Here is a 57,671-nt window from a genome sequence, read left to right as displayed (position 1 = left end):
AACAAAGCCCCGTTGGTCGCTGAAACTCGTGAAGACTACGTCAGACTGGTAGCGTTGTTTGTATTTTCAGTGATTGCCTTTATCACTGCTTATATATTGATGGGACAAGTCTTACCAGAGTTCGAAGGCGCGTTTTCTAGTTTCTTTGTAGAAACCTTGCACTTATTAGTAAGCCTAGGCGCGGCGATGGCCGCAGGTTATGTCCTGGTACAAGTAGGACTGGTAAAAAAAGAAGTGGCCATGGCAACATGGATCGAGCCTGTTTTAGACTTTTTCCGACGTTATGGCAAAAAAGCCTTGCTGCTATTAGCCTTGATTGGTCTATACCGCATCTCAGATATCGTCGCAGGCGTGATCTCCAACGTGTTTTATCAAGATATGGGCTTTAGCAAAACAGATATCGCCAATGCCGTAAAACTGGTCGGTGTGATTATGGCAATTGCAGGTGGCTTCTTGGGCGGGATTTTGGCTCAACGTTTCCGTATCATGCATGCCATGATGATTGGTGCAATTTTAGCGTGTGCGACTAACCTGTTGTTTGTGGTATTGACATATAACCCAGGTAGCCTGCCAATCATGTATATGGCAGTGATATTTGATAACTTGGCTGCGGGCCTTGCGAGTGCTGTATTCATCGCTTTCTTATCAGCACTGACATCGATTCGCTTTACTGCTGTACAGTATGCGATTTTTTCCTCATTGATGACGCTGATACCCAAAGTGATGGGTGGTTATTCTGGTGCTATCGTCGATAATATGGGTTATCCATTTTTCTTTATCTTTACCTTTGCTATTGGTATTCCAATTCTGGCACTGATCTACTTTGTCGATAGACATATTGTCATTGGTGATAACGATGATATTTATGGCGATGACAATAATGATGGCAGCGGTGGTAACGGGATAGGTGACAAACTAAGCAAAACCAATCCTAACCTGACCGATACCAAAGAACCGCCACGCGCATCAGAGTAGGCTAAGCAGCATTTTACTTCTATCCATTCATTGTTTTTTAAGAGCTATCTATGACCGTATCAACCATTCGTCACATCAAGCAGCAGATTCAACAGCTAACGAATGGTGATACTGATAATCAGCTGCCGTCGTTTTGGCTAACGGATTGGTTGTTGTATGTCATTGATAAGCCTGCGATAGCGTTGATGACTGATGAAGATTATCAGCTAACTGATAGTGAGGTCGCACGGTTCAATGACGGCGTGAATAAGATGCAGCAATGCATACCACTTGCGTACCTAACCGGACAGCAGGAGTTTTGGTCGCTTAACTTTAGGGTAAACGAGCATACTTTGATTCCTAGGCCTGATACCGAGGTATTGGTTGAGCAGGTATTGAACTGGATAAACGCTCAGCCAATACAACTCAGTAATAAGCGATTGTTAGATTTGGGCACAGGGTCAGGTTGTATCGCGATCAGTCTTGCCCATGAACTTAAGCAAGCTAATTGGCAAGTCGTGGCGGTTGATTTATCGTCAGAGGCGCTTAAAGTTGCTCAGCATAACGCCGTGAGCAATAATGTTGCCAATATTGAGTTTGTCCAAAGCAGTTGGTACCAAGCGTTACCTATTTACGATGAGCCGCAGTTTGATATTATTGTGTCAAACCCTCCTTATATTGACGAGACAGATGAGCATTTGGCAGGTCTAACAGCTGAACCGATTAGTGCGCTCAGTGCACCCAATCAGGGTTTGGCTGATATCGAGCATATCGTCCAGCAAGTAACGACATATCTCTGTACAGGTGGGTTATTAGCTATTGAACATGGCTATGATCAAGGTGATGCTGTTCGACAGTTGTTTTTGGATAATAATTTTGAGTCAGTACATACCATAAAAGATTACGGTGGTAATGATCGCGTCACGCTAGGGCAAGTCCAGTAGATAGTTTTTTGATAGTAGATTTCTTTGATTATAGGTTGTAGATGAATATGGTAGAAGAACTGGTACAGCTATCAGATGATGAGCTGCTCCGTTATGCTCGACAAGTATTATTAGATGGTTGGGATATGGACGCTCAGCTGCGATTGAAGACAGCACGTGTGGTCATAATAGGGGCAGGCGGCCTTGGTTGTCCTGCGTCTGAGACACTGGTACGTGCTGGAGTGGGTTATACTCATCTGATCGATGACGACGAGATTGAGGCGAGCAATCTACAACGGCAAACGCTGTTCTTGCCAGAAGACGTTGGGCAGTCCAAAGCATTGACTGCAGCGCAGATGCTGGCGCGCATTAATCCTTTGATAAAGACTCGCGGCACAGTCGCACGGTTAGATGAAGACAACGCTTATGAATTGCTCGATATGGCAGCAGGCAAGCCTGACTTACTCTTAGACTGTACGGATAATTTTGCCACGCGCGACATCATTAATCGTATTAGTGTACGCTACCAGATCCCTCTATTATCTGCCTCAGCAATTGCGATGCAAGGGCAGTTAGCACTGTTCGAACCTCAGCTCGATACTGGTTGCTATCATTGCGTGTTTGGCTCAGTGGTGCTTGACGAAGCCGCTGACGAACGTACGTGTGCCAACTCTGGTGTGCTAGCCAGTACCACTGCCGTCATGGGCAATTTGCAAGCCAATACTGCACTGCAATATTTAGGATTAACCAAAAATCTACTGACAAACAAGTTGCTCATATGGGATGGTAGTCAGATGCAGCAGCGGCTGATGGGTTATCGAAAAGACCCACAGTGTCCTGTCTGTAGCAGTCCTATAGTCAACTCTCTATAAATTGGATACGGTGTCAGGCTTGCTTAGTCTACGACTTGTAGTACTTTCACTCGCCTTCCTTGTATCCAAATTATATTGAACCTACTATAACTGAGTAATCTGATTTTAACGCATTTTTATATTGTATTGCCTATCTTCAAACATTCTTCTTATTACCATAGTTGTTTTTTATGAAAATTCATCGTCCGCATTTATTAAAACATACTTTTAATGTCGTTAATCGTGTTCGCCAAACAGCGAGCGTGGCAGGTCTGTCTGCGCTAAGAGTGGCAAAAGGTGAGAAACCTGACGCGATGCTACTCAAAGAAACTTTTGAGCAGTTAGGCACGACTTATATCAAAATCGGTCAATTTATCGCCAGTACACCGTCATTGTTTCCACGTGATTATGTCAAGGCTTTCCAGAGTTGCTTGGATCAAACCACGCCATTGTCTTATGCTTATATCGAGCAAGTGCTAAAAGAAGAGCTGGCGACTGATGACATGACCCTTGATGATACGTTTGCGCATATTGACTCAGAGCCATTGGCATCAGCTTCTATCGCTCAAGTGCATGCAGCACGGTTGCACAATGGTGATGAAGTAGTGCTAAAGGTACAAAAGCCTGGCGTCGAGACCATCATGCAGACCGATTTGGGTGTATTACATGGCGTAACTAAGCTACTTGAAATATTGATGCCATCGATGAAATTTGCGAGTATTGCACCGATTATTGATGAGATTCGCCTGCGTATGCTTGCCGAGACTGACTTTATCGCCGAAGCACAGAACATCCGCGATTTTCAGCAGTTCTTAGCGGTATCAGGCAATACTCGTGTCGTTGCACCAACCGTCTATGAGGATCTGACCACCAAGCGTGTACTGACGATGAGCCGTCTATATGGCGTCTCTATGGTCGATGAGTCGCTCATGCGCCAATACTGTGCTGATCCTGCACAAGTCATGGCAGACACTTTAAATACATGGTTTGCCAGTCTCATGTTATGCAATAGTTTCCATGCGGATTTACACGCTGGTAATTTGATGCTATTGACTGATGGTCGTATTGGATTTTTGGATTTTGGTATTGTCGGTAAACTCAAAGCTGAGAGCTGGCGTGCGTGCATGGGCATGATGCAAGCCATGCAAGACAGCGACTATCAAGCCATGGCTCGCCATATGATTGATATGGAAATGACACATGGTGGCAATAAAGTCGATGTGGCTGCATTGGGGAATGATTTGCAGCGTATGATGACAACCATCATGGCAGAAGATAAGACCTTTACGAGCGGTGTACCTTTCAATAGTAAAGAGCAAGCCGATGAGCTTAATAAAATGATGCTGGAGATTGTCGAAGTTGGCAAACGTCATGGTATCCATTTCCCACGCGACTTTGCTCTATTGACCAAACAGATGTTGTATTTTGATCGGTTTATGCGTACGCTAGCTCCAGATATGGATATGTTTAGCGATCAGCGGGTACAAATGCTAGGGCAAGATACGGTAGAGACGCCAACGTTAGACGTATCATAGCTTTCTCGGATACTTTATGCTTGCCTACTATATTTAATAACTTCTCTATTTCTGTGTTTATTTATTACTGCTTTTGACTGTCTAACACAAAGGATTGTGTGCTAATTGCCGCAAAAATGGCGCTGTCATGATGACTGCTTTTAAAAGCCGTATGGTCCCGACGATTACCAACGAAACTGCCATTGCCTGTATCGGTATGTACTGCATGGCAGTCGTTATGGGTTATGGACGCTTTCTGTTTACTGCCACCTTACCGGATATTATGGTGCAATTGTCGCTATCAACGACCATTGCAGGCTGGCTGGCATCAATCAATTATATCGGCTACTTTATCGGTGCACTTATCGCCATGTTTGTGCCTCAGCGCTCGACATGGCAGGCGATGACGCTGTGGGCGATTATCAGTGTTGTCACCACGATGTTACTCGTCATACCAAATATGTCGCTCATGCTATGGTATGTCATTCGCTTAATCGCAGGCATTGCAAGTGGCGTGGCGATGATTCTAAGCTCATCGTTTGTCATTCAAACCCTTAGCCCTGAGCGCCGTTCTGTATTATCAGCAGTTCATTATGCAGGTATTGGCGTTGGCATTAGTGCTTCTGCCATCGTGACGTGGTGGCTATTGAAGTTAGACTATCACTTCGATGTAATTTGGCTAGTGGCAGGCGTCACCAGTTTACCGCTTGTGTGGCTGCTGTATGCAGTAAAACCAAGACAAGTAGAGACTGTTGGTTCGCAACAGATTGATGCAAAACAGCACGTATCAGTGCATCAGACCTATGTAAACTTCAAACGCTCCTTATATGAAGCCATCTCTGGACACCATAAAGCGCTTACTTTACTTTTCGTTAGCTACGTACTGGCAGGGTTTGGTTATATTAGCTCAGCAACTTTTTTGCCCGTCATGGCAGCACAACGTCTAACAACACAGATGTATGCTGGACTCATGATTTGGTTGGTTGTTGGTATTTTTGCAATGTTGTCAAACCCCCTATGGGGCGCGCTTGCCAAACGTATCGGTGAGCTAAAAACCTTGATGGGGCTGACGGCATTGCAAGCATTTGGCATGTGCTTGCCTATATGGTTTGATGGTGCACTTGGCTTATATGGCAACGCTGCGATTTTGGGATTGACCTTCGTCGGTATGGTATCGATGACACTGACTTTATTTAAAAACATCAATCCTGCCTATTCTAATTTACTGATTGCTTTGGCAACGTTGGCTTATGCATTGGGGCAGTTTTTGGGACCTTTGGTGACAGTGGCACTGGCAGGGAAAGATGGCAATTTCAATGCAGGGTTGCTTGTTGCTGCTTTCGGGTTGATGATCGGATTTGTACTATTGGTATGGTTCCGTCGACAGTCACCAACGACCGCTTAGATCGTCTAAACCACGCTACGGCTAAATACTTCTCGTAATTCAAAACTGGTATGAACTTGGGCCACGCCTTCGATACGATTGAGGCGATGCAATAAAAACTCTTCGTAATGTGTCATATCACGTACCCTGACCTTAATCAGATAGTCTTCGGTGCGGCCTGTAACAATACTACAGCTAATGACTTCCTCAAAGCTCTGAACTTTGCGTTCAAACTGCTCAAAACGTTCTGCTGTATGTCGATCCATGCTAATAGCGATAAACACGGCTAGCGGATAGCCAAGTTTTTGTGCATCTGTTTTGGTGTGGTAGCCAGTGATAATGTTCGCATCCTCTAAGCGTTTGATACGACGTGCGCAAGGGGTGGCAGACAGGTGGACGCGTTCAGCAAGTTCAGTAATACTCATGCGCGCCTGCGTTTGCAGTAAGCGTAGCAACTGTTTATCTATCTCGTCTATATCTGCAGTTCCTGTACTATCAATATAATTGTCTGGCATTTCTCAAGCCTTAATAGTGAATTAATTCGATTATAATGTCTAAATTGTGTTTTTCCACTAAAATAACAGAAAATAAAGTAAAAGAAAGCAGGTTTCTCTCTGTTAAACTTTGATATTATTATGGTATGAACACTAGTTATCTCGTATGATAAATACTGATCTAATCAACAGCTAATCGCCTAGCTAAATATATAAATAACCATATCATCTAAGGATTGATTATGTCTGACCAAGCCACGCACACTGCAGCCACAGGGACTGCAAAGATCACACCAAAAAGTGCCGCTTTTGACTTCCGTAAATACCGTCCATTTGCATTTGCGCCATCGCTGCCAGATCGTACTTGGCCAAGCAAGACAATTGAGAAGTCACCGATATGGGCAAGTGTGGATCTGCGTGACGGTAACCAAGCACTGATTGATCCGATGACCATTGAACAAAAAATGCGCTTCTTTAAGACCCTAGTAGATGTTGGTTTTAAAGAGATTGAGATTGGTTTTCCGTCAGCGGCGCAGGTAGAGTTTGACTTTGCGCGTAAGCTTATCGAAGAAAACCACGTACCTGAAGATGTAACGCTACAAGTATTGGTACAAGCGCGCGAGCATTTGATTGCCCGTACTTTCGAATCATTGAAAGGTGCTAAACGTGCGGTTGTCCATGTCTATAACTCAACCAGCCGTGTACAACGTGAAAAAGTCTATGGCAAAGATAAAGCTGAAATCAAAGAGATTGCTATTGCAGGTGCCAAGCTATTACAAGAATATGCAGCAAAGTACCCTGAGACAGATTGGGTATTTCAGTACTCGCCCGAGAGCTTTAGCCAGACAGAGACTGAATATGCCGTAGAGGTTTGCGATGCAGTGTGTGAGGTGTGGCAACCACAGCAGGGTCAGGAAGTTATTTTTAACTTGCCAGCTACTGTTGAAGCTTCTATGCCTAATGTCTTTGCTGATCAAGTAGAATATTTCTGCCGCAATCTAGCGCAGCGTGAGCATGTGATTGTGAGCTTGCATACCCATAATGACCGTGGCTGTGCGGTAGCAGCAGCTGAATTGGGCGTGCTTGCAGGTGCCGATCGTATCGAAGGCACATTGCTTGGTAACGGTGAGCGTACAGGCAACATGGATATCATGGTCATGGCCATGAACTTATTTAGCCAAGGTATCGATCCTGAGCTTGATTTTAGCAACATGAGTGAAATCGTACAGGTGGTGAGCGAATGCAATAATTTACCATTGCACCCTCGTCATCCTTATGTAGGCGAGTTGGTCTTCACGGCATTTAGTGGCTCACATCAAGATGCTATCAAAAAATCTCTCGACTACAATGAAAGCAATCAGAGCGAAACAGACAACGTCTGGGACGTGGCTTATCTACCTATCGATCCTGCGCATATTGGCCGTAGCTATCAAGATGTGGTACGTATCAATAGCCAATCGGGTAAAGGCGGCGTCGCATATATCTTACAACGTAACTACGGTTTCAACTTACCACGTTGGATGCAGATTGACTTTAGCCGTGTGGTACAAAAGCAAGCTGAAGCGGCGGCACGCGAGCTGCAGAATGATGAAATCTTGCAGACCTTTGAAGATACTTACTTGCAGCAGGGTAAGTTTGAGCTGCTAGACTATAGCGTCAACAATAAAGGCGGTGCGGTTTACTTTAGTGGTCAGGTGCAGATGAATAGCGATACCATCGATATTGATGGTACGGGTAACGGCCCATTGTCATCGTTTATTGATGGACTTGCGCAGCATACGGGCAAATCACTACATATTATTAACTATGCAGAGCATGCGATTAACCCGCATCATAACAGTGGTAATGGTATCGATGATGATACCAATAGTGATAACAAAACCAATGCCAATGCTGCCGCTTATATACAGCTTAATGTCGACGGCGAGGTATACTCAGGCATCGGTACTTGTAGCAGTACAGTATCAGCCATGCTAAAAGGGGCGTTATCAGCCTTTGCTCAAGCGCTAAATACAGAAGCTGCTTAGTGTTAAGTAGTCATTAATATCACGCAGAATTCTGTATGCTAATAACGCCATCGCTTCTTGTCTCTAGCAAGTAAAGCGATGGCGTTATTTTTTGCTATAAATACCTATGACATTCCGACTACAGGTTTATGAGCAATAGCATAATGTTACTTGTGTTTTTGGTGTCTAAGACTTACGCTAATGTATATATTAAAATATTATAAATAAAAGGTTAATTATGGAACCTATCTCATTTGCTTCATTCACGCTGGCCTCTATTTTGGCCTCAATACCTGCGAATGGTGAGGCTATTACCAAGCCGACCATTACCACTCATATTAGTCCAGCCATTGCCGGACAGTGGGAAATAGACTTGAACAGCAGCGCTCATTCTACTCATGCTATGATGACCAAGGAAGCGGAAGCTAATCAGTCGGCGTCAGATAGTGCGCAACAGCCTAGCAGTATAGAGCCTAAGGTAACGGCAGGCATGGACGGCGGCGTACTGACTCAAAGTGAAGAGCGGGTTCTAAACATTACACCAACTACTAGCAAAAACTTACTTGCGTCAGTTGGTCAGTCTAACCAGTGCCGTGAGCTATATAACTTTAGTGCGGATAATGAGATGTGGTCTGTCAGCGGCAAAGAGTGGACATACGGCCGCTATCTAGTCACCCACCGTGAAGAAGGTCTGCCAGTTATTGCGATTAAGACCGTTTATGATAATAATGAAGTAGATTGCTCAGGCAATCAGATCGACCAGACTGATGAAGCGTTGATTGCATTTATCAATCATGATGGCAACCAGATGCAATGGTGCGCTGACCCTGATGGTAACGAATGCTTTATGAACTTCAATAGAGTGTTACCATAATTAGAGATGCTCATTGTACTTTACTTATAATTGACAGCTTAGTGATGACATAAAAAAACCGCTATATTAATAGCGGCTTTTTTATGTGCTGTTTTAATTAAAGTTGCGACTAAACTTAGAGAACTCTATAAGTAGTATTTCAGCTTACGAGTCTTTTTTAGCTTTATTCGCGGTCAGCAGCTCTCTTTCGAGATAGTGAATATTTTGCGCTTCACGAGTAAAGTTATCATCCGCCAAAATCACATCACGATGTAAAGGAATATTGGTTTTGATACCTTCGATAATCAGCTCATCAAGGGCATGTACTGTCTTAGCAATGGCTTGCTGACGAGTTTGACCGTGACAGATAAGCTTACCAATCAATGAATCGTAATAGGTCGGTATCTCATAGCCAGGGTATAGATGAGAGTCAAAGCGAATGCCAGAACCACTTGGCGTGAACAATTGACTGATAGTGCCTGGGCAAGGCACAAAGGTCGCTGCATCTTCAGCATTGATACGACATTCGATCGCATGACCTTGGATCTCAATCTCGCTTTGACGATAAGATAGGCCATAACCGGCAGCAATTTTGAGCTGTTCAACCACAACATCGATACCAGTAATCATCTCAGTTACTGGATGCTCAACCTGTACACGAGTGTTCATTTCAATAAAGAAAAACTCGTTATTTTCAAACAAAAATTCAAACGTACCAGCACCGCGATACTTAACAAGCTCACACGCTTTTACGCAAGCTTTTAAGATTGGCTCACGTACATCATCTGGGATATCTGGGGCAGGTGCTTCTTCTAGGACTTTTTGATGGCGACGCTGTAATGAGCAATCACGGTCATATAGATGGATAGCATTACCATTACCATCACCCAACACCTGTACTTCTACGTGGCGCGGGTTTTGTAGATAGCGCTCCATATAGACAGTGTCATCACCGAACCAGAGCTCAGCTTCTTGTTTGGCGGCTTGTACCTGACCAATTAGTTCGTCAAAGCGTTCAACCACACGCATACCGCGTCCACCGCCGCCAGAAGCCGCTTTAATCAATAGTGGAAAACCGATATTGCGGGCTTGCTCTTCAGCATTATGCAGGGTCACAGCGCCAACTGAACCAGGTACGGTTGGTACGCCCGCTTTTTTCATAGCATTGATGGCAGAAACTTTGTTGCCCATAAGGCGAATATGATCAGCATTAGGACCAACGAAGGTCAATCCTGCTTCTTCTACTTGTTCAGCAAATTCAGCATTCTCAGACAAAAAGCCATAACCGGGATGGATAGCATCTGCACCAGTGATTTCAGCAGCGGTCAAGATGGTATTGATATCAAGGTAGCTTTGGTTAGCATTAGGCTTGCCAATACAAATTGCCTCATCAACAAAGCGCAAGTGCATCAAGTTGGCATCAGCAGTAGAGTAGACACCTACCGTTTCGATACCTAGCGCTTTACAGGCGCGGACGATGCGCAGGGCAATTTCACCTCTGTTGGCAATGAGCAATTTTTTTATCATGGGTTCATCCTTGTCGAAGCGTCAGTCATTGACTGAGTTTCGATACATAGCATCATGTTGTTTAGCATTGACGCGGTATATATACCAAAAGTCAGCCATAATGAAATAAAGTATGGCAAATATCGTTACGCCTTATAGCGTATGACAGGTTGACCGAACTGTACGACTTCAGAGTTATCTACCAAGATTTCGTCAACAATACCACTTTGAGTCGCTTCAAGCGGGTTCATAATTTTCATAGCTTCGATGATACCTAAGGTATCACCTGCCTGAACCTTTTGACCGACTTTTACAAATGGTGGGTCATTAGGGCTTGGTGCTGAATAGAAAACACCAACCATTGGTGAAGACTCAACGCTACCCGCTTTTTCTGCAGGTTTGCCTTCGACAGCGGCAGCAGGAGCAGCGCTCGCAGCTGGGGCAGCCATCATAGTTGGCGCAGGCGCGTCATAGTGACGAGTTAAGCTAATATGCTCGTCGTCAGAACTGATTTCTAAATTAACCAGTTCACTTTCTTCCATAAGGGCGATGAGGGTGCGTATTTTTTCAATATCCATAGTTTTTATCTGGCCTTGTACTAAATTCGAGAAATAGTGTAACTAAATATTGTCTAATTAATTGCTAATGATACCTAGATTCAGGGCAATGAGCAATCAATGTACAGTTGTTAACTGAGAATTTTTACATATTTTGACGTAAGCCATCTTTTTAGCAAGAAAATATCTACGATTTTTCATAGTCTGTATGATCAAATGACGCTAATAATGATTATAAAATTCAATCCATAAGCAATTGGCTTAACCCCATAGCACAGTTAAGCGTTTTTGCTGATAGCGTAGACGCAAAGTAAGTAAAATAGATGATAAGAACAAACCTGTAATTAACGCCATCCAAAATCCTTGTGCGCCAACGTCAGTGAAACGCACTAGATAGACGCCAAGTGGTAGGGCAACTAACCAATAGCAAAACAGTGTTACCCACATCGGTATGGTGGTATCTTGCATACCGCGTAATATACCAGCGACATTAACCTGCCAGCCATCAAATAACTGATAGGCGAGTGCAAAGATAAGCAAATGCATAGACTGGGCTCTAACCTCTGGGTTATCAGTGAATGCTGCTGCCAGTTCTGGTCTGAATAACCATATCCCCAGCATGCAGGTCAAAGCGATCAATACGGTCCATACCAGTCCAGTAGCTTGCACTTGGCGCAGTGCTAATAGGTTTTTTTGACCAAATCGATTGGAGACCATGATAGTGAGCGCCATGGCGACCGATATCGGTATCATAAATAGCTGTGAGGTCACTGACAGCGCCACTTGATGCGATGCTGTTGCCAGCTCTCCTAATGGACTGATAACGAGTGCACCTAAGCTAAATAAACTGGCTTCAAAGAAGATAGAGATGCCAATAGGAATACCAAGTTTTAACAGCTTTTTTATCTGTGTACGATTGGGACTAGAAAAGCCATAAAAAAATCGCGTACTTACAAATTCACGACGTTTTGTGAAGCTAGTATAGGCCGCAAGCAATAGGACATTTATCCATAACACCAATGCTGTCGCCACCCCGCAGCCTGCACCGCCCATTTCTGGCATGCCAAATAACCCATGAATAAAAATATAGTTCAAGGGAATATCTGCGAGCAGGCCAATGATACTGATAACAGTGACAGGCTCGGGACGACCCAGTGCCTCGCAATAACTGCGTAGAACGGCATATACAGCGAGCGCTGGGAAACCAAATGAGACACCATGTAAATATTGCGTCGCTATCGGCTGAATGTTTTCTGGGACACCCATAATGCCAAGAACATTGGGAGCCAAATTGACAATGATAAAACCGATAATGCCAATAACACCTGCGGTCCATAGAGACTGCTGCGTGATATGCGGTACTTGGCCGTGCTGGTCTTGACCAATTGCTTCACCAATTAGAGGCGTGGTTGCGATAAGCACACCTGTGGCCAATAAAAACAGCGGTAGCCAAATACCAGACCCAACGGCTACCGCCGCCAAATCAAGCGCCGATACTTGACCTGCCATGATGGCATCGACCACGCCAAGTGCGGCTTGGCAAAACTGAGTAATCAAAATAGGGAGGGCGAGTACGCCTAAACGTAAGCTGTAGCTTTTAAAATCTTTGAAAGACAATGGAAAAACCATGGTAAGCAACTTTTTATTCTTTGCGGTAATTGTTATTAAGGTAGTTATTATTAATAAACAAACACTGCTATCAATCGATTAAGGTTGACGCAGCAAGGAGAGTGTAGTGCCGACGATAATACTCCGATAAATAATATGAGCAAGCTTATAATGTTGCATAAGTAGATAGACAGAGTATGAAAATAAAAGTAAAGACACTAAAATAAAAATAACCCGTCGATCCAAGTAATGGATTGACAGGTCATATACATAGTAAGATGGTAAAGAAGCCACACTATGATGTCAACGCTTTAGCGCCGCTATGTAGGTATTAATCTTAGGTTTTTTGTACTCTATTTCATAGCCAATAGCCAATAGCCAATAGCCAATAGCCAACTCAATGAGTTTGCTCCGGCAACAACTCAAGTGTCTCTGCCATATCCATAATCGCTTGCCAATGTTTGGGCTCTAATGGAATCACTGTTAATTGCTGACAGCCTTTCCTTAGTAATAAAGAATCTTCCAAAGATGGCAAAAATTTTAGCTCTGATAATGGTAATACCTCTGTAAAAGCTTGCTCAAAGGTGAGATCGACCATATACCAGCGAGGTGCATCTTCAGTCGCAATAGGATCATAATGACGATGCTCAGGGTGAAATTGAGTAGGATCAGGATACCCTGCTGTAGTAACTGTCATAATACCAGCGACTCCAGACGGCTTGGCGCTAGAGTGATAAAAGAATACCTTGTCACCAACTTTCATATCATCACGCATAAAATTACGTGCACGATAGTTGCGAACGCCATCCCATCCGTCGGTGTCCAAACGCTGCAAATCTTCAATACCAAAAAATTTAGGGTTGGATTTCATTAACCAATATGCCATATATCTGTCCTTTTATTTTTTATTTATTCTTCAATTCGTTCTTAAAATTATTAGGGTTAGTTTCTATTGACTCACCCTCAAACATGTTTTAAACAGTTTCTGTTTTTAGTAGAGGCTTTTTTTAACGGACCCTCTATATACTGCCCATAAGTTGCGATGGTGAATAGGGCGTTTCTACGTGTTTTTGTTAATAGTTTTATGAGAGATAGGCTTTTCTTTATCTCATCTAGTCGCTATCCTAGCGTTACTTTCAAGACCGATCATTATTGATCACTACAAAATAAGTTTATTTATGCCCAAAGTAAATACAGACAGCATGCCAAATGACCTGAATACGTTAATCCTTACTGAACCAACGACGGATACTATCGCGGTAGACGTGACCGACATTCCATTGTCTCTTTACATTCACATTCCGTGGTGTGTGAAGAAGTGTCCTTATTGCGATTTTAATTCGCATGAGCTACCGATGGACAGCGAACTATCCATGTATGAAGATTATGTCGATGCGTTACTGTTAGATGCCGCGATGCAGCAACCTTTAACTCAGGGCCGAAAAATTGGTTCGATATTTATCGGTGGTGGTACGCCGTCTTTGCTACCCATTTCTCAGTATCAGCGATTGTTTACTGGGTTACGTACATGTTTTGAATTTGCAGAAGACATCGAAGTCACGATGGAGGCCAATCCGGGCACGCTTGAGCATGCGCCATTCGCGCAGTATTTAGAAGTTGGTATCAATCGTCTGTCTATCGGTGTACAAAGCTTTGCCGCTGATAAGCTTAAAGTACTTGGGCGTATCCACGATCCTGTGCAAGCGTTATCAGCAATTCGAGCTGCCAAAGCGGCTGGGTTTGTACGGGTCAACGTCGACCTGATGCACGGTCTACCGCAGCAAACCATGAATGAAGCGCTAGAAGATATCCAAATGGCGCATGATGCTGGCGCAACGCATATCTCTTGGTATCAACTGACTATTGAGCCAAATACCGTGTTTTACCGTAGCCAGCCTATTTTACCCGATGAAGACAATTTGGCAGATATCGAACAAGCAGGGCAATCGTTATTGCAGCAATTAGGCTATAGTAATTATGAGGTGTCGGCATGGACAGGTGCGTCAGATAAACCATGTCGTCATAATATCAACTATTGGCAGTTTGGCGACTATTTAGCAATCGGCGCTGGGGCACATGGTAAAGTAACGATTGGTCGTAACGATAGCAATGGTAGTAACTCGTCAGACGTAAAAGATAAAATGGAAGATGACTTTTTAATAGCGTCAGGTATCTATCGCTTTAGCAAATCACGTTTGCCAAAAGATTATGTAGTAATAAATCCAGATGCCACAGAGAAATCTGACATACGCCAAATCACACCAAAGATGGTTGGCTGGCAAGCGATTGATCAAGAGGAGTTAGTGAGTGAATTTATGCTAAACGCGCTGCGCTTACATGGCGGCGTCGCTTGGTCACTGTTTGAAGAGAGAACTGGATTAACCATTGATAGTATTGCTGAACAAGTAAACAGTCTGGTCAAACAAGGGTTGTTGGTAGATAGTGATACGCAGTTGCAACCGACGGTATTAGGTCAGCGTTATCTCAATCAGATATTACGCGCGTTTTTATAAAATCGTGCTTGAGTAATTGTTTAACAGCAGCGAAGTAAGAACACAAAAAAGACTTATCAAATGAATGATAAGCCTTTTTAAAAATCTAAAAAAAGCAGACCTTAGATTTTATCTTGTACGTCTTGTGCACCGCCAGTTACAGCATTTCCAGCGCTTGACACGTCTTGGCCAAGGCCTTTGAACGTGTTGCAACCAGTTAAAACGAACATAGCAGTTAAAGATGCGATGATTACTTTTTTCATAATAGTATCCCCAAAAATAAGTGAGTGGTTATAAGTAACAACAGTGATGCTGAGCATCGTGCTCAAGCTTCACTGAAGAGGTATTGGATGTGACAGTCATACATAAATGCTATCGCGTTATCCATTACAGACATCATAATGAAAGTTAAAAACGCTGCACAGTATCAAAATGTAATTATTGGCAGTAAACTGTAACTTTCGATTACCTACCGCTCATAAACTTAAATAATAGAGCGCTGAATATTTTTGGAGTAAGAATGACCATCCATATTGTGCTAGTAGCACCAAAAATGCCGAGTAACACTGGCAATATTATTCGACTGTGTGCCAATAGCGGGGCACAGCTACATTTAGTTAGACCATTAGGGTTTGAGCTTGATGACAAAAAACTACGCCGCGCAGGTCTGGATTATCATGAATATGCTCATTTACAGGTGCATGATGATTGGACAGCTGCAAGTCAAGCATTGCAAGCTGCTGACTGCCATGTCGTTACGGCATTGACAACCAAGCTAAGCAAACCGTTTTACGATTATGACTTTGGCAAAAACTCGGACTCTGACGCATCTGATAATTCTGTTATGCCCAATATTGCGCTAGTTTTCGGTTCTGAGACAGCAGGTTTGGCAGATGATATACGCGAAGATATCGGTGCTGATAACTGGCTAAGACTGCCCATGCTAGCTGACTCGCGTAGTTTAAACTTATCGAATAGCGTAGCCATTTGTTTGTACGAAATATGGCGACAGCAAGGATTTACAGGCGATGAGGGTCGTAGTGTCGGTTATGAGACGTTGACAGTCTATGACCCAAAATAGCGTTTCTATAAAGCAATAACTATAGACTTAAAAGTATTTGCGTACTTAATGAGCAGTAAAATATTAGATACTGCTCATGTACATATGATGAGTTTCTAGTGCGACATTGATTGTATTTGATCGCTTATAAAGTACTTATAAACAATTTGGTGGTTTGGGTAGTCCTGCCAAGCGATTGACATGACGCGCAACCAAACCTGTATTAAACAATTGCTGTAGCTTTTGATTGCTAATATCGAGTTCTGGCAAAGTCTTTTGTAGCCATTTGATTAATGGACGGGTTGCTGGCGCGTGATTAAATTTATCAAAAAACGCGCGCACTTGTTGCAAAACTTCTAAATGCTCATCGCTTAGATTGACTTCTAGTGTGTCTGCCAATTGCTGCGCAATCACAGGTGTCCAAATCGTATGGTCACACAGATGGCCGTCTTGATCTAATTCGATATCAGCCGCTGATAATGTAGCATTGTGAATGGTCATGTCGTTACTCATAAGGCAATCGTCACCACTTTGTCAAACTGACTGCTCTGAGTCAATTCGACCCATTCTGCGTCGGTTAAAATAGCAGTCAACTTAGTCTCTAAATTAAGCTTGCCAGTTGTATTTGCCGTGAGCTGTGCGATGTCATCTGCTAATGCGTAAATACCAGCAATATCCTCGATATCGCTATCATTTAAATAAGCATTGAGCCAATCGATAAAAGCAGGAGTGCTGCCAAGCAAGAGGATACTGTCGCCCGTGCGCCAAGTGCGAGACATCTCTTCAGTACTGCGTCTAAGGGTAGCCATCGTGCTATGCAATTGATATAAAGTTGCCATAAAGGTGTCCAATTACGTGCTTTATTATTTTATAAATCTAAGTTATACAGCGTCTTAAAAGGTAAGTATCTGCTCAAAGTCTTGTGAGTTGATGACCTCTGGCACGAGTGTGAGCTGTAATGCCAGATCTGTCGGTAACATACCAGTGACCCAGCCACTAAAGACATCATCAGGTAGCCAAGCTGCGGGCATATCGTAAAGCTCAAGTGATTGAATCATGCCATGTAGCCGCGAGTCAGATTGCATCAATAAGCCAAAGACAGGCGCATCTAAGAACAATTGCACCTCATGACCAAATGTCGCTAAAGTTAGCGCAAGCGCACAACCTTCGTAGCTTGCTGCTTCAGTGGGCGTGTGCAGCTGAATTAATAATCTCATAATCTATTCCTAAAAATATTTACCGCTACCAGTGATGTTAATAGACAAACCATCAAACGACACGCTATCAAAACTGTATCAAACGACTGTCATCTTGCATCATCATCGCAAGCTCACTGAGTCCCACTAAGGTAAACCCTGTCGCAAGATTGGCACCGTCAAGCTGATGGCGTGAGCTATTGTCTACATCACTCACGCCGCGGCTAAGGGCTGTACTGACACAGACAGGCAGGGGTAATTGATACTGCTCAGCCAATGACTGCCATTCTTTGGTCAAGTCTAATTGATCGGCTGACTGCCAACGTAATCGATTGGCTATGTGAGCCGAATCACCATAAAAGAAGACATTGAGCAGGGGTTGTTCAGAGGTAGCATTATCGCTGCTACCTATGCTATTAGTGTCATTGTTATCAATATCATGACTATTCGCTGCGCCCTTCAGATAAGCACGTGCGTAGCGTAACGCTAAGTGTGCCAATGGGTGACTAGGGTCAGCAGTAATCAGTAGTAACGGGGTAGTGGTCGTCATAAGGCGCGGTATCACATATTATAAATAAGAGTTTAGAAATTATGGCCGAGTTGCTATAAATGCTTTGTATAAAGTCATTTGGTCGTTATTATTATAGTGCTTGTGTGCAAATTTGCGTGACAGAAAACAGAATTTATACTGATAATGAGACATGCAGCGGATCATACTGTCACATCAAATATCGTTATGTCATAAAAGAGCGGCGCGTCGTCTCTATCAAAGTTGTTTATGCTAACATAAAGCGCCGCAAACCAAGTAGAGTCACTGTTATTTAACGTGGTTTTATCTCAAGTGTAGGCACATTGAGTATTATTATTTGATGCTGTGACTGCCTCGTAAGAAAAAACAATAAACTTATGAGCTAGGTTCACGTAGTCTTACCATTCTATGTAAGGAGTTTTTGTCACTATGTTACCTGCTATGCCCTCACGTGTGAACAATGGTACAGATTATCAGCCTACCGTAGAACAACTGCAAGTCCTGCAGACAGCGAGCGAATTTGCTTATCAGATTTGGGAGAGTCGGACCGTCTCATGTCAGACGTTTTTGCGTAGCTATCCATTGAATAGTACGCTGACCCGTCAGCAAATCGATGATCTGATACAAGATTATACGCTAGATGAGAACTATCAACTTGCTGATGAAATCAAGGTCATGAGTGGTCTGCGTCACTTGCGCACGCTACTAATGATGCGCTGGATTTGGCAAGACGCCTTGCAAGCGATCAGTCTAGAGCAGCTGACCGATGAGTTGTCTGAATTTGCAGATGGTTGTATCTCTTTTGCTAAGGATTATACCTATCAGCACTTGGTTGCTAAATATGGCGAGCCGACCTTTATCAATGAACAAGGCAATATACAAATCGATGATATGGCAATCATGGCCATGGGTAAACTTGGTGCGCAAGAGCTGAATTTATCAAGTGATATTGACCTAATATTTGTGCATCAAGCACGCGGCGAGACCAATGGCAATAAGGCAAAAGGCACACGTAGCATAGACAACAAACGCTTTATGACCAGATTGGGTCAAGGCATTATTAAACTGCTTGATAACAAGACCGCTGACGGTTTTGTCTTTCGAGTAGATATGCGCTTACGTCCATGGGGTGATGGAAGTGATTTAGCCATTCATCTGTCCGCATTACAAAAATACTTTACGATGCATGGGCGTGCATGGGAGCGTTTTGCTTGGTTAAAAGCGCGCGTAGTCGGACAAATAGACCAGCCATTTTATGAAGAGATACAAGCGCTGATTAAGCCATTTGTCTTTCGTTATTACGTGGACTACAGTGCGTTTTCGGCATTGAGAGAGATGAAATCTCTTATTCAAAACCAAGTTGCACAGCGTGAAGATTTGGACAATATCAAGCTTGGTGCGGGTGGTATTAGAGATATTGAGTTTATCGTACAGGCATTCCAGCTTATCTATGGCGGCCGGCATCCACAGCTGCAAATCAAACCTTGCTTACAAGCGATGCAAGTATTGTGTGAGCTTGGCTATCTGGAGCATTCAACTTATGAGCAGCTACAGGCCGCGTATCGGTTTTTACGTCGGCTTGAGCACGCTATTCAAGCGATTAATGACCAACAGACCCAGCGCTTACCACACGATGAGCAGTGGCAGCATAATCTAGCAGTGACGCTGAATTTTGAAAACTGGCATGCGTTATTAGATCAGCTTAATCTTCATCGCGACAGTGTCAATGTGCCGTTTGAGCGTATGGTCACTGAACGTCAAATACCTGATAATGAAGATACCGATCTAGAACCAGAGCACTTAGATGAGCAAATTGCTCGTTTAAATGAAGTGCTGACAGAAGAAAATCGCAAGTTACTACAGAACTTTTGGCAATCAAAAATGGTGGCTAACTTAAGTGATGAGGCCAGAGAGCGTTTAGACGATGCGTATCCTGTTATTGTCCATGCGTTGTTAGCGCATCAAGAACAGCAGCAACTTGCCAATACTGCTTTACCAAGATTGATCTCACTGCTTGAAGCGATTTGTCGCCGTTCTATCTACTTGGTCATGATTGCTGAAAACCCTAATGCAACGATTGAGCTGATTCCAATGCTATCTGCCAGCCCGTGGATCGCAAAAGAGTTGGCTCAGTATCCTGTATTATTGGATACTTTTCTGCAGCAGCGTTATCGCCATCTGCCAGATAAGCGTGAGCTACGTGATATCTTGCGCCAACAATTACTACGCGTCGAGCCAAACGATGAAGAAGAGCTATTGAGCGTCCTACGCCTGTTCAAAAAGAATCAGGTGTTGGCGGTCGCTGCTAGTGATGTATTGGCTGAGCGTCCGATAATGAAAGTGTCGGATTCATTGACTTATATCGCTGAAGTCGTACTAGAAGCAGCATTAGAGCGCGCTTTTGCAGAGATTGTTAATCGTTATGGGTATCCTATTGGCCAAGATGGCGACCCAGTCACTGAAGCGGACTGCGGCTTTGCGATTATCGGTTATGGCAAGCTTGGTGGTTTAGAGTTGTCGTATTCTTCAGATTTGGACTTGGTATTCCTACACAAGATAAAAGAGCAAGGCATGACCACTGGTGAAAAATCAGTCAGTGGTATGAAGTTTGCCGCGCGTCTTGTACAAAAGCTGATGAATTATCTCAATACTCAAACACGTGATGGCCGTGCCTATGAGATTGATATGCGTCTACGACCTTCAGGAAATGCTGGCATGATGGTGGTGTCTTGTCATGCCTTTGAAACCTATCAAATGGATAAAGCATGGTCATGGGAGCATCAAGCGTTGGTACGTGCTCGTGCAATTTGCGGAGACAGACGAGTCACTGCACGCTTTTGCGATATTCGCCGCGACGTATTATCATTGCCACGGACATTGGATCAAGTACGTAGTGAAGTCACCAGCATGCGTATCAAAATGCAAAAGCATCTAGGCACGAGCCAATGGCAGCAGGAGGCGGGTAAGTTTCATCTTAAACAAGATGCAGGCGGGATTGTAGACATTGAGTTCTTAGCACAATTTGCCGTATTGGCTTACTCACATGAATATCCAAGTTTGACCAAATGGAGCGATAATGTACGAATTTTTGCAGAAGTTGCTTTGCTTGGTATTTGGAATGACCAAGTCTGTCAGGATTTGACCGATGCCTATCTAAGGATTCGTGCTGCCACGCATCAGTTGGCACTATCAGAGCAGTCTTTGCTCGTTGATGAGTCATTGTGGCAGGAGACGCGAGCGTTAGTACAGTCACAATGGCAGCATCTCATGGGTGTGGAGACAGACGACGAGTAATATCTAAACTTGTATGATTCAGGTCTTGCCGATAGTCCAAGAGACGCTTAAACTGTAATGCGTTACGATAAATAGAAGCTATGAATAAAGGCCCTCAACAAAAACTATGGATAGAATTGGTAGCTGGAAACGATATAATTAAAAACCATATAGTGCCAAACCAAAAGATTTCATTTGCCAAGACGGCCAGTGATATAATCGGTCACACATCATCATAATACTGTCAGTCGTTTGTCATAATGAAGCTGTTGTTTAGGCAATAAAAATTGACGCTGCGGTGTTATCATACGATGTTGATCAATACTGTTAAATAAAACCTACCTAAAAAAAGTTAGACGTCAGTGCTAGCATAAGGACAATAAAATGAATATGGCAACACAAGATGGTAAGCTTTGGATGAATGGCACGATGATCGAACAGCCAGATGCTAAAGTTCATGTGCTTACACATAGCTTGCATTACGGTATGGCTGTGTTTGAAGGCGTACGCGCTTACCAAACCGCGGATAATCGTACTGCTATTTTCCGCTTAAAAGAACATACCGAGCGTCTCCTTGGCTCAGCCAAAATCTTCCAAATGGACGTATCTTTTGATGCTGCCACTCTAGAGCAAGCACACAAGGATGTGGTCAAGCAAAACAACTTGGCAGAAGCTTATATTCGTCCGCTCATTTGGGTAGGTGCAGAAAAACTTGGATTGTCTTCACGTGATAACAGCATCAATGCAATGGTTGCTGCTTGGCATTGGGGTGCTTATCTTGGTGAAGAAGGTATCAAAAACGGCATCCGTGTAAAAACGTCATCTTATACACATCACATGCCAAACGTGACTATGTGCAAGGCTAAAGCCTCTAGTAACTACCCTGTGTCTATCATGGCAAACCAAGAAGTGACGCGTAATGGCTATGACGAAGCTATCTTAATGGATCCACAAGGATTTGTATGTCAGGGCGCAGGCGAGAACTTATTTTTGGTAAAAAATGGTGAGCTACATACGCCAGACCTATCAGGTGGTGCATTGGACGGTATTACCCGTCGTACTATCTTGCAGTTCGCGGCTGACCTAGGTATCAATGTTATCGAACGCCGTATCACTCGTGATGAGTTTTATTTGGCTGACGAGATATTTATGACAGGTACTGCTGCTGAAGTGACGCCTATTCGTGAATATGACGATCGCATCATCGGTAATGGTGGCCGCGGTGAGTTGACTGAAAAACTACAAACCCTATACTTTGATGTAGTTCATGGCCGCAACGAGAAATATATGGACTGGTTAAGCTTTATTGATTAATAATGCCGTTACTTTAAAGACCAAAAAGGCTGAACATAATTGTTCAGTCTTTTTTTTATGCTAATATAGCTATCATATTTATTCATACGATTAAAGTGAGCAGTCAATGCCAATAGATTCTAGTACAGCCGATAATAAAAATATCAAACAAATTATTTGTATTAAATGGGGTACAAAGTACGGTGCTGATTACGCCAATAAACTATATGGTATGGTATCTCGTAATATCACTCCGCCATTTCGTTTTGTATGTTTTACGGATGATACGACTGATGTACGTCCAGAAATCGAATGTCAAGAATTGCCACCATTAGATGTCACTATGCCGACGAATACGTTAGGAAAGTGGCCGAAATCCCGTTTGTGGGGTGAAAAGCTCGGTGATTTAACAGGGACAGTATTATTTGTAGATTTGGATGTAATCATCGTCGATAGCCTCGATCCTTTCTTTGAATATGGCGAGCCAGATGATGTTATCTTGTCTTACAACCCGAGTAATCCATTAGAGCGCTTAGGGCAGACTTCTTGTTTTAGATTTCAGATAGGGTCACTTGTTTCACTTCAAGAGAAGTTCAAAGCTGACCCGCAAGGTATCGCTGATGAATATCGTTTTGAGCAGCGTTTTGTCACCCGTAATGCACCAGGTGGTGTAAAACTATTTCCAAAGGCATGGGTCGCACACTTTAGACGTAAATGTCGCCAACCGTTTCCACTTAACTACATCAAAGAACCGAAGATTCCTAAAGGCGCTCGTATTGTTATTTTCCCAGGTGATTTGTATCCTACGCATGCTATTGAAGGTAGATACAATAAAAACGCCGCCGATAATGCCAAAGACCATCTAAAAAGACTTACTGAACCTAAAAACTTGAAACGCCCATTGCGCCATTTGCGTCATTTTATCTTGCCAGTAGGGTGGATTGAGAAGTACTGGAAAGAATAGATTTAACTTTATAGTTATTACCATATTAGCAAACGTTAGTATTGATGCTTTCTATCTTTATATTCGTGAAGATAGAAGCATGCCCCAGTGAATGGATAGAATTATGAAAACAAATGATACCATCAAAGTCTTTGTTGGCTGTGACCCAAATAACTGTGATTTAGAGCAGATGATGGTTCTAGATTATAGTATTCATAAACATACTAGTATGCCAGTGGAAATAGTATGGATGCAGTTATCGCGCGATCCGGATAGCTACTGGTATTCAAATCCCGAGACTGGTAAGGGCTGGGATACTACTAAGTGGTCAACGCCTTTTTCTGGTTTTAGATGGGCGATTCCAGAGTATTGCAATTACTCTGGACGTGCGATCTATATGGACGCTGATGTTGTTATTTTAGACGATCTAGCAAAGCTATGGCAGCATCCTATCAAAGGACAGTCTATAGTAGCCGCTAAAGCAAATGCCGATATGACTCGTCTATGTACCTGTGTTTGGGATTGCGACGCTGCAAAGAATGTGGTTTTGCCTATTGAGAAACTTAAAAAAGATCCCAAAAGTCACAAAGAGATGATGGCTTTGTTTAAGAAAAAACCGCAACTGATTGAGTCTTATCAAGATAGCTATAACTGTATCGACGGTGAAGACTTAGCAATAGAAGAAATCAAAATTTTGCATTATTCGGATATGGGCACGCAGTTCAGTCATAAGTACTCCTTACCTAGAGTGAGTGAGGAAGGGATTGAGCATTGGTTTGATGGCGAAGTATTACCACATCCAAGACAGGATTTGGTCGATCTTTTCGATACCTACTATAATGAAGCGCTTACTGCTGGATATGATTTAGAAAGTTATCGAATTGAGCCATTTGGTAGTTTTCCAAAAAAATCACAACAAGGATATATAGGCAATAAAGTCACGCGTGCTGAGAAGCATAAGAAAAAATCATTTTTCGCAAGATTATTAAAAAATTAATCTCTTGTCGACTAAGAACTTCCGAGGATTTAATGAAAAAGCTCATTATTAGTTTAAAAGATGCCCAAGATAGAAGGCAGCACATCGCAGAGCAGTTTGAAAATAAAAATATTCCTTATGAATTTTTTGATGCAATCGATGCCACTCAAATTGACGCTATCGCAAAAAAATTAAATATATCAATCGCGAATACGCTATTAGGAAAAAATGAAATTGCTTGTTTTTTGAGTCATGCAAGTATTTGGCAGTTAGCAGTGGATAACAACTATCCTTATGTTTGCATTTTTGAAGATGATGTTTATATTGGTGAAGATTCAGAATTTTATTTGAACAATATTTCAGAATGGAAGCCGGATGACGCTCATATATTAAAACTTGAAGTTTATAATAAAACCATTAACGTTAGCGGAAGCGCTAAAAGCTTACAAATCGGTGACAGAAATCTTGTAAAACTAGCGACAAAGCATACAGGCTGCGCTGGTTATATTATAACACTTGAAACGGCTCACACTTTACTAAATATAGTAAGAAACTATGATCAACTAATTCCTGTTGATCATATTGTTTTTGGTGATTTTCTATATAGCTACGCAGCCAATATATATCAGATTGTGCCTGCAATTTGTATTCAAAGTCAACGTCATAACCTCACTACACCTCTCACAAGTTATCTTGAGCCTGAAAGAAAAATCAGGTTTGGAACGTCTAAAACTGAGAAAAAAATTGTCAGTAAGTTATTTAGAGAAGGAAAGCGACTGACTAAACAACTTAGCAATACCATTGATAAAATTAACTTTAAATTTAAAGGTATTAAAGTACTAAAATTAACTTTTAGATAACAACAGGCTATCTGAGCATTAAGCTTGAACGTATAACATAAATATACGACAAAACATGATAGTCATGATACTTCAGATCATACTACTAATATTTAATATGCAAAAGCAATATATAGCTTTATGGTTCGGATATTGAGACTGATCAATAAAAGTGTCGCAAGTGGATATTATTTATTTTAAAGACAAGCTTTGCAAAAGATAATCTGACTTTTTCATCCGTAACTGCTTAAACTCAGAAAATGTACTATTCTTTTTATATCTTCTACGTAACAAGATAAAGGGTAAAAGATTATAAAAACATATCTTTGATTAGCCTATAAACTAATGTCTTAAATTCTCTAAATGGGCAGTGACGTCAGTCTTCTTAGGTTTATTGCTTAAAACGTTAAAATCACACATCTGTTTCGTAACGAGCGTCGCTTTGATCTTATAGATAATTCTCTTATTAATTTCTTTATAACTGTAGTAGCGTTTGTTTTTTTACTGTTAAAAACCAATATGACTTTTCTTTGCCACTCTTTGATCTGAGACATACAAATGTTATCTTTAACTGCTATTAACTTTACTTCAACTTTATCCCTACATAGATATTAGGTTTGCTTATAATTTAGTATTGCTGATTTATAAGAGGTAGTGGTATTTTTCTTTTCTATTACTCTCAATCATATAATATCGTATTACAAACATCACAATAAAATGTACCTAACAGAATTAATCTATTTTAAATTAAGTTTACAGGATTCTTTATGACTAACCATGTCATTTCGGCGCGAAAAATGAATAATATTAAACCCAAAAAAAAGGTACTGCTAGTAATTAACTGTCTTCAAGGCGGAGGTGCTGAGCGCGTAGTATTAACTTTAGGTCAGGGTTTCTTTGAATTGGGCTATGATGTTCATATTTTACGTTTTAAACCGCTTATGCAATATGATACGAATCCGAATTTAAATTACCATGTGCTCAAATTTAAACCTTACAAACTCATTCCTGGTAAAGAGCGTCGCGATAAAATCTTTGCAAGCGTAGTGGATAAGTATGTAACAAATTATATCGGTCATTTTGACATGATTTTATCCAACCTAGATCGTGCCGATAGCATCTTAAGCTACAGTAAACTGCCTAATATTTTTTATGTTATTCACAACACAGTGTCACTACTTTATAAGTTTCACAAAAACAATATTGCTACGCAACTAAAGTCTAGAATGGCTGAGATATATGCAAAGCATCCTTGTATTTGCGTCAGCGTAGGGGCAGAACAGGATTTTATCAAGAGCTTTGGTCATATTACGCCAACTACGGCTATTTATAACCCTATAGATAAAGAGTCTATACAAAAACAAGCTGATGCTTTTGTTCCTGAATATCAAAATTATATCATTCATGTTGGTAGTTTTAAGGATGCAAAGCGCCATGATGTATTGGTAAAGGCTTACGCACAGACTGATCAATCTATGCCATTAATACTCCTAGGTCAGGGCAAGCATAAGAGCGAGATAGAGCAGCTAGTGACAGAGTTAAATTTAGCGAACAAAGTAGTATTTTTAGGTTTTCGTGACAACCCTTTCCCCTACATTAAGCATGCGCAATTTAAAATATTGACCTCTAACTGGGAAGGTTTTGCTTTGGTTATTGCCGAAGCTCTCGTACTAGGTACACCTGTTATCAGCACAAACTGCCCATCAGGCCCAAGTGAGCTATTGCCTCAAAATAACTTAATGCCAATGGATGATGTAGAGGCAATAGCTGATAAAATGAAACAAGCAATGATAAATCCCCAGCAGTTTAAAGCCCCATTTGATGAAAACTTGTTACCTGTTAAAATAGCGAAGCAATATGATACGTTTATGGAAAGTATAAAATAATGGTCATCACCACTTGGCAATCCTTTAGTCGTACCACCATTTGGACCAATCATCTCTATGCAATTGCCGTAGAGTAGCGAAAGCACTCTGGTTGTTCTGTAGTTTTTCGAATACAGCGAGTAGTATAGTCGTAGCCAATTTATCGACTTTCTGAAATTTATTATAGCGTTTACGCATATTTCTTAAGCTATCATCGGTACCAATACGGAAATAAGTAAGTCCATCGTATAGAGGCAAATCGCCGGCATACAGTATGTCGGTTTTTTCGTCTAATAACGGCTTAGGTTCAGCATTAGCGCTCAGTTGTAAAAAGTTTTTAGTCTCATGAACTCTTAAGGTATTCATTAGAGTGATGACGTTCATTAAAATAGCAGCTCTAAGACTGTTATTTGAGTGATCAATGAAAGTATCGCAGGCTGAGACAATCCAGCGTAGCGAAAGGTGCTCTAATAAATAGTCGCTTTCTGATTCCCAAAGCCTCTCAAATTCAGCAAAAGTTTTATCTATTTTGTATTTGCGGCGCATCAATATAATAAGCGTATTGTGATAAAAGCAGAGCTCAGAGTCTCCTAATGATTGATACTTTAAATTATTTAAGTGGATTTCTAAGTCTGTACTTTTACGCTCATCTGTCAGTGCTTCAATATCACACGATGACTCAGTGATTATTGTCGTTTTCATCTCATCAAAGCTTTTACCATCATAGTTTTTGACAATCTTACCCGCATTCAATCTTTTTTCACTTAGAAATATCAATAGCAGTTTTCTTTGCCAGTTTGAAGGTGTAGTCATGTCACTAAAATCCTTTGAACAAGTATGATGCAATTAGAGCTTAAACGTCTGTCGAAAAAATTGATACCAAAGTAGTTTATGAAATATTCCTGCTTAAACTGAATAGTATTGCTTGTACCATTCGACAAATTTTGTGATTCCATCTTCGATACTGGTATCAGGTTTGAAATCAATATTATCTACTAGCTCGTCTATATCTGCATAAGTAATAGGCACATCACCTGCTTGCATCGGTAATAAATTCTCTTGCGCTTTTTTGCCACAAGCGCTTTCGATGGCAGTGATAAAACGGCGTAAAGTTACTGGTTGGTTATTGCCAATGTTATATATTTTATATGGAGCGGTCGCTGTAGTGATAGTAGAGTATTGAGGAGAGGGGGCTTTATCCATTATCCGAATGATACCTTTTACAATATCATCAATGTAGGTAAAGTCACGCTGCATATCACCATTATTGAAGACATTGATTGGCTCACCAGCTAGAATTTTTTTGGTAAAAGAAAAATAGGCCATATCAGGTCGACCATAAGGACCGTAAACGGTAAAAAACCTTAATCCTGTCGTAGGGATATTATATAAATGGCTGTAGCTATGAGCCATGAGCTCGTTTGATTTTTTCGTGGCTGCATATAAGCTGATAGGAAAATCAACACAATCAGCAGTGGTAAATGGCTGCTTTATATTCATACCATAGACTGAGCTGGAGCTTGCATAGATTAAATGCTTGATATCATGATGGCGGCAGCCCTCAAGTATATTAACAAAGCCAACCACATTTGAATCAATATAAGCATTCGGATTTTCGATAGAGTAGCGCACACCTGCTTGGGCACCTAAATTAATGACAATATCGAATTGATAGGTAGAAAAAAGATCAGACATAGCTTCGCGATCAGCAAGGTCTAGCTTAATGAAAGTAAAGTATTCTGTTTCTGATATTTCGTTTAGTAGTTTTAAGCGCTCTTTTTTTAAGCTCACGTCATAGTAGTCGTTGATATTATCAATACCAACGATGCAGTTATTGCTATTAGGCAGCTGTATTTGTAATAGGGCTTTGATTAAATGAAAACCAATAAAACCTGCCGCACCAGTGACTAATATATTCATCAGTCGCTCCCAAATAAATCACGCGTAAAGACCTTGTCCGCCACATCTTCGATTTCAGCAGATAAACGGTTTGCCACAATGACATCACTCATTGATTTAAACGCTTCTAGGTCTTGAATAACTTGTGAGTTGAAAAAGGTACTTTCTTTCAATACTGGTTCGTAAACAACGACTTCGATACCTTTTGCCTTAATACGTTTCATGATGCCTTGTATCGCAGAAGCTCTAAAGTTGTCTGATCCGCTTTTCATAACCAATCGGTGTATACCTACAATTTTTGGTTTTCTTTCAATAATTTTATCAGCGATGAAATCTTTACGAGTTCTGTTGGAGTCGACAATGGCTTTTATCAGGTTACTTGGCACCTCGTCATAGTTCGCCAATAGCTGTTTGGTATCTTTAGGTAAGCAGTAGCCACCATAGCCAAATGATGGATTGTTATAATGATCACCAATACGCGGGTCTAACCCAATACCTTCTATAATTTGTTTGGTTTCAAGTCCAAAGGTTTGAGCGTAAGTATCAAGCTCATTAAAATAGGCCACGCGCATTGCTAAATAAGTATTAGAAAACAGCTTGATTGCCTCAGCTTCAGTAGGCTTTACAAACAGTAGCGGTACGTCCTTTTTGATTGCGCCTTCAAGTAGTAAGTTAGCGAACAATTGAGCTCGTTCTGACTGTTCACCTACAATGATTCGAGAAGGATAAAGGTTGTCATGCAGCGCTTTACCTTCTCGCAAAAATTCGGGTGAAAAGATAATGTGGTCAGTCGCATAACGCTCTCTAATACTTGCTGTATACCCTACTGGTACGGTAGATTTGATAATGATAGTCGCTTGTTGATTGACCAAAAGTACTTGCTCAATCACTGCTTCTACCGTTGATGTATTAAAATAATTGGTCTTGGCGTCATAATCAGTTGGTGTCGCCACAATAATAAAATCAGAGCCTTTATAGGCCGCCGATGCATCAAGTGTCGCAGAAAAGTTGAGATTTCTATTTGATAAAAAGTCTTCAATATCTTCATCTTCAATAGGGGATTGCTTAGCATTCAATAAGTCGATTTTTTCAGGAACAATGTCGACAGCGACGACTTCGTTGTGCTGTGCCAATAGCATTGCATTTGATAGGCCTACGTAACCTGTACCTACTACCGCTATTTTCATAATATATCCAAGTAATGTTTACGCTTTAATGGATCTAATCCAAAATTGGTTTGTGCTAAATAAGATTTAAAATCACGATACTGTGTCAGCTCAGCTAGCTGGTGTTCCTGTCACAGAAACGGGGAGATACGCTAAAAATTTATGCTTCATAGCTTGGCTGATTTTTTTGTGTAAATCTGGTTCAAGAAGATCTAGGCTTTGGATACAACCGTACTTGATAGATTTATCTTCTAAAGCAGTAATAAAATCATCGACACTACTTTCATTTTTTAGATAGTTGACAGAGGTATCGGGTTTTAGATTTGCTTCATTTTTTTGAATTTTAAGATGATTCATCAGGGTTATTGGGTTCACCTGCGCCACATCTCTAAATTTATATCTAATCTGCTCTGTCAGCAGCTGAGGATGATTTAGCAAATAATCTTTCAATATGTTCCTATCGACGATATGAGGATAGTGATGAATTTCAAAGAATTGATCCATACCAATTATTTTGGCGCTTAGCATTTGGGCGATAGTATGCCTTGGTTGAATCGGTGTTCCAAACAGTTTAAAGCGCGATTTTCGGAAATTAAGCTTAGCATTTAATGCCGCACTTTTACGCCAGTGGCCGTGAATGTTTAGCTTTTTACCGTCCAAAAAGTCATCTATTTTTACTGGTTGGTTAAAAAAGAAATCATCATTCATATAGATGAAGTAATCAGATAGCCCCTCAATATTCCATATCATCGACTCAATCGATCGGGTATTAAACGTAGGCAAAAATTGCTCATAACCTAAAAATATGTCTTTATGATCAACGATGCGTATTTTATCTGCTGAACAAATACCTTGCTTGGCAAACTCATCGATGAACGCTGGCTTTTGTTGATCTGTGACAATGTATATATGACGACAAAAAGGCACATATTTGATGATAGAAGCAATATTATAATATATCTCATCGTCACTGGCGAAACGCGTGTCAGTTATTGCGTCAGATGCCACTTCTTTAGTTGGTTTATACTGTTCTCGCTTTTGTTTGAGTATAGGGTCTGCGCCATCTACCCAAGCAATGACGATGTCTAATGTACTTTCACCAGGCTGCTTCATAACTGATCCTGTTCTTTGCGGATACATATCTATTTTAGTAGAGATATTAGATCAGCTATGATATTTGCTGATGCGATTATTAACAAGGTTTAATCGATTTAGATAGTTAGACTAATTATAATTTTTATAGAGATACCGTTAAATCCTGCTCGTACTTTACTAAGTAAATGCCGAGCACCAGCGGTAGGTGAGACTAGCATATAAAGTCAGAACGCTGCAATAATTATGACCATAGTTGCATTCATTTGGCTAACCTATCATGCCTACACCGTTAAAAAATCAAGCTGAGACACTAATGCCACCTATTATTCTATTTATTTTAAAAGCGCTTGAAGGTCGTGGTGCTGAGCGTATGGTTACGACTTTGGCAAGCGCTTATGCAGATATGGGCTATCGTACTCATATCTTATGTTTGGAAGCGACGCAAGATATGCTACTAGACGCTCGTGTTCAATATCATATCGTGCCATATGATGAGGTGTTTTCTGAGCAGAATCTCGACCCAGAATCTACGCAAGCACAAGCATACGAATCAGTTGCTAAACGTATTGATACTTACGTGCTTAGCCAAATAGGGAAGCCAGATTTAATACTGGCCAATATCTATAAAATAAACTGGATTATGACATATAGCCAGTTACCAAACATCGTAAATGTACTGCATACGGCGCTATCTAAGCAGTTCCAAAATCAATTATTAGAGGCGCCAGTACAGACTATAAATCATTTGAAAATGGTCTATGGCGCTCATCTTTGTAGCTGTGTAAGTAAGGGTGCACGCCAAGATTTGATTACTCTTATAGGAGATATTACCAAAACCACAACAATCTATAATCCTTGTGATGCTGCTGATATAAATACCAAAGCAGCAGCGTCTAGCCATCTTGAACATTTCGGCTTAGTAGATAAAGAATACATTATACATGTCGCCTCATTTGATGACATGAAAGGTCATCGAGACTTACTACAGGCATATGCCAAAACAGAACGAAAACTGCCGTTAGTCCTAGTAGGTAAAGGTAGGCTTGAAGAAGAGATTAAGCAGCTTGCGACCGAACTTGGGATTAGCGATAGTATTAAGTTTTTAGGCTTTCAGACCAACCCTTATCCATTAATTAAATCAGCTGCACTGATGGTACTCACCTCTAAGTTTGAAGGCTTTGGTTATGTCATAGTAGAGGCACAAGCACTGGGTGTACCAGTAATCAGTACGGATTGTCCTTTTGGGCCAAGAGAATTATTACCTAAAGAAAACTTAATAGCGGTAGGTGATATTGATGGCTTGGCCACTCTCATTGATCAAGCCATAGACAACCTTACAGATTATATCGTGCCGCTAAACCAGCAGTTACTGCCTGAACATATTGCAAGCCAGTACTTAGCGTTTGGTTCTGTTTTAGATTCAGATAAAAATGAGGGTTTATAAATCGTAGTGGTTCTTAATTAAACGCCATCAAGCAGAGGTTATTAACTAGAAAGTGTCGAATAGCGATTTAGAGATAGGAGAGTGATTGACAACAGGGACACCATGCGATTGATAGATTCTGCCGAGTAAGTTAAACGAAGGGACAATGCGCTCGTGCATGACTTTGCTGAGCATACTTGGCGCCCCATTGTTTTTATTTTCATAAAACCGTGGTTGCTTACTGTTAAGTAGGTCAATACCATACAGATGAATGCTCGCTGCTTGACGCGAAAACGCCAACTGCGCCGCGACATAAGCAACGGTTCCTGCTTCCACAAAGCCATGAGTAATGTTAAGAGAGACACCGATGTCAGCCGCTTTATGATCGCTATCAATAATAAAGTTTGGATTATTGATAAAGTACGATAGCGGCATTTTTTTATTAAGTAATTTTTTCTTAAAGATAAGCTTATTAAAAGATAGCTTGTTTGACTTGACTCCCCAGGGCCTATCTACTGGGTACAACACCCGCATGGCATGATGGTACGTTCGCATAATATCAGGGTGCGTAGTGGCCATCGCTTCAAAGACAGCTAGCGTTGCATATAGAGGTTGACCTGTATAGTACTGCCGTAAAATCTCAGGCTGATGATTGATGAAGCGCGCATCACTGATGACGTAACCAACAATATCGGTAAACTGATGCTGCCCAATCAGGCTGATACTGCCATTAACAAAAATAGTAGGTGTATCTAGTAGCTCTGTTAACGGCAGCTGCTGTATAGATGGTCCTGAGGCGATAATATTGACGTCTTTTCCATGCAAGCTCTGTTCAGGTTCATTGGCATTAAACGCATTGATAATGATGAGCTCATTATCAATGTTGAACCCAGCGGTAGCAGGTAATCTTAAATATAGCGCCATACTATTTTCCAGTCGTTTATTTCACCTATCTTATATCTTAATACACAGCCTTTACGCTAATTATAAATTGTCTACATATGGTTAATTGCTAAATATCTATTGCCAATGGTCTTTTAACCATGGGCTTGGCTTCACATGTCGATACCATTTACCACCACTGCCAGCAATCGCATCGGGCGGGTTAATCTCACCATGGAAGATAACGATTTTTGCATCATCTGGCAGAGTAGGTGTGCGTACAAAGTTAAAAGGAATCGGCGCAATACATTGGTATTTAAAGCTGACACACCATGTCTTATCCCAATACTCTAAGTGGTGATGCTCACGCAAATAGTTAGAGAGATAGGCCTGCTCGTGACGTACTTGGGTGCGAATGGTTTCAAAGTTCCGCTCAAAATTGGACAGCAAATCAGGATAGGTATTCATGCCAATATTAAAGCGATAGACAGAGCTGTTACCAATCATGCGCCAAGGTTTTTTCCAGTCGCGGATGATGACGACACTGTCTTCATGCTCTGCTTGATAAGTAAAAAACGCATCGATATTATCAACAATGACGATATCGATATCTAAAAATAGGGCCACACCTTTTAAATTATACAGCTCAGGCTTAAAGGTAGTCAGTTTTTTCCAACCACGTTCAGGACCTGCTGGTAGATCCATATCGGGTATCGGATAACAGGCAATCGCAGAGTCAATACCTGTGCTGTCATCTGTCAAGCAAACCATTTGGAAATCTAAGGTTAGATGTCGACTAACCATGTTGTAGAGACGATTGACGTATTCAGGACCATATTTGTCGCCCCATTTCATACAGATGATATAACGCTGTTCAGCAGCATTGGTGCTGGTCTGATTAGGGTCTATAGATGAGGTCTTAGTTACGTCAGATGTCATAATGCACTCGTATTGAGATAATAGTCAGATAAATGAAGGACTAATAAAAGTAAAGGAATATAGAGTTCAGCCAATATTAGCATAGCTGTGACTGATGGAACGTCTAAACTGATGGTATGTATAAATAGGCAACGTTAGGTTGGTGATGACTAATGATTGTCGAGCTTAGTGTTATCGCTTTTAACAGTACTACCGTTTTTAACATTGTCGATTTTAACGTTGTTATTTCGAACGCTATCGTTGATATCGCTATCAGAACGACTAGAAACGCTACAATGGTGAGATTGGATAAAAGCTGCTAAAGTCTCTTTATCTTTTCGGTAAGGATTGCCTAAGTTTGGTATGCGCTTAAAACGTCGATAGCCCCACATATAATGACTGCAGTTGTCTGTAATCATACGCTCCATAGCCTGATTGAGAGCATGAGTCGCCACTTCAGCATTGCGGTCATACAAGGCTGGATCATCGAGTTTGTAGCAGTAAATGTCAAAACCGCGTCCATCGGTACGGCGAATACAAGATAAACCAACCAGCGCACATTTGGTTTTGCTGGCCAGTTTGGAGGCAAGTGTACTGGTCAATGTTTTGATACCAAAGAAAGGAACGACAACGCCGCCTGATGGCTCTGGAACGTGGTCTGGCAGTACGATACTAAAACCACCTTGCTTGAGTGTTTTAAACACGGCTTTAACGCCGCTCCCATCAGTAGGTACTAAAGTCGCGTTAAGTCGCGCTCGACCCTGAAGGATAAACTCATTAGCGAATTTGCCGTCAACTGGCTTATACATAATGGTTGGCGCACCAAATTGGTTGAGCCAAGCATTCATCATCTCCCAAGTGCCGAGATGCGGGACGATAGCAAGCATGCCATTTGGATTGGCAAGACCTTCTAAAAGAATGTCTTTATTATGGACATCACGAATCTGAGCGATACTCCACTCAGGTGGCATCGCCCAGCTTTTTATAGATTCAATACTGGTCAGACATTGATGATAAATAATGTCTTTGGTCAATACACGCTTTTGCTGCTCAGACAGTGTATGAGTAATCAGCGCCATATTGATCTGAATGGTACGCATGATACTTAGACTGGGTATCTTAATGATAACCCACGCAACAAAACGTGCCAGCATCTGCAGTACAGACAATGGCACGACTTTGAAAATATGATACGGATTCATGCCCACTCACATGGTAATGAATCACGTAACAAGCACTGTAGCCAGCAACCGCGCATCATCAAACGATTTATTCAGCAGGCTTGTTGGTATCAGCCTGTGCTTTTTCACGCACACGGATACCAAGCTCACGTAGTTGTTTGCTATCAACGCCAGCAGGTGCTTGGGTCAATGGGCAATCAGCTGTTTTGGTTTTTGGGAAGGCGATAACATCACGGATAGAGCTTGCGCCTACCATCAACATAATCAAACGATCCAAACCAAATGCTAGGCCGCCATGCGGTGGCGCACCGAATTTTAGGGCATCAAGTAAGAAGCCAAACTTGTCTTCAGCTTCTTGCTCACCAATACCCAACGCTTCAAGTACAGCTTGTTGCATATCGTAAGTATTGATACGTAAGCTACCACCGCCAACTTCTGTACCGTTCAATACCATGTCATAAGCGATAGAAAGGGCAGATTCTGGATTGTTTTTCAACTCTTCAACTGAGCCTTTAGGCTTAGTGAACGGATGATGCATTGACGTCCAACGTCCATCGTCAGTCTCTTCAAACATTGGGAAGTCGGTTACCCAAAGTGGGGCCCATTCACAAGTCGTCATTTCAAGATCTAGACCAATTTTTTGACGTAATGCACCAATTGCATCATTCACAACACTGGCTTTATCCGCACCAAAGAAGATAATGTCGCCATCTTCTGCAGCAGTACGCTCGATCAAGCTCACAAGTACATCATCAGTCATGTTTTTGATGATTGGAGACTGTAGGCCAGATTCTTGATCCACACCGTTGTTGATGCTGCTAGCGTCATTGACTTTGATATAAGCCAAACCGCGTGCGCCATAAATACCAACAAACTTGGTATAAGCATCGATTTGCTTACGGCTTAATGATGCGCCACCAGGGATGCGTAGGGCAGCCACACGACCTTTAGGATCGTTCGCAGGGCCAGCAAATACTTTGAAATCGACGTCTTTCATCAAATCTGCAACGTCAACCAGTTTCAATGGAATACGTAAGTCAGGCTTGTCTGATGCATAGTCGCGCATTGCTTCAGCGTACGTCATGCGAGGGAATTGCTCGAACTCAACATCCATCATGGTCTTGAACAAATGCTTGATCAGACCCTCATTGATGTTCATGATCTCTTCTTCGTTCAAGAAAGACGTCTCGATATCCACCTGAGTGAACTCAGGCTGACGATCGGCACGTAAATCTTCATCACGGAAGCATTTCGCGATTTGATAATAACGGTCAAAACCTGACACCATCAATAGTTGCTTAAATAGCTGTGGTGACTGCGGCAGGGCAAAGAAGTTACCTGGACGGGTACGTGATGGTACAAGATAATCACGCGCACCTTCAGGCGTTGCACGAGTCAAGATAGGCGTCTCAACATCCAAGAAACCATGATCATCTAAATAACGACGAATCGCTGACGTTGCCTTGGCACGGAACACCATACGCTCTTGCATTTGCGGACGACGCATATCAAGATAACGATACTTTAGACGCAGGTCTTCAGATACAGTCGTTTTTTCGTCATTCAATGGGAATGGCGGCGTTTCAGACTTAGCCAGCACTTCAATTTCTTTGCCCAATAGCTCAATCTGGCCACTGGTCATATTATTATTTTCAGTACCTTCATAACGACGACGTACGCGGCCAGTTATCTTTAGCACGTATTCAGGACGTACAGCATCAGCTGCTGCGAAAGCTTCTGGGGTATCAGGGTCGACCACGACCTGTAAGATACCAGCGCGGTCACGCATGTCTAAGAAAATCACGCCACCGTGATCGCGACGACGATGTACCCAGCCTACGATACTAATGGTTTGCTCAAGCAAGCTCTCGGTTACGGCTCCGCAATACTCGTCTCGGTATTCGCTATGCGTCATAGTGCTTTGCGTCATAATATGGTTATCCAGTTATCAGCCCAATTCGAAGTACAATAATGCAGCCATTGTTGTGCGTTTCAAGCTATTTGCAAAAAAAACACACAAACAACGCGATTAAGACATATGGTCATCACGTTGGCTGCAGAAAATTTGATATAAACGCATATTATGCCTAATCTGCCTTTGTTATACAACCGGCTGAGTTCAATCAAAGAACGGGAGTCTGCAAGTATCTGAGGTATTTATTCTGCGTTATTTATATTGGGTTAAATATTGTCATCATGCTTGAAAACACCACTTAGTGTGCACATATCAACCGCACGTTAATAAAAACAGCCATATCAATATATTTACTGACTTGAGGATTTGTAACCATGCTATTTCATCCCCCTAAAAACCCTGTTGAGCTTAAAATACGCCACTTAAATGATGCTCAAAAGCAGCGCCGTGAAGATTTGATGGAAGCCACCCAAGGCAAAGCTGCCCTCAAACAGTTCAAAAAAGTCATGGCCAAAAAAGCGAAGCAAGCATTGAAAGCAAAAACCAAAAATAAGAAAAAACATTCTGAGGATAAGGCACAAGTTTTTGTCCTTGATTTTGACGGTGATATCAAAGCAACTGCGGTCAAACATTTGCGTGAAGAAATCAGTACTTTAATTAGTACCGCAAATAAAGGTGACGAAGTTATCGTCCGTCTTGAATCAGGCGGCGGCTTGGTGCACGGCTATGGTTTGGCCGCAGCGCAATTGGTTCGCTTAAAGGATGCTGGCTTAAAATTGACGGTCTGTGTTGATAAGGTGGCGGCAAGCGGTGGTTATATGATGGCTTGTGTTGCAGACAAGGTAATAGCCGCACCATTCGCTATCATTGGTTCAATCGGTGTGGTGTCGCAACTGCCAAACTTTCATAAATGGCTAAAAAACCATGACGTCGATTATGAGATGTTTACCGCTGGTGACTATAAGCGTACGGTTACTGTATTTGGTGAAAATGATGCCGAAGACCGTGCCAAATACCAAGAAGAGCTAGAGCAGACGCATGAGCTATTCAAACACTTCGTAAACAACTATCGTCCAGAACTCGATGTTGCCAAAGTAGCTACGGGTGAGCATTGGTATGGCGAAGATGCGTTAAAGCTTAACTTAATTGATAGTCTACAGACTTCAGACAGCTATATTTTGGAACGTATGGAAGACAACGAAGTGTACGCACTATATTCACGTCAGAAGCCGACGTTAGCAGAAAAGTTAGGATTGGCTCAGGCAGCAGAAGCGACACTGAGTATGGCTGTAGATAAATTACCTGATGCACTTGCACGTTTTGATTTGAATAGTCGCCTAAATATTCTGAAATAATGTTAGTTATCATTATGATAGTTAAATAATGGTATTTTAGTGCTTAGAATTTTTAGATACATTGTTTATATTTTGTAAAAGGCGTGGCCTAGCTGGTCGCGCCTTTTTGCTGTTTATTGACAATTGCTGTGTTATAAATGTAGCACACGGAAAACAGTATACGTGCGTGCACTAAAGCTCTAGTAGAGCTTTTTATCAACATTTGATTTAGACAATCAATAAAGAAAAGGAAGTCATTTATGTCTAACGACAATTTAATGTTTACCGCAACAGAACATGGTCAAGCCATGCATGCCAAAGTCAAAGCGTTCATCGAAACGAATATTGAGCCTATCGAAGCCCAATTCTGGGAAGATTGTCATAAGAAAAACCCTGATGGTAATTGGGAAAACTGGGAGTGGCCAGAAGCCTACGAAAACCTGCGCAAACAAGCACGTGAAGAGGGTTTGTGGAATTTATTCTTGCCAGATGACACATTAGGTGCAGGACTGTCAGTCACTGATTATGCGCCTATCGCAGAATTGACTGGTCGTAGTTTGCTAGCACCTCATGTATTTAACTGCAATGCACCTGATAGCGGTAATATGGAGCTATTATGGCGTTACGGTACTCAAGAGCAGCAAGACAAGTGGCTTACCCCAATCCTAGAAGGTAAGACACGCTCTGTATTCTGTATGACTGAGCCTGACGTGGCTTCAAGTGATGCAACCAATATGCAAGCAACCGCCGTAGTAGATGGTGATGAGATTGTCATCAATGGTAGCAAGTGGTGGTCATCTGGTCTTGGTGATCCAGCGGTTGATGTCTTGATTGTGATGGCATATACCGCGGATGAAAGTGCAGACCGTCATCATCAGCATTCGATGGTACTTGTGCCAGTCAACACACCAGGTGTAAATATTAAACGTATGCTTAAAGTGTTTGGTGATTATGATGCACCGCACGGCCATGGTGAAATTAGCTTTGAAAATGTGCGTGTGCCAGTCAGCCACTTTATTGGTGGACCTGGTAAGGGATTTGAGATTGCCCAGGGTCGTCTAGGGCCAGGTCGTATTCATCATTGCATGCGCTGTATCGGTGCTGCCGAAAAATCTCTTGAATTAGCAGTCAAGCGTGGTATGTCGCGTACTGCCTTTGGTAAGCCGTTACTACAATTGGGTGGTAACTTTGAGCGTATCAGCGAGGCCCGTATCAAAATTGACCAAGCACGCTTGCTCACATTGTACGCCGCCCAAAAAATGGATGCTCAAGGCACCAAAGCAGCATTGACTGAAATCTCTGCTATCAAAGTAGTGGCGCCAACTGTGCTACAAGAAGTCGTTGATATGGCGATTCAGATTCATGGTGGTATGGGCGTGTGCCAAGATACATTACTACCGAACTTCTACGCGCAAGCACGTGTACTACGTTTGGCAGATGGTCCAGATGAAGTACATAAAACCATGATTGCCAAATTAGAACTAAAACGTCAGGGCTTTAGTCGTTCTGCTAAATCTGACAAAGCTTAGCCTTAAGTTTAATCTTAACAAACGGTTGTGTGAGTTAGTTTTGATTTGCTCACGAAACTATCAAAAATAAGCCAATCAACATGCTAATTAAGAATTCACTATTAATGATTTAGTAGTGAATTTTTCATCACTAGAGCGAGTCCTCATTTCAAAAATGGTAATAAGCATGAGATAAATTGAATTGAGAACTAGCTCGCATATTTGTTATAAAAATAAATGACCACATGATAAGGAATGTCTCATGGCAACTGATAATAAAGTACTAGACAAAGGCGGTGCCGTACGCGAGGGTGAAGAGCTTGATGCCAAAGCAGTCAGTGAATGGCTTCGCGGTCAAGGTGTCGGCGTAGTAGGCGAGCCTACAGTCACTCAGTTCTCAGGCGGCGCATCAAACTGGACGTATCGACTACAATATGAAGGTAAAGATAAAAACCAAGATCTCATATTACGTCGTCCACCAAAAGGTACCAAAGCAAAATCTGCCCATGACATGGTGCGTGAGTACACTGTTCAAAAAGCATTAAAAGATGCTTATCCTTATGTACCTGAGATGATTGCGCTATGTACGGATGAAGCTGTTATCGGCGCTGATTTTTATGTGATGGAGCGTATGGAAGGTATTATCCCTCGTGCAGAATTACCAGAAGGTATCGATCTAAATCCTGAGCAAACGCGTCTGCTTTGCACCAATGTATTAGATGCTTTGGTAGAGCTACATCAGATAGACTATACCGAGCATCCTGATTTGGTCAATTTGGGCCGCGGTGAAGGTTACTGTGAACGCCAGATCAGTGGTTGGGACAAACGTTATGTTAAAGCAAAGACGCCAAACGTACCAAGCTTTGCACTGGTCAGACAATGGCTTGCTAAGCACACGCCTGCTGATAGCAAAACTTGTATCATTCACAATGACTGGCGCTTTGACAATGTCATACTTGATGCGGATGAGCCGACCAAAGTTATTGGCGTGCTCGACTGGGAGATGGCAACCCTTGGCGATCCATTAATGGACTTGGGTAGTGCGTTGGCTTACTGGATTGAAGAAGATGACAATATCATCATGCAGCAATTCCGTCGTCAGCCAACACATTTAGAAGGCATGATGACGCGCGATGAAGTGGTTGAATATTATCTAAAACAGTCAGGTTTAGAGATAGATAATTGGACCTTTTATGAAGTGTTCGGATTGTTCCGCCTCTCAGGCATTATTCAGCAAATCTACTATCGTTATTATCATAAGCAAACCACCAATCCAGCTTTCAAAAATGCTTGGCTCGTTATACATGTCATGCATGCTAAATGTTTGAAACTAATTGCGCAATATGAAGGCGAAGCCTTATTCAATGCGCACGTTCAGCCGCATTTAGAAGACATAGGCGTAGATGCTGCTGCTATCGAGCAGTTGCCAAGCCCTGTTCAAAAAGTGGTCAAAAGTATTTTACCAAAAGGCTATTTTGCAAAAGCACCTGACTCTCCTGAAGCGTAAGCATTCAGTAAACCGTACTTTGCAAATATGATAAAAGGTAATAATTTATGACAACCATACTTTTAGCACGTCATGGCCAAGCGTCTTTTGGACAAGAAAACTATGATCAACTCTCAGAACTAGGCACTGTTCAGGCACAAATGTTAGGTCAGCACTATGCAGCTACGCAGCGCCGTATTGATGCCATATTTACTGGTAGGTTGGTTCGACAGCAAGACTCAGCACGTCATTTTTGGGAGCGTTACCAATCATCTGTACATGTTAATAATAGCAATGGCACAGCTGTTGCGCCCGCAATCAACTTTGATCAGCCTGATAGTTATATTCTGCCGCAATTTGATGAGTTTAATCATAAAGACGTATTCGTTAAGTCAGCAGAGGCATCTGGCAATCGATCTGACATCTCAGCTGAAATCGCCAAAGCAGAATCGCCAGCGACACGACTGGCTGAGCTATTTGATCAAGCGATGCAGCGCTGGCATGCTGGTGATAATGATCAAGACTATCTTGAAAGTTGGCCACAGTTTAATAATCGTGCACAGCAAGCCCTTGAACAAGTACGTACGAAAGTAGCAAGCATGAGCTTAGATCAGGACAGCACCGTACTCGTATTCACTTCAGGCGGCGTCATCGCTGCAATCACCGCACAGTTATTGCGACAAGGCAGTCAGACGGCCTATCAGTTGAATAAAAGCTTGGTTAATACGGGTGTGACCTCTATTACTTTAAAGAATCAAAGTTCTCGCTTATTGTCTTTGAATGAATACAGTCATTTATTCTCTGATGGTAAACCATTCGTGACATGGCGATAATTTTGCGTGTAATTTTGCGAATAATATAGTGTCATATCTGCTTAAAGTATAAGCCTTATCGACGTTTATACTAAAGACCGACTTGATTCTGTGCAATATCGATATATAAAGGACGGTACATGCAAAATAAATTAATAAAATTGGTTGCTAAAAGGGCGCGCCATAGCAAAAACCAGATAGTAGGCGCGGTTCGACCTGCAAGCTATCTAAAAGACTTGAGTCAGCAGCAAGTAGGCACAGGTAAAACGGTGCTTATCACAGGTGCCAGTTCAGGTCTGGGCGAGGGTATGGCCAGACTGTTTGCTAGCCTTGGCTACAACTTGGCTATATGTGCGCGTCGCATTGATCGTTTAGAGCATTTAAAATCGGAGATGATGGACAAGTATCCTGATATCCGAGTTGAATGCCAAGCACTAGATGTGAGTGATTATGATACGGTCTTTCAAGTATTTGATGCTTTTGCAGATGATTTCGGTAGCATTGAGCGAGTAGTGGTCAATGCTGGCATTGGTGATAGTCGCCGCATTGGTAAAGGGCATTTTGAAACCAATCGTCGCACTGCCGATGTCAATTTTGTCGCCGCACTGGCACAGTGTGAAGCCGCCATGAATATCTTCCGTGCTCAGAACAATGGCCATTTGGTCGTGATATCGAGCATGTCAGCCATGCGTGGATTGCCTAGGCATCTGACAACCTATGGTGCAAGTAAAGCTGGCTTGGCTCATTTAGCAGAAGGCATTCGTGCTGATATGCTTTTGACCAATCTTCCTATCAAAGTTTCTACAATTTACCCGGGCTATATTCGCACCGAAATCAATGAAGGGTCTAAGCCATTACCATTTGAAGTCGATACAGATACTGGTACTAAAGCCATTGTCGCAGCTATCGAAGCGGGCGTAGATGAAGCCTGTGTACCGAGCCTGCCTTGGTCTATGGTCAGTCATGCGATGAAGCACTTGCCATTACAAGTAATGAATAAACTAAGTTAATAAAATTGGTTTTCCTAAGGTAGAAAAGAAGAAGCCCACTATTATTGTAGTGGGCTTCTTCTATTTGCTCTGAAATAGCAGGGCAAGTATTACAACGTTTGAGGATTATTTGACATATGCTGTTCACGAAGTTTTTGACGTAGTATTTTACCAACATTACTCTTTGGTAGTTCACTAACAAACTCAATATGACGTGGACACTTATAACCAGTCAAATTGTCCAGCGCAAATTCTTTAATGACTTCTTTAGTGACGTTATTATCGGCAGGTACGATGTAAATTTTAACCGCTTCACCTTGATTTTCATCAGGAATACCGATCACAGCACAATCGACGATGCCATCACAATCGAGCATAACTGACTCGATCTCATTCGGGAATACATTGAATCCTGAAACCAAAATCATGTCTTTCTTACGATCTAGTAGAGTAAAGTAGCCTTTCTCATCCATGCTAACGATATCGCCAGTGCGGAAGTAGCCATCGCGAGTAAAGTCATTGCTATTGTCTTTATTAAAGTATCCTGACATGACGTTTGGACCTTTGATACACATCTCGCCTGCTTGATGCATGCCAACACGCTCACCGTTTTCGTCAACCACGATAATATCGACACTCGGTACAGGTATACCAATAGTACCGTTGAACTTGCGGTCAGTGATAACGTTGGCAGTACCACCAGCCACGCCTTCAGTCATACCCCAACCTTCAACCATAGGGCAGCCAGTCACTTCTAACCAACGTGCTGCGGTTTGCTCAGTTGCCGCCATACCACCAGCTTGAGTGATACGTAACGAGCTAAAGTCCAAGTCTTTAAAGTTTGACTGGTCAAGTAACCCTTTGAATAGAGTGTTGACTGCAGGAAAGATGTGGAATGGTTGTTTTGATAACGTTTTAATAAACCCTGGCATATCGCGCGGATTAGGTACTAAGATAAAGGTATAACCTGAACGCATACCGAGCAAACTCAGCATAAAGGCAAAAATATGATACAGCGGTAAGGCCATAACCATATTGATGTATACTTCGTTGATACCTGAGGTCACAGGGCGATACCATGCCTCTGATTGCATAGCAGCAGCAACGACATTACGTTGTGTTAGGACAGCACCTTTAGATAACCCAGTCGTACCACCTGTATATTGCAAAATCGCTTTTTGTTGTAGGGTGGTTTTTGGTGCTTGAATCGGTAGGTTTTTACCCTTTTTTAATACTTCAGGGAATTTAGTGACATTGTACTTAGGGTCATTCAGGTTGTATTTTGGAACCAAGCGTTTAACCTGACGAATAACCGTATTGACCAAAATACCTTTCAGACCCATCATATCGCCCATTTTCGATAGCACGATACGTTTGATATTGGTCTCTTCAATAACTTGCTCAAGCGCTTGGGCAAAGTTGTCAACAACAAAGATAACCTGAGCGCCCGAGTCATTCAATTGGTGACGCAGTTCACGACCCGTATATAGTGGGTTTATCGGCGTACAAACATAACCTGCACGCAGAATACCAATCATAGTCGGTAGGTATTGTGGAACGTTCGGCATCATAAGAGCTACTACGCTGCCTTTAGGTAAACCTTGAGCCTGTAACCATGCTGCGACTGCCAGTGAAGCGTTATCAACATCACCATAAGTATGCGTCACACCCATACAGATAGTCATCGGATGCATACGAAAGCGGTTAAAACACTCTTCATATAACTCTATGAGGCTTTCATACTGATCCGGATTAATCGTCTTAGGTACGTTTTCCGGATATTGAGCAAGCCAAGGTTTATCTACAGTCATGATTAGCGTCCTTAAATATTAAAATAAATTAAGGCTCTATAAAAAAGTAGTCACATCCATGTCAACAATTTATATTACTGTTCCGTTAGCAAGAAATTGTCGAGTGCTATCCTATATGTTCACATACTGCTAAAATACGGGGCCCTTATAAAGTTTGATTTAATCACAGAGCATAAATATCTCATCAGATTAAAAAACAGTTAATGTTTTGGTAATGAAAATAGCTACTAGTAATGCTGCTAATCAATCGATATTAGTCATAACTATATAAGATCAAAATAACAGAAAGTATAGTGACACATTTTGGCAATACATTAACATAACTACAACCGTGTCTGTTATTCTTATACAAGAACTTGATAGTTTACAGTTAAATTTGATAAATGAAATAATATATGTTGAATAATCAGAAAATACCTAGACAAATAATTTACTTTCTTATCAAGTAATTAACATGAAATTTATTCAAAAAATGTCATATAATTGGATATAAAAGTAGATTTGTAGTAATTATAATAGAGAAATTTTATAGTTGAATGACAGAAAATAAATATACAAAAGGGCATCTTACAATTACTGTAAGATGCCTTTAGTAAAAATAAATTCATGTTTTTAGAATTTTTTAAAAATTGTCTCTATTTATACTTGCGGGTAGTCTGCATTGTGTTTTTCACGCAATTTTTGACGCAGTACTTTACCGACATTACTTTTTGGTAGGTCGCTCACAAACTCGATGTGGCGTGGACACTTATAACCCGTTAGGTTATCTAACGCAAAGTCTGTAATCACTTCTTTGGTAACGTTATTGTCTTCAGGTACTACGTATATTTTGACCGCTTCACCTTGATGACTATCAGGAATACCAATTACCGCACAGTCAAGAATGCCGTCACAGTCAAGCATCACAGATTCAATTTCGTTCGGGAATACGTTAAATCCTGAAACCAAAATCATGTCTTTTTTGCGATCTAGCAGTTTAATATAACCTTTGTCATCCATACTGACGATATCACCAGTGCGGAAATAACCATCACTAGTAAAATCAGCACTACTGTCTCTATTTAGATATCCAGAGGTTACGTTAGGGCCCTTAATACAAAGCTCGCCCCCTTCGTTTAAACCTACATGCTTGCCATCTTCATCAATAATAATGACATCTACGCCAGGTGCTGGCACACCGATAGTACCGTTAAACTCACGATTGGTAATAACGTTGGCGGTGCCGACTGCAACGCCTTCTGTCATACCCCAACCCTCGATCATCGCGCAGCCAGTTACTTCTAACCAGCGATTCGCAGTTTGCTCGGTAGCCGCCATACCACCAGCTTGTGAGATACGTAAAGAGCTAAAGTCCAAATCTTTAAAGTTAGGATTATCGAGCAGCCCCTTAAAGAGGGTGTTGACTGCAGGGAAAATATGGAACGGTTGTTTTGATAAGGTTTTAACAAATCCAGGAATATCACGTGGATTAGGTACTAGTATAAAAGTATAGCCTGAGCGCATACCAAGTAGGCTAAGCATGAATGCGAATATATGATACAACGGCAGTGCCATCACCATATTGATATACACTTCGTTAATTTCTGATGTGATAGGGCGAGTCCATGCTTCTGATTGCATCGCTGCTGCTACGATATTACGCTGTGACAAAATAGCGCCTTTCGAAAGGCCTGTGGTACCGCCTGTATATTGTAAAAATGCTTTTTGATCCAAAGACATTTTTGGTTGCTGAAAAGGTAAGTTTTTACCTTTTTTCAATACTTCAGGAAACTTAGTGACATGGTACTTAGGATCGTTAAGGTTGTATTTGGGTACTAAGCGTTTGACCTGACGAATAATTGTATTGACCAAAATACCTTTCAAACCCATCATATCGCCCATCTTCGATAGGATGACACGTTTGATAGCCGTTTCTTCAATAACTTGCTCAAGCGCTTGGGCAAAGTTATCAACCACAAAGATTGCCTGGGCACCTGAGTCGTTAAGCTGATGGCGTAATTCTCGGCCAGTATATAGTGGGTTAACAGGGGTACAAACGTAGCCTGCACGTAGTATTCCAATCATGGTGGGCAGATACTGTGGAACGTTTGGCATCATGAGAGCGACGACACTACCTTTTGGCAAGCCTTGATTCTGTAGCCAAGCAGCGACTGCCATTGAAGCATTATCAATATCACCATAAGTATGAGTCACTCCCATACAAATGCTCATCGGATGTCCACGGAAGCGATCGAAGCATTCTTCGTACAGCTCCATGATGCTGCTATATCTATCGGGGTTAATGGTTTTTGGCACACCGGCTGGATATTGAGAAAGCCAAGGTTTGTTCGATATCATAGTTAGCATCCTTGCGATTTGGTATAGGCTAAAGTATTTTGAAAAGGTATTTGTCAATCTATCAATAGTACAAACCACCACTTATTTAGGTGGTATATACCATCTTCAATAGCATCCCTGTCTATTGATTAATAGCTAGTCTTTTGCTGCTATAACAGCATTCTATTTAATGAGTATTTAGATAAAGCATTAAATAGAACAAATAAACAAAAAGTTCAGTAATAAAAATAATGCTCGTTCTAAAACTATTTATCTGCTGCTTACAAATAAAGTATCAAAAAAACGATACATTTGAGCAATACATTAGCATGAATTTAGTCTAAAACAATAACAGTAAGCGATACTGATCAGTACATATATTAACTTATAAGAATATAGTAACTTTGTTGGCTGACAAAAGAAGGATTAGATAATTAATGTTGGTAAGCTGACAAAAAACACAGGAATGTAAATGCCAAAATTATTGCGGTAAAATAAATTGATCTTTTTTATTAAAGAAACGTCGATAAATGAGTAATGCACTGATAGTGCAGCCAAGCGTGCTGCTGACACATATCAGGAACATAGTAACTATTTGATAGCGTACGGCTTGAGTAGGATCGGCGCCTGCTAGGATTTGACCCGTCATCATGCCTGGTAAACTAACAATACCGACGACTAGCATAGAGTTTAAAGTTGGAGTCATGCCATTAGTGATAGCTGCTTTTATCTGCTCATGGACGGCTTCGAATGGCTTAGCAGATAGACTGAGCATCATCTCGATACGCCCTGATTGCTCATGAAAGGATTCGATCAATTGATTGCTCGTCAACGAAATAGCAGTCAGAGAGTTCCCTAATATCAGGCCTAATATAGGAATAATGAATTGCGGTGTATACCAAGGCTGCACATTCAAAATTGCTATAATCGCAATCGCCGTTACTAGTATTGCTGAGATACCGACTGCCAATAGCGTATCTGTTAATAACCCCTTATAGCTACGTTTAACGCGATTTTTGGCGGCACTTCCTGCAATTAGAGTCATGACCGTTAAGATAAGTAGTACTTCATACCATTGTTCACGTGCAAAAATCCACGCCAGTATCAGCCCAATAAAGCTAAGCTGTATAATCGTACGAAGTGCCGCTATCAAAAGGGTCTTGCTTAGTCTTAACCGTAAGCGCCAAGAGATGAGTAACACGATAATAATTAAACTACTGGCAAGAGCAATATCACTATAAGTGAGAAAAATTTGCATATCATTCGTACCACTCGTATGAGCTTATTTAGGAAGTAATTATGGTAATAATATATGGTGAGGGTTGAAGTTATTAACGTGCTAAATTGTCCGAGCAGCTATATGAAGACTTACTCATTTGATTAAATATTGCCAATCAAGAGGATGTCAAGAGTCTGCGGTGAGTACACCTGCTTGCATATGCCAATGTCTATTTGCCAAAGGCATGATATCTTTTGTGTCGTGAGTTACCCATAGGAGTGTGCGCTGCGCATCTACGTGTAACCAGTTGATGATTAAGTTGACTAGCTGTGCTGAAGTGCCCATGTCCAAAGCAGCAGTTGGCTCATCTAGCAATAGAACTTGTGGATTGAACTGTAATAGACGCAATGTATTGACCAGTTGGCGCTCGCCACCAGATAAATGCTTGGCGTCCTGTTGCAAAAAATCTGCACTTCTATCTAAGTGTTGAAGCTGAGCAACATGCCAGTCTATGTTAAAAGTCTGCGACTGGTGAGCGTGCAATTGATAAGGCATTTGTAAGTTTTCAAGGACACTGCCGTCTAACAGCTGTGGATGTTGAGCGAGTAGGGCAACTTGCTTGCGCCATAGTACAGGTGCAGTCTTATGAATATCGTGATAAACATTACTCGACGTGTCATTGCTCAAACGAACAGTACCGCTGTTCATGGGCAGTAATCCTGCTAATACTCGTAGCAGTACCGATTTACCGCTACCAGACGCTCCTGTCAAAACAGTGACTTGCCCTGACAATAGCGTACCGCTCGCACCGCTTATTAGCGTTCGATCATGAATTGATGGCTCTTTATCCAGTGAAGTGTTTGCGGCTGGCTTGCTTGTCCATTTTTGATAAATGCTAGACGGCATAGAGATTTTATTCGAGGCTTCTTTGCTATCTTTAATGCTATGAGTACTTATCGTCCGTTGGCTATGTACCCATAGGTTATCAAATTCAAGCAACACGCTACCCGTATCTATGCTCATAGCAGTTCTACTGCTGACCATTTACTTGCTCAGCGATAGCTTGTTCGATCGTAACGCGCAGTTTTTTTGGCACACGAATAGGACGCATTGGTGGGGTTGTCGCTGCAGTATCTTGTTTATCGCTGCCTATTTCATCATTACTCATTGGCTCTGGTTTGACAAGGTTTTGTACGCAGGCAATGACGATTTTGGTACTGCTTAGTAGCTGGCTATCATTTGTTTCAGTAGTACTATGATTCGGTAGATTGCGGTATATGCTTTGGTAAAATATGATGCTGGCAGGTTTTAGCTCTACTTTATCAATACGTACACTAATTACCTCATCTAATAGAATGGCTCTTTTGTATTGCAAGTCGGCCTGACTCACGACAAAATGCTGCACTTCACCACTGTCAGTCTGCAAAAAATACCCATTTAAGCCCAGCTCAGTAAACCAGTCGCGTCGGCAGTTTTCAAAAAACACCAAATGATTGGCGTGATAGACTATACCGCCAGCATCAGTATGGTTAATATAGACGTTATAATCTTTAGCAAATAATGGTTTGGTGTCCTCATTCATGGCTGATGTCGTATTTTTTTGCTTAATTGTTGTCATAGTGATGCTCGATATTTTTAATAAGTATTGTTGAATAAAAGTGTTTCAGATAGACCAATAATAGATAGTGCTTATAATAGAGTTACTCTAGCTCAAGATATCAGGCCATGCAACCGCTAGAACCGCTTACATTTGTTATCATAGTCGTTTATATTTCACCCATTTATAGAGCGCTATATTCTAACCAATCAGTATAGGACAGTTTATGACCCGTTTTGTCAGTTTTAACGTCAATGGTATCCGTGCACGTCAGCATCAGCTCGAGGCGGTGCGCAAGGTAATCGATCCTGATGTCATGGGCCTACAAGAAACCAAGGTGCATGATGATCAATTTCCGCTTAGCGATATTGAAGGTCTGGGCTACCATGTCGAGTATTTTGGGCAAAAAGGGCATTACGGCGTTGCACTCTTATCCAAAGCTGCACCTGTATTTGTACAAAAAGGCTTTCCTGGCGAAGATGAAGAAGCCCAAAAGCGCTTTATCCATGCACGTTATGAGTTTGAAGGTCGTGAAGTGGATATACTCAATGGTTACTTTCCGCAAGGAGAGAGCCAAGATCACCCGACCAAATTTCCAATGAAGCGCGCTTATTATGCCAATTTGATGGCTTATATTGATACGCTAAAAGCGGAAGGTCGTTCGATTATCGTCATGGGTGATATGAATATTGCACCAGAAGATATCGATATTGGTATTGGTGAAGTTAATGCTAAGCGTTGGTTGAAAAACAGAAAAACCTCATTTCTGCCAGAAGAGCGCGAATGGTATTCAGCACTGATGTCACGTGAGCTGACAGACACTTACCGCCTGCATTATCCAGAGAGCACCGAGTTATACAGTTGGTTTGATTATCGCAGTCGCGGCTTCAATGATGAACCTAAGCGCGGGTTACGCATTGATCATATCCTATGTACCTCAGATCTAATCGATAAATGTATCGATGCTGGTATCAGTTATGAGCTACGTGCTATGGAAAAACCGTCTGACCATGCACCGATTTGGTCGGCATTTGACTTAAAGAAACCGTAATACTTATATACCGTGATACCTATATATAGTCAATCTAATGTCAATTAGATACGATGATTAGCTTGTTCAGTCTGCTTATTGTAGTGCTGTAGCTAGTTATCCTTATATTTAAATTGTCTTAAACTGACTATATATTTATCACTTCGTATTCCGTAAATAACGATAAAAATTGAAAAATAAGGATCTTATTATGGCTGTTGGAAATGTATCAGTACCTGACGTTATCTATCCTATCGATGGTATCAAACTCAGTGCCACAGCGGCAGGCGTCCGTTATAAAGACCGCGATGATCTAGTAGTCATCGAAATATCTGACAAAGCTACTACTGCGGTTGTCACCACTAAAAACACCTTTTGCGCTGCGCCAGTGCGAGTATTGCGTGAGCACTTTGCTAAGGTTAGTCCGCGCTATTTAGTCACTAATACTGGTAACGCAAATGCAGGTACGGGCGCTGATGGAAAGCGCCGAGCCATTGATATCTGTACAGCATTGGCTGAAAAGGCTGGTGTAGATAGCAATACGATATTGCCATTCTCTACTGGTGTGATTGGTGAACCGTTAAATAGTGATGCGGTCATCGCAGGTCTGGATAATGCATTGGCTAATCTAGCGCCTGATAGCTGGCTAGTTGCTGCTAATGGCATTCGCACGACAGATACTATTCCTAAATTATCCAGCCAAAAAATTGATGTAGCAGGTACTAGCTATCATGTCACTGGTATGTCTAAAGGCTCAGGAATGATACGCCCAAATATGGCGACTATGCTGGGCTATGTGGCGACAGATGCTAATATCGCTGCTGACTTATTACAAGAGATGCTAAGCGCTATCAATGAGCAGTCTTTCAACCGCATCACTGTCGATGGCGATACCTCAACCAATGATTGTTGTGTGTTGATTGCAACAGGTGCTGCTAGCTCAGAGGTGATTGATAGCACAGAGCATCCGGATTACCAGCCTGTATTCGATGCATTGGTTGATGTGTTTGTCCGTCTGGCACAACTGATTGTGCGTGATGGCGAAGGCGCTACTAAATTCATGACGGTCAAAGTGACTGGTGGTCAAACCACGCAAGAGTGCTGCGATGTGGCTTATGCAGTCGCACATTCACCCTTGGTAAAAACGGCATTCTTTGCTAGTGATGCTAACTGGGGACGCATATTAGCAGCAGTGGGCTATGCTGGTATCGAAGATCTAGACACAGAGCAAGTCAATGTATATCTAGATGAGGTAATGATTTGCCAGAATGGTGGTGTTGCACCTGACTATATAGAAGAGGCGGGTAAAACAGTCATGAGTCGACCTGAGATTACCATCCATATCGACCTTGCACGTGGTGATGCTAGCGATACCGTATATACCTGCGACTTGTCATACGATTACGTCAAAATAAACGCTGATTATCGTAGCTAGTCATTCTTAACAAAACAGAATTTGCATAGTTGTATAAGAGCCAGAACAAATATTGTTCTGGCTTTTTGATGTCAATCATCTTCTCAGTAGCAAATAACTCCGCTATTCAATACGCTTCATTAACATCAGTTGCAAAAGCTGACGTTACTTTACAAAGCAGTCATAGAGGGTAAGACGACTAGCGACCTATACTGGTTTCAGTAAGAAGCAAACAGCCTTATTAGCTTGTATCAAAGCAAGATAAAATATTCGAAATAACAACTTTATCTAAGTAACAATAAGTTAGTAGCTAAATCAATAAATAAGCCAGCACTAAAGAATCAATAACAATTATCTGAGGATTGAATAATGAAGAAATTAGCACTTGCAGCATTGATGACAACTTTTGCCCTTTCTGGTTGCTCTACGATGGGTATGGACAATGAGCGTACGATGGTTGTTGAAGGACAACCTATGAATGTAAAAGTAGTAAACATCCCAAGTTTTGAAGTAGAAATCGCACCGCGTAAAGCAGTATGCGACTTGACTGCTACTGATGGCAGCATGGTTGAATCACAGTGCTTGCAGTATCGTCAGACCTATCAGAAAAACTACACTACGCTAAACGGTAATATTCAAGGCTTTACCTATGAGCCGAACTATCGTTATGTCCTAGATGTACGCCAAGAAGCAGTAATAGCAGAAGGCTCAAACGTAGTGCAGCCAGTATGGATTCTAAACGAAGTGGTATCAAAAACTGCTGAATAATATTGATAGCACTATATAGACGATAAACCAGTTATAAAAGCAGTTATACCTGACAAAAAGGCCTCTAATTCGTTAGAGGCCTTTTTACGTGTTTATTGTTAGTAAATTATGTTCTGAGAAATCAAATTAGCATTGACTGTAGTTGACGCTAACACCGCGCGTTGCTGTAGGGATTCTATTATCAGCATAAACCGCCAGGCCGCCTCGTGCCGTCTCTTTATATTTATCAGACATATCGGCACCTGTTTGCTTCATCGTCTCTATCGCTTTGTCTAAAGAGACGAAGTGTTGACCATTGCCTCTACAGGCTAGGCGCGCCGCATTGATTGCCTTGACTGCGCCCATCGCATTACGCTCGATACAAGGCACTTGTACCAAGCCGCCAATAGGATCACAAGTAAGGCCTAGATTATGCTCAATACCAATCTCAGCTGCATTTAAGCATTTGGCTGGCGTGCCATTCATGATTTCTGCCAGTGCAGAGCCTGCCATTGCACATGCCGAACCAACCTCACCTTGGCAACCAACTTCAGCACCAGAGATTGAAGCATTTTGTTTGATAAGGCTACCGATAGCGGTGGCGTTTAGCAAAAACTTACGAACGCCATCTTGGCTGTAGTTGGGCAAAAAATCACGATAGTAGTGCAGTACGGCAGGAATGATACCTGCTGCGCCATTGGTTGGAGCCGTGACTACTTTGCCGCCATTGGCGTTTTCTTCATTGACGGCAAGCGCGTACAAATCGACCCAGTCCATAGCGGCTAACTTATCAGTTTTGGTGATAGGTTGGTCTTTTTCAGCGCACAGCTGTGTATGCAAATCTTGGGCACGACGCTTTACATCTAATCCGCCCGGCAGGATACCGCCATTTTCACAGCCTTGTTTGACGCAGTCTTGCATCACTTCCCAAATGCTATCTAGATAAGCAAAGACTTCTTCTTTAGTATGGAAGTGACATTCGTTTGCCAGTACCAATTCGCTGATGTTCAAATCATGCTCACGACATTGCTCTAGTAGCTCTGCTGCGTTATTGAACGGATAGGGAACTCTATCGATGGTCGGACTGGCATGATCTTCGTCAGGGTTAGTCGCATCTTCTTCATTAATGACAAAACCACCACCGACTGAATAATAAGTCTGCTGATAGCGAACGCCTTCAGTTGAGATAGCGCGTAGCGTCAATGCATTAGGGTGATAAGGCAGCACAGTATCGTCATACCAGTAGATGTCTTGCTCTGTATCAAAAGCAATCGTATGCGTGCCTGATACATTGAGAATTTTGTCAGAGAAGATAGGAGATAGGTAGCTACTGGTCATACGTGTGTCTATCGTGCTAGGCGTGTGTCCAAGCAGTCCTAACAAGATAGCGGTATCTGTTGCATGGCCTTTTCCAGTCGCCGCCAAAGAGCCATACAGTTCAATCTCAATGGTCTTAATTGCAGTCAGTTCCATCTGCTCAGTTAGCGAGGTCAAAAATAAGTTTGCAGCGACCATCGGTCCGACTGTATGCGAACTGGATGGGCCGATGCCGATTTTAAATAAATCAAAAACACTGATCATAATAAGTCACCAAAAATTTTAAGCGCTTTAGCCTATTTTATCTATGGCATTGGGCGCTTTTGTGAAAAATATAATAGACAGCCGTCGCTCCTAGTCACCATTGATAGGTGGGCGCGAGACACTATTTATGAAGGTTATAAGGTAAATGAGCACTGAGGGCAGTTGAATAATAACTTTTATTTATTTTGAAACTCCGTTATCATGCTCGCAGTCAACAACTATGTAACATCCTGTAAGTTGGTTATCATCGTAAAATAAGACGGATTAAAAAAGACTAAATTTTTCAGTCAAACATATCCGTATTCATACATCTAGCAAGATATGGCTATCATACCAAATAATACTTTTGGTTTGTCATATTACAACATAAATGCATGAATTGGGATGACATATTATAGATAGGAAGACTTAACGTTCTGCTATTTATACAAGCCCTTAGAAATATGTCCATTTATTAATATTCTTATTTTATCAGTTATTCTAGCCTATTACTTTAGCTTAGCTCACATAGGACAAGCGCGCATGCCATCTCAAAAAGACCCTTCATCAGCGTCAGACAATAGCGCTCAAGATCTATCGACTCAAAATGCCTTGGAGTCTGCAGGCATTGATTCAGCCGCTATCAATTATCCGCACAATCCAGATTTTGAAAATGGCCGTTGGTTTCCGACATGGCGTCCTTATAAGGGTGACTTGGATCGTGATCCAGTCGGTATCAACGACTATTTACCTCCATCAAAAAGCGTATTGCTCGGCATACAGCATACGTTTGCCATGTTTGGTGCAACTGTGCTTGCGCCTTTATTAATGGGGTTTGATCCTAACTTAGCTATCTTGATGTCCGGTATCTGTACGGTAATGTTCTTTATGATTACCGGTGGGCGCATGCCGAGCTACTTGGGATCAAGCTTTGCTTTCATTGGTCCAGTCATCGCGGTGACCGCTTATGCAGGCGCAGGGTTCAATGACAATCTAAATGTTGCGCTAGGCGGTATTATGGCCTGCGGTATTATTTATGCATTGATTGGTCTGCTAGTGATGAAGACAGGTACAGGTTGGATTGAGCGTTTGATGCCGCCTATCGTGACAGGTGCGATTGTCATGATTATCGGTCTTAACTTGGCGCCAGTGACCATTCAAGGCGTGTCTGCCAATCAGTTTGATGCTTGGATGGCTACCTTGACCGTATTGCTCATTAGTGGTGTTGCAGTATTTACTCGCGGTATGTTGCGTCGTCTGTTGCTACTCGTCGGTCTGGTTCTGTCGTACGTTGCTTATTTCGTCATGACCAATATTTTAGGCTTTGGTACTGCGATTGATTTTAGTACGGTAGCCGCCGCTTCATGGTTTGGACTACCAAGCATTCATACGCCGCGCTTTGAGATGAGCGCTATTATCCTAATTGCACCTGTGGCCTTTATTTTGGTGGCTGAAAATCTAGGGCACTTTAAGGCAGTAGAGGGCATGACCAAGGCTCGTGTAACTCCTTATATGGGCCGAGCATTTTTGGCGGACGGTTTAGCCACGACCTTTTCAGCAGGATTTGGTGGTACAGGTGTTACTACTTACGCTGAAAACATCGGTGTCATGGCGGTTACCAAAGTGTATAGCACGACGATATTTGTCGTAGCAGGTTTGGTTGCTATCATATTGGGACTGTCACCAAAGTTTGGTGCGATCATTCAGACCATCCCAGCGGCTCTATTGGGCGGTGCTTCTATTGTTGTCTTCGGCCTTATCACGGTTGCTGGGATAAAAATCTGGATCGATAGCCATATTGATTTTAGTAAAAACAGCAATCTGATTATTGCAGCAGTAACGGTCATTATGGGTACTGGTAATTTTAGCTTGCATTTGGGTGGCTTTGATTTAGGCGGTATCGGTACTGCTACTTTAGCCGCTATTGTGTTGAATGCCTTGTTTAACCAAAGCTCTGAAGCGAAATAAGTAATACTGATGAGAGTGAAGTTTGCGCCTATCAAATAAAGATGGTCAAAGCATATCTCATCTAACAAAAAGCGCCCATGCTATCGATAGCATGGGCGCTTTTTGTATGGCAATATTGAGCAACAGTAGTAGCGAACAGCAGTATCGGAACTATTTATAACCCCAGTTCGGGATAAGCCACATTATAACTCATTGATACTATTTACAATGTTGCTACCTGTCCCTGCTGAGGCATATTTTTGATGGTGGGTTTATAGGGAAACCAGCAATAAGCAATTAAACCTG

The 57,671-nt window shown here is 41.8% G+C and carries 49 protein-coding genes (1 of these 49 running past the window's edge); 25 read left to right on the top strand and 24 right to left on the bottom strand.

Translation table 11 applies throughout. From position 1 onward, the window contains the following. From JMX07_RS08815 to JMX07_RS08795, 5 genes are all read left to right on the top strand, one after another. On the top strand, positions 1–975 hold the 3' portion of the coding sequence (locus JMX07_RS08815; protein WP_201607470.1) for an AmpG family muropeptide MFS transporter. 942 nt of this gene lie to the left of the window's left edge; only the last 975 of its 1,917 coding nucleotides appear in the window; its start codon lies off the left edge, out of view; its stop codon occupies positions 973–975. A gap of 50 nt (positions 976–1,025) precedes the next feature. Further along, a complete protein-coding gene (gene prmC, locus JMX07_RS08810; RefSeq protein ID WP_201607469.1) occupies positions 1,026–1,898 on the top strand; it encodes a peptide chain release factor N(5)-glutamine methyltransferase in 873 nt (290 codons plus the stop codon). Positions 1,899–1,945: 47 nt separating this feature from the next. Next, a complete protein-coding gene (locus JMX07_RS08805) occupies positions 1,946–2,749 on the top strand; it encodes a HesA/MoeB/ThiF family protein (RefSeq protein ID WP_413786670.1) in 804 nt (267 codons plus the stop codon). 170 nt (positions 2,750–2,919) lie between these two features. Continuing rightward, complete coding sequence (locus tag JMX07_RS08800) at positions 2,920–4,263, top strand: ABC1 kinase family protein (protein ID WP_134292180.1); 1,344 nt, start codon at positions 2,920–2,922, stop codon at positions 4,261–4,263. 127 nt (positions 4,264–4,390) lie between these two features. Then, positions 4,391–5,647: a YbfB/YjiJ family MFS transporter gene (locus tag JMX07_RS08795; protein WP_201607467.1), complete on the top strand. Its 1,257-nt coding sequence runs from the start codon at positions 4,391–4,393 to the stop codon at positions 5,645–5,647. A 5-nt stretch (positions 5,648–5,652) separates the two neighbouring features. On the opposite strand, the gene JMX07_RS08790 is transcribed toward JMX07_RS08795, so the two are convergent. Continuing rightward, positions 5,653–6,141: an Lrp/AsnC family transcriptional regulator gene (locus tag JMX07_RS08790; RefSeq protein ID WP_134292182.1), complete on the bottom strand. Its 489-nt coding sequence runs from the start codon at positions 6,139–6,141 to the stop codon at positions 5,653–5,655. A 221-nt stretch (positions 6,142–6,362) separates the two neighbouring features. On the opposite strand from JMX07_RS08790, the gene leuA reads away from it, so the two are divergent. Beyond that, positions 6,363–8,147: a 2-isopropylmalate synthase gene (gene leuA, locus JMX07_RS08785; RefSeq protein ID WP_057759686.1), complete on the top strand. Its 1,785-nt coding sequence runs from the start codon at positions 6,363–6,365 to the stop codon at positions 8,145–8,147. Between the two features lie 217 nt (positions 8,148–8,364). Then, positions 8,365–9,000 (top strand): hypothetical protein, encoded by a 636-nt coding sequence (locus JMX07_RS08780; protein WP_201607466.1) that lies wholly within the window; start codon positions 8,365–8,367, stop codon positions 8,998–9,000. Positions 9,001–9,144: 144 nt separating this feature from the next. On the opposite strand, the gene accC is transcribed toward JMX07_RS08780, so the two are convergent. The 4 genes from accC to JMX07_RS08760 form a co-directional block, all read right to left on the bottom strand. Continuing rightward, positions 9,145–10,506: an acetyl-CoA carboxylase biotin carboxylase subunit gene (accC, locus tag JMX07_RS08775; RefSeq protein ID WP_057759692.1), complete on the bottom strand. Its 1,362-nt coding sequence runs from the start codon at positions 10,504–10,506 to the stop codon at positions 9,145–9,147. Positions 10,507–10,631: 125 nt separating this feature from the next. After that, positions 10,632–11,063, bottom strand: coding sequence for an acetyl-CoA carboxylase biotin carboxyl carrier protein (gene accB / locus JMX07_RS08770; protein WP_102092842.1), 432 nt, complete (start codon positions 11,061–11,063; stop codon positions 10,632–10,634). Positions 11,064–11,303: 240 nt separating this feature from the next. Then, positions 11,304–12,671, bottom strand: coding sequence for an MATE family efflux transporter (locus tag JMX07_RS08765; RefSeq protein ID WP_179797481.1), 1,368 nt, complete (start codon positions 12,669–12,671; stop codon positions 11,304–11,306). Positions 12,672–13,047: 376 nt separating this feature from the next. Next, the gene (locus JMX07_RS08760) at positions 13,048–13,536 is read right to left on the bottom strand and encodes an EVE domain-containing protein (protein ID WP_201607465.1); all 489 of its coding nucleotides are present in this window, start codon (positions 13,534–13,536) and stop codon (positions 13,048–13,050) included. Between the two features lie 316 nt (positions 13,537–13,852). On the opposite strand from JMX07_RS08760, the gene hemW reads away from it, so the two are divergent. Then, positions 13,853–15,163, top strand: coding sequence for a radical SAM family heme chaperone HemW (gene hemW / locus JMX07_RS08755; RefSeq protein WP_201607536.1), 1,311 nt, complete (start codon positions 13,853–13,855; stop codon positions 15,161–15,163). Between the two features lie 101 nt (positions 15,164–15,264). On the opposite strand, the gene JMX07_RS08750 is transcribed toward hemW, so the two are convergent. Continuing rightward, positions 15,265–15,405, bottom strand: a complete 141-nt coding sequence (locus JMX07_RS08750) for an entericidin A/B family lipoprotein (RefSeq protein ID WP_101204419.1) — start codon at positions 15,403–15,405, stop codon at positions 15,265–15,267. Positions 15,406–15,662: 257 nt separating this feature from the next. Here JMX07_RS08750 and JMX07_RS08745 point away from each other — a divergent pair, with 257 nt between their 5' ends. Further along, on the top strand, positions 15,663–16,223 hold the full coding sequence (locus tag JMX07_RS08745; RefSeq protein ID WP_201607463.1) for a tRNA (cytidine(34)-2'-O)-methyltransferase: 561 nt from the start codon (positions 15,663–15,665) through the stop codon (positions 16,221–16,223). A gap of 135 nt (positions 16,224–16,358) precedes the next feature. Here JMX07_RS08745 and JMX07_RS08740 read toward each other — a convergent pair whose 3' ends face one another. The 4 genes from JMX07_RS08740 to tusD form a co-directional block, all read right to left on the bottom strand. Beyond that, complete coding sequence (locus JMX07_RS08740; protein WP_201607528.1) at positions 16,359–16,703, bottom strand: TusE/DsrC/DsvC family sulfur relay protein; 345 nt, start codon at positions 16,701–16,703, stop codon at positions 16,359–16,361. A gap of 8 nt (positions 16,704–16,711) precedes the next feature. After that, a complete protein-coding gene (locus JMX07_RS08735; RefSeq protein WP_201607461.1) occupies positions 16,712–17,041 on the bottom strand; it encodes a hypothetical protein in 330 nt (109 codons plus the stop codon). Positions 17,042–17,095: 54 nt separating this feature from the next. Continuing rightward, entirely contained in the window at positions 17,096–17,419 is a 324-nt protein-coding gene (locus tag JMX07_RS08730; RefSeq protein ID WP_201607459.1) for a hypothetical protein, read from the bottom strand. Positions 17,420–17,486: 67 nt separating this feature from the next. Then, the gene (gene tusD / locus JMX07_RS08725; RefSeq protein WP_201607457.1) at positions 17,487–17,948 is read right to left on the bottom strand and encodes a sulfurtransferase complex subunit TusD; all 462 of its coding nucleotides are present in this window, start codon (positions 17,946–17,948) and stop codon (positions 17,487–17,489) included. 408 nt (positions 17,949–18,356) lie between these two features. Here tusD and glnE point away from each other — a divergent pair, with 408 nt between their 5' ends. From glnE to JMX07_RS08695, 6 genes are all read left to right on the top strand, one after another. Beyond that, a complete protein-coding gene (gene glnE, locus JMX07_RS08720; protein ID WP_201607455.1) occupies positions 18,357–21,221 on the top strand; it encodes a bifunctional [glutamate--ammonia ligase]-adenylyl-L-tyrosine phosphorylase/[glutamate--ammonia-ligase] adenylyltransferase in 2,865 nt (954 codons plus the stop codon). A gap of 363 nt (positions 21,222–21,584) precedes the next feature. Further along, positions 21,585–22,514, top strand: coding sequence for a branched-chain amino acid transaminase (locus tag JMX07_RS08715; RefSeq protein ID WP_201607454.1), 930 nt, complete (start codon positions 21,585–21,587; stop codon positions 22,512–22,514). Positions 22,515–22,620: 106 nt separating this feature from the next. Beyond that, positions 22,621–23,457: a glycosyl transferase gene (locus JMX07_RS08710; protein WP_101204427.1), complete on the top strand. Its 837-nt coding sequence runs from the start codon at positions 22,621–22,623 to the stop codon at positions 23,455–23,457. A gap of 103 nt (positions 23,458–23,560) precedes the next feature. Next, entirely contained in the window at positions 23,561–24,433 is an 873-nt protein-coding gene (locus tag JMX07_RS08705) for a glycosyltransferase (RefSeq protein ID WP_101204428.1), read from the top strand. Between the two features lie 32 nt (positions 24,434–24,465). Beyond that, positions 24,466–25,272, top strand: coding sequence for a glycosyltransferase family 25 protein (locus JMX07_RS08700; protein WP_101204429.1), 807 nt, complete (start codon positions 24,466–24,468; stop codon positions 25,270–25,272). Positions 25,273–26,018: 746 nt separating this feature from the next. After that, entirely contained in the window at positions 26,019–27,137 is a 1,119-nt protein-coding gene (locus JMX07_RS08695) for a glycosyltransferase (RefSeq protein WP_227684736.1), read from the top strand. Positions 27,138–27,161: 24 nt separating this feature from the next. On the opposite strand, the gene JMX07_RS08690 is transcribed toward JMX07_RS08695, so the two are convergent. The 4 genes from JMX07_RS08690 to JMX07_RS08675 form a co-directional block, all read right to left on the bottom strand. Then, positions 27,162–27,929 (bottom strand): hypothetical protein, encoded by a 768-nt coding sequence (locus JMX07_RS08690; protein WP_101204430.1) that lies wholly within the window; start codon positions 27,927–27,929, stop codon positions 27,162–27,164. A gap of 93 nt (positions 27,930–28,022) precedes the next feature. After that, positions 28,023–29,036, bottom strand: a complete 1,014-nt coding sequence (locus tag JMX07_RS08685; protein ID WP_101204431.1) for an NAD-dependent epimerase — start codon at positions 29,034–29,036, stop codon at positions 28,023–28,025. Further along, the gene (locus JMX07_RS08680; protein WP_101204432.1) at positions 29,036–30,202 is read right to left on the bottom strand and encodes a nucleotide sugar dehydrogenase; all 1,167 of its coding nucleotides are present in this window, start codon (positions 30,200–30,202) and stop codon (positions 29,036–29,038) included. The genes JMX07_RS08685 and JMX07_RS08680 overlap by 1 nt, the downstream gene beginning before the upstream one ends. A 90-nt stretch (positions 30,203–30,292) precedes the next feature. After that, complete coding sequence (locus tag JMX07_RS08675; RefSeq protein ID WP_201607452.1) at positions 30,293–31,294, bottom strand: Stealth CR1 domain-containing protein; 1,002 nt, start codon at positions 31,292–31,294, stop codon at positions 30,293–30,295. A 259-nt stretch (positions 31,295–31,553) separates the two neighbouring features. On the opposite strand from JMX07_RS08675, the gene JMX07_RS08670 reads away from it, so the two are divergent. After that, positions 31,554–32,720 carry a glycosyltransferase gene (locus tag JMX07_RS08670; RefSeq protein ID WP_227684735.1) on the top strand — a complete coding sequence of 389 codons (1,167 nt, stop codon included), beginning with the start codon at positions 31,554–31,556 and terminating at the stop codon, positions 32,718–32,720. A gap of 45 nt (positions 32,721–32,765) precedes the next feature. On the opposite strand, the gene JMX07_RS08665 is transcribed toward JMX07_RS08670, so the two are convergent. From JMX07_RS08665 to aspS, 4 genes are all read right to left on the bottom strand, one after another. Further along, on the bottom strand, positions 32,766–33,623 hold the full coding sequence (locus tag JMX07_RS08665; protein WP_201607450.1) for a hypothetical protein: 858 nt from the start codon (positions 33,621–33,623) through the stop codon (positions 32,766–32,768). A 96-nt stretch (positions 33,624–33,719) separates the two neighbouring features. Then, entirely contained in the window at positions 33,720–34,520 is an 801-nt protein-coding gene (locus JMX07_RS08660) for a glycosyltransferase (protein ID WP_134292193.1), read from the bottom strand. Positions 34,521–34,669: 149 nt separating this feature from the next. After that, the gene (locus JMX07_RS08655) at positions 34,670–35,701 is read right to left on the bottom strand and encodes a lysophospholipid acyltransferase family protein (RefSeq protein WP_201607448.1); all 1,032 of its coding nucleotides are present in this window, start codon (positions 35,699–35,701) and stop codon (positions 34,670–34,672) included. Positions 35,702–35,768: 67 nt separating this feature from the next. Then, positions 35,769–37,595: an aspartate--tRNA ligase gene (gene aspS / locus JMX07_RS08650; RefSeq protein ID WP_201607521.1), complete on the bottom strand. Its 1,827-nt coding sequence runs from the start codon at positions 37,593–37,595 to the stop codon at positions 35,769–35,771. Between the two features lie 374 nt (positions 37,596–37,969). Between aspS and sohB the strand changes: the two genes are divergently transcribed. From sohB to JMX07_RS08625, 5 genes are all read left to right on the top strand, one after another. Continuing rightward, complete coding sequence (gene sohB / locus JMX07_RS08645; RefSeq protein WP_201607446.1) at positions 37,970–38,950, top strand: protease SohB; 981 nt, start codon at positions 37,970–37,972, stop codon at positions 38,948–38,950. A gap of 257 nt (positions 38,951–39,207) precedes the next feature. After that, positions 39,208–40,458: an acyl-CoA dehydrogenase family protein gene (locus tag JMX07_RS08640; protein ID WP_227526716.1), complete on the top strand. Its 1,251-nt coding sequence runs from the start codon at positions 39,208–39,210 to the stop codon at positions 40,456–40,458. Between the two features lie 241 nt (positions 40,459–40,699). After that, positions 40,700–41,944 (top strand): phosphotransferase family protein, encoded by a 1,245-nt coding sequence (locus JMX07_RS08635; protein WP_102092204.1) that lies wholly within the window; start codon positions 40,700–40,702, stop codon positions 41,942–41,944. Between the two features lie 47 nt (positions 41,945–41,991). Beyond that, complete coding sequence (locus tag JMX07_RS08630) at positions 41,992–42,756, top strand: histidine phosphatase family protein (protein ID WP_102092865.1); 765 nt, start codon at positions 41,992–41,994, stop codon at positions 42,754–42,756. 119 nt (positions 42,757–42,875) lie between these two features. Continuing rightward, on the top strand, positions 42,876–43,745 hold the full coding sequence (locus tag JMX07_RS08625; RefSeq protein WP_102092866.1) for an SDR family oxidoreductase: 870 nt from the start codon (positions 42,876–42,878) through the stop codon (positions 43,743–43,745). Positions 43,746–43,834: 89 nt separating this feature from the next. Here the strand turns inward: JMX07_RS08625 and JMX07_RS08620 are convergent, their stop codons facing one another. From JMX07_RS08620 to JMX07_RS08600, 5 genes are all read right to left on the bottom strand, one after another. Further along, positions 43,835–45,535: an AMP-binding protein gene (locus JMX07_RS08620; RefSeq protein ID WP_102092867.1), complete on the bottom strand. Its 1,701-nt coding sequence runs from the start codon at positions 45,533–45,535 to the stop codon at positions 43,835–43,837. A 639-nt stretch (positions 45,536–46,174) separates the two neighbouring features. Then, the gene (locus tag JMX07_RS08615) at positions 46,175–47,872 is read right to left on the bottom strand and encodes an AMP-binding protein (protein ID WP_102092868.1); all 1,698 of its coding nucleotides are present in this window, start codon (positions 47,870–47,872) and stop codon (positions 46,175–46,177) included. Between the two features lie 460 nt (positions 47,873–48,332). Next, a complete protein-coding gene (locus tag JMX07_RS08610; RefSeq protein WP_201607444.1) occupies positions 48,333–49,109 on the bottom strand; it encodes an ABC transporter permease in 777 nt (258 codons plus the stop codon). Between the two features lie 147 nt (positions 49,110–49,256). After that, on the bottom strand, positions 49,257–50,093 hold the full coding sequence (locus tag JMX07_RS08605) for an ATP-binding cassette domain-containing protein (RefSeq protein ID WP_201607442.1): 837 nt from the start codon (positions 50,091–50,093) through the stop codon (positions 49,257–49,259). A gap of 7 nt (positions 50,094–50,100) precedes the next feature. Then, positions 50,101–50,688 (bottom strand): thioesterase family protein, encoded by a 588-nt coding sequence (locus JMX07_RS08600; protein WP_201607441.1) that lies wholly within the window; start codon positions 50,686–50,688, stop codon positions 50,101–50,103. Positions 50,689–50,893: 205 nt separating this feature from the next. Here JMX07_RS08600 and xthA point away from each other — a divergent pair, with 205 nt between their 5' ends. The 3 genes from xthA to JMX07_RS08585 all read left to right on the top strand — a co-directional run bounded on the left by xthA (position 50,894) and on the right by JMX07_RS08585 (position 53,879). Beyond that, positions 50,894–51,718, top strand: coding sequence for an exodeoxyribonuclease III (gene xthA, locus JMX07_RS08595; protein ID WP_201607440.1), 825 nt, complete (start codon positions 50,894–50,896; stop codon positions 51,716–51,718). Between the two features lie 190 nt (positions 51,719–51,908). After that, entirely contained in the window at positions 51,909–53,132 is a 1,224-nt protein-coding gene (gene argJ, locus JMX07_RS08590; protein WP_201607439.1) for a bifunctional glutamate N-acetyltransferase/amino-acid acetyltransferase ArgJ, read from the top strand. Positions 53,133–53,480: 348 nt separating this feature from the next. Next, positions 53,481–53,879, top strand: a complete 399-nt coding sequence (locus JMX07_RS08585; protein ID WP_201607438.1) for a DUF4377 domain-containing protein — start codon at positions 53,481–53,483, stop codon at positions 53,877–53,879. Positions 53,880–54,005: 126 nt separating this feature from the next. Here JMX07_RS08585 and JMX07_RS08580 read toward each other — a convergent pair whose 3' ends face one another. Next, positions 54,006–55,439, bottom strand: a complete 1,434-nt coding sequence (locus JMX07_RS08580; protein WP_201607437.1) for an L-serine ammonia-lyase — start codon at positions 55,437–55,439, stop codon at positions 54,006–54,008. A 522-nt stretch (positions 55,440–55,961) separates the two neighbouring features. Between JMX07_RS08580 and JMX07_RS08575 the strand changes: the two genes are divergently transcribed. Continuing rightward, entirely contained in the window at positions 55,962–57,386 is a 1,425-nt protein-coding gene (locus tag JMX07_RS08575; RefSeq protein WP_102092484.1) for a solute carrier family 23 protein, read from the top strand. Positions 57,387–57,671: the final 285 nt, after the last annotated feature.

Source organism: Psychrobacter immobilis, from assembly GCF_904846235.1.
In the GTDB taxonomy this organism is placed as follows: domain Bacteria; phylum Pseudomonadota; class Gammaproteobacteria; order Pseudomonadales; family Moraxellaceae; genus Psychrobacter; species Psychrobacter immobilis_C.
This window is presented reverse-complemented; position numbering and strand designations above follow the sequence as displayed.

What these genes read in the sequence shown, in the direction of transcription:
- JMX07_RS08700 (WP_101204429.1), top strand. Translation starts at nt 24,466, where the DNA reads ATGAAAAAGCTCATTATTAGTTTAAAAGATGCCCAAGATAGAAGGCAG.
- sohB (WP_201607446.1), top strand. Translation starts at nt 37,970, where the DNA reads ATGCTATTTCATCCCCCTAAAAACCCTGTTGAGCTTAAAATACGCCAC.
- JMX07_RS08800 (WP_134292180.1), top strand. Translation starts at nt 2,920, where the DNA reads ATGAAAATTCATCGTCCGCATTTATTAAAACATACTTTTAATGTCGTT.
- JMX07_RS08710 (WP_101204427.1), top strand. Translation starts at nt 22,621, where the DNA reads ATGCCAATAGATTCTAGTACAGCCGATAATAAAAATATCAAACAAATT.
- JMX07_RS08685 (WP_101204431.1), bottom strand. Translation starts at nt 29,036, where the DNA reads ATGAATATATTAGTCACTGGTGCGGCAGGTTTTATTGGTTTTCATTTA.
- glnE (WP_201607455.1), top strand. Translation starts at nt 18,357, where the DNA reads ATGTTACCTGCTATGCCCTCACGTGTGAACAATGGTACAGATTATCAG.
- JMX07_RS08735 (WP_201607461.1), bottom strand. Translation starts at nt 17,041, where the DNA reads ATGGCAACTTTATATCAATTGCATAGCACGATGGCTACCCTTAGACGC.
- JMX07_RS08790 (WP_134292182.1), bottom strand. Translation starts at nt 6,141, where the DNA reads ATGCCAGACAATTATATTGATAGTACAGGAACTGCAGATATAGACGAG.
- hemW (WP_201607536.1), top strand. Translation starts at nt 13,853, where the DNA reads ATGCCAAATGACCTGAATACGTTAATCCTTACTGAACCAACGACGGAT.
- JMX07_RS08615 (WP_102092868.1), bottom strand. Translation starts at nt 47,872, where the DNA reads ATGATATCGAACAAACCTTGGCTTTCTCAATATCCAGCCGGTGTGCCA.
- JMX07_RS08630 (WP_102092865.1), top strand. Translation starts at nt 41,992, where the DNA reads ATGACAACCATACTTTTAGCACGTCATGGCCAAGCGTCTTTTGGACAA.
- JMX07_RS08730 (WP_201607459.1), bottom strand. Translation starts at nt 17,419, where the DNA reads ATGAGATTATTAATTCAGCTGCACACGCCCACTGAAGCAGCAAGCTAC.
- JMX07_RS08635 (WP_102092204.1), top strand. Translation starts at nt 40,700, where the DNA reads ATGGCAACTGATAATAAAGTACTAGACAAAGGCGGTGCCGTACGCGAG.
- leuA (WP_057759686.1), top strand. Translation starts at nt 6,363, where the DNA reads ATGTCTGACCAAGCCACGCACACTGCAGCCACAGGGACTGCAAAGATC.
- JMX07_RS08780 (WP_201607466.1), top strand. Translation starts at nt 8,365, where the DNA reads ATGGAACCTATCTCATTTGCTTCATTCACGCTGGCCTCTATTTTGGCC.
- JMX07_RS08575 (WP_102092484.1), top strand. Translation starts at nt 55,962, where the DNA reads ATGCCATCTCAAAAAGACCCTTCATCAGCGTCAGACAATAGCGCTCAA.
- JMX07_RS08675 (WP_201607452.1), bottom strand. Translation starts at nt 31,294, where the DNA reads ATGAAGCAGCCTGGTGAAAGTACATTAGACATCGTCATTGCTTGGGTA.
- JMX07_RS08750 (WP_101204419.1), bottom strand. Translation starts at nt 15,405, where the DNA reads ATGAAAAAAGTAATCATCGCATCTTTAACTGCTATGTTCGTTTTAACT.
- JMX07_RS08605 (WP_201607442.1), bottom strand. Translation starts at nt 50,093, where the DNA reads ATGAGCATAGATACGGGTAGCGTGTTGCTTGAATTTGATAACCTATGG.
- accB (WP_102092842.1), bottom strand. Translation starts at nt 11,063, where the DNA reads ATGGATATTGAAAAAATACGCACCCTCATCGCCCTTATGGAAGAAAGT.
- JMX07_RS08620 (WP_102092867.1), bottom strand. Translation starts at nt 45,535, where the DNA reads ATGACTGTAGATAAACCTTGGCTTGCTCAATATCCGGAAAACGTACCT.
- JMX07_RS08760 (WP_201607465.1), bottom strand. Translation starts at nt 13,536, where the DNA reads ATGGCATATTGGTTAATGAAATCCAACCCTAAATTTTTTGGTATTGAA.
- JMX07_RS08585 (WP_201607438.1), top strand. Translation starts at nt 53,481, where the DNA reads ATGAAGAAATTAGCACTTGCAGCATTGATGACAACTTTTGCCCTTTCT.
- JMX07_RS08695 (WP_227684736.1), top strand. Translation starts at nt 26,019, where the DNA reads ATGACTAACCATGTCATTTCGGCGCGAAAAATGAATAATATTAAACCC.
- aspS (WP_201607521.1), bottom strand. Translation starts at nt 37,595, where the DNA reads ATGACGCATAGCGAATACCGAGACGAGTATTGCGGAGCCGTAACCGAG.
- JMX07_RS08670 (WP_227684735.1), top strand. Translation starts at nt 31,554, where the DNA reads ATGCCTACACCGTTAAAAAATCAAGCTGAGACACTAATGCCACCTATT.
- JMX07_RS08740 (WP_201607528.1), bottom strand. Translation starts at nt 16,703, where the DNA reads ATGACCATTCACAATGCTACATTATCAGCGGCTGATATCGAATTAGAT.
- JMX07_RS08625 (WP_102092866.1), top strand. Translation starts at nt 42,876, where the DNA reads ATGCAAAATAAATTAATAAAATTGGTTGCTAAAAGGGCGCGCCATAGC.
- JMX07_RS08655 (WP_201607448.1), bottom strand. Translation starts at nt 35,701, where the DNA reads ATGAATCCGTATCATATTTTCAAAGTCGTGCCATTGTCTGTACTGCAG.
- JMX07_RS08795 (WP_201607467.1), top strand. Translation starts at nt 4,391, where the DNA reads ATGATGACTGCTTTTAAAAGCCGTATGGTCCCGACGATTACCAACGAA.
- JMX07_RS08665 (WP_201607450.1), bottom strand. Translation starts at nt 33,623, where the DNA reads ATGGCGCTATATTTAAGATTACCTGCTACCGCTGGGTTCAACATTGAT.
- JMX07_RS08805 (WP_413786670.1), top strand. Translation starts at nt 1,946, where the DNA reads ATGGTAGAAGAACTGGTACAGCTATCAGATGATGAGCTGCTCCGTTAT.
- xthA (WP_201607440.1), top strand. Translation starts at nt 50,894, where the DNA reads ATGACCCGTTTTGTCAGTTTTAACGTCAATGGTATCCGTGCACGTCAG.
- JMX07_RS08690 (WP_101204430.1), bottom strand. Translation starts at nt 27,929, where the DNA reads ATGACTACACCTTCAAACTGGCAAAGAAAACTGCTATTGATATTTCTA.
- JMX07_RS08705 (WP_101204428.1), top strand. Translation starts at nt 23,561, where the DNA reads ATGAAAACAAATGATACCATCAAAGTCTTTGTTGGCTGTGACCCAAAT.
- tusD (WP_201607457.1), bottom strand. Translation starts at nt 17,948, where the DNA reads ATGACGACCACTACCCCGTTACTACTGATTACTGCTGACCCTAGTCAC.
- accC (WP_057759692.1), bottom strand. Translation starts at nt 10,506, where the DNA reads ATGATAAAAAAATTGCTCATTGCCAACAGAGGTGAAATTGCCCTGCGC.
- JMX07_RS08610 (WP_201607444.1), bottom strand. Translation starts at nt 49,109, where the DNA reads ATGCAAATTTTTCTCACTTATAGTGATATTGCTCTTGCCAGTAGTTTA.
- JMX07_RS08680 (WP_101204432.1), bottom strand. Translation starts at nt 30,202, where the DNA reads ATGAAAATAGCGGTAGTAGGTACAGGTTACGTAGGCCTATCAAATGCA.
- JMX07_RS08745 (WP_201607463.1), top strand. Translation starts at nt 15,663, where the DNA reads ATGACCATCCATATTGTGCTAGTAGCACCAAAAATGCCGAGTAACACT.
- JMX07_RS08660 (WP_134292193.1), bottom strand. Translation starts at nt 34,520, where the DNA reads ATGACATCTGACGTAACTAAGACCTCATCTATAGACCCTAATCAGACC.
- JMX07_RS08640 (WP_227526716.1), top strand. Translation starts at nt 39,208, where the DNA reads ATGTTTACCGCAACAGAACATGGTCAAGCCATGCATGCCAAAGTCAAA.
- JMX07_RS08715 (WP_201607454.1), top strand. Translation starts at nt 21,585, where the DNA reads ATGAATATGGCAACACAAGATGGTAAGCTTTGGATGAATGGCACGATG.
- argJ (WP_201607439.1), top strand. Translation starts at nt 51,909, where the DNA reads ATGGCTGTTGGAAATGTATCAGTACCTGACGTTATCTATCCTATCGAT.
- JMX07_RS08765 (WP_179797481.1), bottom strand. Translation starts at nt 12,671, where the DNA reads ATGGTTTTTCCATTGTCTTTCAAAGATTTTAAAAGCTACAGCTTACGT.
- prmC (WP_201607469.1), top strand. Translation starts at nt 1,026, where the DNA reads ATGACCGTATCAACCATTCGTCACATCAAGCAGCAGATTCAACAGCTA.
- JMX07_RS08600 (WP_201607441.1), bottom strand. Translation starts at nt 50,688, where the DNA reads ATGACAACAATTAAGCAAAAAAATACGACATCAGCCATGAATGAGGAC.
- JMX07_RS08580 (WP_201607437.1), bottom strand. Translation starts at nt 55,439, where the DNA reads ATGATCAGTGTTTTTGATTTATTTAAAATCGGCATCGGCCCATCCAGT.